Below are 55,879 nucleotides of genomic sequence, written 5' to 3'. Positions count from 1 at the left end.
GCTCGCCCGCGCCGGCGAGCTGGCCGACCAGGTGCTCGCCGCCGCCGTCCCGCTCGGCCCGACCCCGGGCGGGCCGGCCGGTGAGCGGTCGGGCTGGATCGGCGTGGTGACCTACCCGGCGCACGGGCTGGACCAGGTCGAACCCCTGCACGGCGATCTGCTCACCGGCACCGCGGGCCTGGCCGTCTTCCTGGCCGAGCTGTACGCCAACACCGGCGCCCCCGGCCACTGGACGGCCGCGCAGGACGCGCTGGACGCCTCGGCGGAGTTCGCGGCGCTGTCCACCCGCTCGGCCGTCTACCGCAGGATGTCGGGCACCCTGGCGCCCGTCGGCGCCTTCGTCGGCATCGGCTCGGCCATCTACGCGCTCAGCCGCTGCGGCGCCACGCTGTCCGACACCCGGCTGGTCGAGCGGGCCGCCGGGCTGGTGCCGCTCGCCGAGGCCGAGCTGACCCGGCCGACCTCCGCCGAGCCCGTGCTCGGCCGGGCGGGGCTGCTGCTCGCCCTGCGCAAGCTGCGCGAGGCCTCGCCCGTCCCGGTCCCGGCCGCCGACGCGCTCGCCGCGCGGCTGCGCGAGGAACTGCTGGCCGAGTTCGTCTCCGGCGGCGCCTCCCGTCCGCCCTACCCGCCGGACGTGCCCGCCCTGGAAGGGCTGCCCATCGGCGCCGACGGGCTGGTGTGGGCGCTGGCCGCCTCCAGCGACGCGCCGGGGGAGGACGTGGCCGCCGCGGCGCTGCTGGCGCACCGCTTCGGCCTGGACACCCCCGGCTCGCTGCTCGCCGCCGTCGCCACCGCCCACCTGCTCACCGGCGAGGTCCCGGCCGAGCTGCGCGAGCGGGTGGCCCGGTACTGCGCGCCCGACCCGGGACGGTCCTGCGCGCGGCTGGTGGTGGACGCCGAGGTGGCCCTGCACACCGCCCGCCTGACCGGGGACGAGGCGCTGGAGCGTTCCGCGCGGGGCCTGGCCGCCGAGCTGCTGCGCCGCCGCGACCACACGGGCCGCTGGTTCGCCGACCGGCGGCGCGCCGACCGCCTGTCGCTGTCGGCCGTCAACGGCCTGGCCGCCGCGGGGCTCACCCTGCTGCGGCTGGCCGACGACCAGGTCGCCTCCCTCCGCCTCGTGCACTGATCCGAAAGGAACGCCATGGACGCCCGACCCGCATTTCGCCGCCAGTACCGGGTGGAGGTCATCGAGGGAGACGGGGTTTTCCTGATCTCGGAGCGCGACACGCACGTCCTGACCGGCCGGTCGATCGAGGCGGTGGCGGGCCTGCTCGACGGCAAGCACACCGTGCAGGACATCCTCGTCGCGGTCGAGCCGGACGTCCCGCCGGAGAACGTCTACTACGTGCTCCACACGCTGCGGCGGCGCGACCTGCTGGTCGACGTCACCGAGGACCTGGAGCGGGGCACGGCCGCCTTCTGGGAGATGACCGGGCGCACCGCCGAGGAGGCGGTCGCCGGGGTGCGGGGCGGGCGCGCCGAGGTGCTGGCCGTCGGGGACGCCCCCGACGAGGAGCTGCGGGCGCTGCTGGCCGCCGAGGGCGTTCAGGTCACCGGCCCGGCGGACGCGGCGCTCACCATCGTGCTCACCGACGACTACCTGCGCGGCGAGCTGGCCGAGATCAACAGGCGGCACCTGGCCGACGGGCGTCCCTGGTTGCTGGCCCGCACCGTCGGCCCGGTCCTGTGGGTCGGGCCGGTGTTCCAGCCGGGCAAGGAAGGCGGCTGCTGGCGGTGCCTGACGCAGCGCCTGGAAGGGCACCGGCAGTCGCTGACCTACCTGGAGGAGCGGCTGCGCGGGCAGAGGCCGCTGGCCCTGCCCGCCGCCGACCTGCCGCTCACCCGCGGCGCCGGCGCGCGGCTGGTCGCGGCCGAGGCGCTGAAGTGGCTGGCCGGGGCCAGGAGCCCGCAGCAGCGCGACGTGATCACCCTGGACACCATGCACCTGGGCGCCACCCGCCACGAGCTGCGCCGCAGGCCGCAGTGCCCCGAGTGCGGCGACGCCGGCATGATGGCCGCCGCGGCCGAGTCGCCGGTCGAGCTGCGCTCCCGGCCCAAGACCTTCACCGCCGACGGAGGCCACCGCTCCCGCCACCCCGAGGACACCGCCGACCGGTACGCCCACCTGGTCAGCCCGGTCACCGGTGTCGTCAGGGAGCTCGCGCGGGTGGAGACGGGCACGCCCTTCGTCAAGACCTACATGGCCGGGCACAACTTCGCCCGGCAGATCCGCGACCTCGGCTCGCTGCGCAAGGGCCTGCGCAGCCAGAGCGCCGGCAAGGGCATGACCGACCTGCAGGCCAAGGTCAGCGCGATGTGCGAGGCGATGGAACGGTACTCGGGCATCTTCCAGGGCGACGAGGCCAGGCGCACGGCGACCTACCGGCGGCTGGGCGCCGACGCCCTGCACCCCAACGCCTGCGCGCTCTACAGCGAGGAGCAGTACCGCACCCGCCGCGACCTGGCGCACACCTCCAGCTACTCCTTCGTCAGCGACCCCCTCGACGAGGACGCCCCGATCGAGTGGACGCCGGTGTGGTCGCTGACCGAGCGGCGGCACAAGTACGTGCCCACCGGCTACCTCTACTACTACTACAACGACTCCCACCAGACCGGCCCGATCTACGCCTGGGCCGACTCCAACGGCAACGCCGCCGGCTCCTCGCGGGAGGACGCCGTCGTCCAGGGCTTCATGGAGCTCGTCGAACGGGACGCGGTGGCCCTGTGGTGGTACAACCGCCTGCGCCGCCCGGCCTTCGACCTGGCCACCTTCGCCGACCCGTGGATGGAGGAGTTCCAGGAGGTCTACGCCGGGTTCGGCCGCGAGATGCACGTGCTGGACCTCACCACCGACCTCGGCGTCCCGGTCGCCGCCGCGATCAGCCGCCGCGTCGGCGGGCCCAGCGAGGACATCCTCATGGCCTTCGGCGCCCACTTCGACCCGCGCATCGCCGTCCAGCGCGCGCTGGCCGAGATGAACCAGTTCATCCCCGCGGTCATCGACGTCGGCGCGGACGGCGCCACCCGCTACCGCTTCGACGCGAGCGACCAGCTCGACTGGTGGAAGAACGCCCGCATGGAGGCGCACCCGTACCTGTCGCCCGACGGCGCGCCCGTGCCCGCGTCGGCGCACGCGCGGCCGGCCACCACCGACCTGCTGGACGACGTCGCCGCCGCCCGCGCCGTGGTCGAGGAGCGCGGCATGGAGATGCTCGTGCTGGACCAGACCAGGCCCGACATCGGCCTGCCGGTCGTCAAGGTCATCGTGCCGGGCCTGCGCCACTTCTGGCGCCGGCTCGCCCCCGGCCGCCTGTACGACGTGCCCGTCCAGCTCGGCTGGCTCGCCGAGCCCACCCCGGAGGAGCAGATGAACCCCATCACGATGTTCCTGTGACCGTTCCTGCGGCGCGGCCGGACCCACCGGCCCCCATGGTCGGCCTGCGCGAGGACGCCGTGGTCACCTCGGCGGACGGGACGCTGACCATCACCAACCCCTTCGGCGCCTCCACGCTGCGCGGCCTGCCGCCCGCCGTCGAGGAGGTCCTGCGCGGGCTGCCGGGCACGCTGGCCGCCGAGGACGAGCTCGCCGAGCGACTCCTGGCCGCCGGCGGCACCAGCCAGGAAGCCGCCCTGCTCTACCTGACGCTGTCGCGGCTGCGCCCGGTCCTGGTCCACGCGGTGGAACCGCTGTTGCGGGTCGTCCCCGTCGCCCGGGACGCCGAGTTCCGGCCGCCGGCCCTGGCCCCCGACGACACCGTGCGCCTGTCGAGGTTCGCGCTGGTCCGCGCGACCGAGGAGGGACTGGTCCTGGAGTCCCCGCTGTCGCGGCACCGCGTCATGCTCACCGAGGAGGCCATGCCGCTGCTCGGCGCGCTCGCCCGCCCGGTCATGGCCAAGCAGGCCCCCGAGGCGATCGGCCACCTGGTCGCCGCCGGCATGGCCGTCACCGGCGACGCCGAGGAGAGCGACCCGGCGCTGCGCGCCTGGGACTTCCACGACCTGCTCTTCCACGCCCGCAGCCGCATGGGGCGGCACGACCAGCCGTTCGGCGCGAGCTTCCGCTTCGTCGGGGAGGTGCCGCCCGAGCCGGTGGTCAAGCGCCCGCCCGCGGGCCCCGCCGTGGAGCTGTTCACCCCCTCGCTGGAGGAGGCCGCCGCGGCCGACCCGCCGTTCACCACCGTGCTGGAGTCGCGCCGGTCGGTGCGCGAGTACGCCGGCGCGCCGCCGACGGTCCGCCAGCTCGGCGAGCTGCTCTACCGCGCCGCCAGGGTGCGGGGCGTCTTCGGACCGGCTCCCGGCATGCCGTACGAGGCCAGCAGCAGGCCCTACCCGGCCGGCGGCGCCGCCTACGAACTGGAGCTGTACCTCACCGTCGCACGCTGCGAGGGTCTGGACGCCGGTGTCTACCACTACGACCCGCTCGGGCACCGGCTCGCCGCGCTGCCCGCCAGGAACGCGGACGCGCGCGCGATGCTCGGCGTCGCCCGCCTGGCGACCGGCGGCATGGCCACCCCCGACGTGCTCATCACCGTCACCTCGCGCTTCCAGCGGATGTCGTGGAAGTACTCCGGGCTCGCCTACGCCGCCACGCTGAAGAACGTCGGCGCGCTCTACCAGACCCTGTACCTGGTGGCCACCGCGATGGGAATGGCGCCCTGCGGCCTCGGCAGCGGCGACGCCGACCTGGCCGCCCGCACGTTCGGCCTCGACTGGGCCAGGGAGTCGTCGGTGGGCGACTTCCTCATCGGCGGAGCCCCGGGAGACGCCGCGCCCGGTTCGTGATGTCCGTCATGGGCGACAGATGTCGTCTGCATCTGCCGGTGCCCGGCACGAGTCGGCATCGTTGCAGGCGGGAGGCCCAGTCGGCCGGAGAGGAGACAACGCCTGATGGCGGAGAGCATCTACATCCTCGGAGATCAGGACCGCAGGAAGTTCGCGCGGCTGATCGCGGCGGCGTGGGGCGACGGTGAACTGCGCGACCGCTACGAGACCGAGCCCAGGGCCGTGCTGCACCAGTACGGCATCGTCTACCCCGAAGGGGTCAGGACACCGCCGCTGCCCCCCAAACCCGACGGCGAGTTCGACATCACCGACCTGGAGACCGCGGCCGGCGACGCGGCGAGCTCCATCGGCACCGTCAGCAGCATCTCCAGCTGGAACGGCTGCCTGCCCTGCGGCTACCTGTGCGACTCGGGGGTGACGACGTGAACGGGCCGGTCATCGAGGTCGGCGGCCTGCGCAAGAGCTACGGCTCCTTCACCGCCGTCGACGGCGTCTCCTTCGAGGTCGGCCAGGGAGAGGTGTTCGCCCTCCTCGGCACAAACGGCGCCGGCAAGACCACCACGATCGAGATCCTCGAAGGCTATCTGCGCCCCTCCGCGGGCACGGCGCGGGTCTTCGGCCACGACCCCGCCGACCGCGCGGCCCTGCGCTCGCGCACCGGCCTGGTGCTCCAGGAATCCGGACTGTTCGGCGACCTGACGGCGGCCGAGACGGTGGCCGCCTGGCGCAGGTTCACCTCCGGCTCCCGCCCGGTGGCCGAGGCGCTGGAGCTGGTGGGGCTGTCCGGCCAGGCGGGGACGCGGGTCAAGCGCATGTCCGGCGGCGAGCGCCGCAAGCTCGACATCGCCCTGGCCACCCTCGGCGACCCCGAGCTGCTGTTCCTCGACGAGCCCACGACCGGCCTGGACGCCGAGGCCAGGCGCAAGGTGCGCGACCTGGTCCGCGACCTCGCCGCCCGGGGCATGACGGTGCTGCTCACCACGCACTACCTGGAGGAGGCCCAGGAGCTGGCCGCCCGGGTCGCCATCATGGACAAGGGCGAGATCGTCACCCAGGGCACCATGGCCGAGGTGCTCGGCCGGGGCTCGGGACGGGTCGCCTTCGAGCTGCCCGACGGCGCCACCCCCGAAGGGCTGCCGGTGGGCGACGGCGACGCGCTCACCGTGGACGGGCGCCGGTGCGTCATCGTGACCGCCGACCCCGAGTCGGCCGCGCACGCGGTGCTGGGCTGGGCCCACGTGCGGGGCCTGCGGCTGAGCGGCCTGGACGTCCGCCAGGCCACGCTCGAAGAGGTCTTCCTCGACATCGCCGACCGGCGCGGGCAGGAGGTCCGCACATGACCGCCCGGACACTCCCGCATCCGCGGCTCGTCATGACCGCTCGCATGCATCCGCGGCTCGTCGTGACCGCTCGCATGCGCCCGCGCCCGCGGCCCGTCGTGACCGCTCGCCCGCTCCCGCACTCGCGGTCCATCGAGGAGGGCACGTGACCGCCTACACGCTCTCGCACTTCCGGCTCACCCAGACGCTGTTCTGGCGGACGCCGGTGTCGGTCGGCGTCGCCCTGCTGTTCCCCGTCGTGTTCGGCGGGATCATGCCGGCCCTGCTGCCGGGCGGCACCAGGGGAGGGGCGCCGGTCGAGGTGGCCGTCATGACCGGCGTCATCGTCATGGGCATGGCCACGCTGGGCTTCATGACGCTGGTGGAGTCGTTCGTCATGCGCAGGCAACTGCTGATTCTCAAGCGGCTGCGCGGCACCGAGCTGCCCGACCTGGCCCTGTTCGGCGGCGAGATCCTCACCGTGCTGTCGATCGGCCTGCTCCAGCTCGTGCTGATCATCGGCGTGGCCAAGGGGGTGCACGGCATCGCGCTGCCGGCCAACCCTGCGCTGCTGGCGGCCACGGTGCTGCTCGGCCTCGCGGTGTTCGCCGCGATGGCCGTCGCGGTCAGCGGCAGGATCCCCGCCCAGGGCTCCACCGTCGTGGTCAGCCTGCCGTTCCTGCTGCTCGCCATCGGCCTGTCGGGGTTCGCCTACCCGGTCTCCGCCTTCCCCGGCTGGCTGCGCACCGTCTCCTCCTTCCTGCCCTTCGGGCGGGTCGCCGAGGGGATCACCACGGCCTACCTCGGGCGGGACTACGTGGGGCACGCCGGCGCGGGCGTGCCCGCCAAGGTCTCGGTCCTGGAGGGCTTCGCCGTGATGTGGCCGGGGTGGCTGGTCATGGCGGCCTGGCTCGTCCTGTCACTGCTCGCCGCGAAGAGGTGGTTCAAGTGGGAGCCTCGCAGAGGCTGAGGGGGGTCGGGCCGGGGACGGTCCGGCTGGCCCGGGTGACCGCCGGGGTGTTCCTGGTCGGCATGGCGGCCTTCGCCGCCGTGCCCCTGGCGGAGGCGCTCGGCGCCTACCCCGCCCTGCGGGCGGCGGGCGCCGTCCTGCTCATCATCGGCCTCACCGGCTGCTACCTGTGGCTGTCGGTGCGGGCCGTGCTCGACCGGGGCTCCCGCTGGGACCTCGCGGTGCTCGCTGGAATGTCCGCGCTCGCGGCGGCCGTCCCGTTCGTCGCGGGCCCCACCTGGCTGAGCGTGGGCTTCATGCTCCCGCTGGCCTTCGCCGTCACCCTGCGGGGGTGGGGCGCGGCGGCCGGGTTCTTCGCCTCGATCGCCGCCGGCGTCCTGCTCTCGGCCGCGCAGCCGATGAGCTGGGTGCTGTTCGGCTCGGTGCAGAACCTGCTCACGGCCGGGGCGCTCGCCGGCCTGGCCATCTTCGCGACGCTGCTCGGCGAACTGCAGCGCACCCGCGAGGAGGCCGCCAAGCTCGCCATCACCGAAGAGCGCCTGCGGTTCGCCCGCGAACTGCACGACGTGCTGGGGCACAACCTGTCGGTCGTCGCCATGCGGACCGAGCTGGCCACCCGGATCCCCCCGGAGGAGATGGCCCGGCTGCGTCGCGAGCTGACCGAGATCCACGACATCGCCCGGCGCTCGCTGCACGACGTGCGGGCGGTGGTCAAGGGCTACCGCGAGATGTCGCTGGAGAGGGAGCTGAGCGGGGTGCGCCGGGTGCTGGAGACCGCGGGCGTCAGGTGCGACTTCGCCGAGCTGCCCGCCACGCTCACCCCGGAGGTCCGCGTGGCGCTGGCCTGGGCGGTGCGCGAGGCGGCCACCAACCTGCTGCGGCACAGCGATGCCACGGTCTGCCTGCTCGGCGTCGAGCCGTGCGGCGACCGCATCACCGTGACCGTGGCCAACGACGGCGTGCGCGCGGGCGGCGGCCTGTCCGCCTCCGGGGCGGGCGCGGCGGACGCCGCCGAGGCGAGCGTGGGCGGGAGCGGCCTGGCCGGTCTCGACGAGCGGCTCACGCAGGTCGGCGGGAGCAGCGGGCGGCACATCGAAGACGGCTGGTTCACGCTGTCGCTGGACGTTCCCGGCGGCCCGATGGCGGCCGCACTGATCTCGGCCACAGGAGACCGGAAATGATCAAAGTTCTGATCGCGGAGGATCACGATCTCATCAGAGGAGCGCTGATCGCGCTGCTCTCGGAGGAGCGCGACATCCGCGTGGTCGAGGAGGTGTCCAGGGGCGACCAGATCGTGCCCGCCGTGGTCGGCAGCAGGCCCGACGTGGCCCTGCTCGACATCGGGCTCCCGGGCATCGACGGCCTGGAGGCCGCCGGGCTGATCAAGGAGCTGGAGCAGCCGCCGCCGGTGCTGATCCTCACCAGCGTCGGCTCGCCGGGCAACTTCGAGCGGGCCATGGCCGCCGGCGTGCGCGGCTTCCTGGTCAAGGACGCGCCCGCCCACCGGCTCACCGACGCCATCCGCGTGGTGGCCAGGGGTGAACGTTACATCGACCTGGACATCGCCGCCGACGGCGGTGAGCAGGAGATCGACACCAACCCGCTCACCGCGCGCGAGAGCGCCGTGCTCTCGGCCGTCGCCGCCGGCGGGCGGGGCAGCGATCTGCGCAGCACCCTCGGGCTGTCGGTGCACACCATCCGCAACTACCTCGCGGCGGCCCGCCTGAAGACCGGCGCCCGCAGCGACGAGGAGGCCGTGCGCATCGCCCGGGCCAATGGGTGGCTGGAGGACAGGACGGTCACGGCCGACGGTTGATTCCCGGCCCCGGAAGGCGTCACGATGCGTACGAAATCATGATGCATCCGGACAAGTTGGAGACCACCCGTGGCTCAGGAGAGTGAAGCTCAGGTCAGATGGCTGACCACGGGTGTCGTCGCGGCCACCGGAGCGCTGTGGGGGCTCACCCCCCTCGCCTTCGTGCTCGTCGGCGACCTCGGCCGGGCCCTGCTGGCCGTCGTGCTGCTCGGCGGGCTGCTCGTCGTGTACGCGCGCATCGTCGCCAGGCACATCGCGGGAACGAGCCAAGGGCCGCACCGGGCGCGGACCTTCCTGCTGTTCGCCGCCGTCGTCTATGGAGCGGTCCCGTTCCTCGGATCGGTCTGGATCTACACTCCGCTCATCGTCGCCACCGCCGGGCTGCTGCTGTTCCGCTTCCGCTACGGACTCGGCGTGCTGATCGCCGTCGCCGCCGCCGAGTACCCTCTGACCCTCGTGGAATGGTCCCCCGTGGCCGTGCCCGCCGTGCAGAAGAGCGCCGGAGTCCTCGTCGCCTCGGTGGTCGCCGCGGGCATCGTGCACTACGCCAGGTTCGTGCGCGAACTTCGCGAACTGCGGGTCGCGCTCGCCACGACGGCCGTGGACCAGGACCGGCTGCGCATGGCGGGGGAGCTGCACGACCTGCTCGGCCAGACGCTCGCGTCCATCACCCTGAAGACCGAGCTGGCCCTGGCCCTGGCCGGCGCGGACAGGAAGCGGGCCGCCGCCGAGGTGGAGGCCACCATCGCCATCGCCGTCGAGGCGCGCCAGGAGATCCGCGACGTCGTGGCGGCCAGGCGCTCCCTGGACGTGGGCGCGGAGCTGTCGGCGGCCGTCGCGCTCATCGAGCTGACCGGCGCGCGCTGCGACCTGCGCCTGGGCCTTGAGAAGATCGACGAGGAGACCGGCGACGCGCTCGGCTGGATCGTGCGCGAGGCGGCCACCAACATCGTCAGGCACAGCGACGCCCGGCACTGCCTGATCGAACTGGACGAGGTGGACGGGGGAGTCCGCCTGCTGGTGCGCAACGACGGCGCCCGGCGGGAGACGGCCGCCCGGCGCGGCGGCTCGGGCCTGGCCGGGCTGCGCCAGAGGGCGGCGAAGATGGGCGGGTCCCTTTCGGCGGGCGGCACGGGGGAAGGCGGGTTCGAGGTGCGGGCGTGGCTGCCCGCCGTAGACGATCGGGAAAGTGAGCACCGTTGATACGCGTTCTGCTGGCCGAAGACCACGGCGTCGTCCGCGGCGCCCTCACCGCGCTGCTGAACCTGACCGGCGACATCGAGGTGGTGGCCGGCATCGACCGGGGCGACAAGGTCGTCCCGCACGCCCTAGCCTGCGCGCCCGACGTCGCCGTCATCGACATCGAGATGCCGGGCGTCGACGGCATCGAGGCCACCTGCCGCCTCAAGCGCGCGATGCCGTCCTGCCAGGTGCTCATCCTCACCGGGCTCGCCAGCAGCGGGCTGCTCAAGCGGGCGATGGACGCGGGCGCGAGCGGCTTCCTGCTCAAGGACGCCCCCACCGAGCGGCTCGCCGAGAGCATCCGCAGGATCGTCCAGGGCGAGCGGGTGATCGACGCCACCCTCGCCCTGGCCGCCATGTCCGCCACCGTCACCCCGCTCACCGACCGGGAGGCCGCCGTGCTCGGCCTGGTCGGCTCCGGCGCCACGACCGGCGAGATCGCCGCCGAACTGCACCTGTCGGCCGCGACCGTCCGCAACTACATCTCCAGCGTCATCACCAAGACCGGCGCCCGCAACCGCACCGACGCCGTCCGCATAGCCGTCGAATCCGGCTGGATAGAAGGCCTCCGCCACAACTGAAGACCCCCCCAGCAAACGGCCCTCGCTCCGCTCGGCCAGCCCTCCTTGGGGTCCCGCCCTACCTGCCCATGGCACGAGCGGCCGCCTCGAAACGGCCCTCGCTCCGCTCGGACAGCATTCTTCGGAGGGCTCCGCCCCACAGCAGGGGCCCCGCCCCCGCACCCCGGAGGTCTGCCCCGCGAGCAACGCACACGGGAGCGCGGACCTCCGGGAACGTCATCCCTGGCTCGTGCTCGTTCCGCCGTAGAACGCGCGGGCCAGGTCGTGGCCTGCGATCATTACGTCTGTCGCGAAGGCTGTGAACAGAGGTGTCGTGATGGCGGACGAGCAGGTCGAACAGGTACATCCGGGGAGCGACGACGCCGGAATGGCCGGTCGTGCCGTAAGCCGGATCAAGGATCACCCGTCGCAGGCCGAACTGACGCCACAGCAGGTGGCGGACATGCTGAACGTCTCCCGCCCCTACCTGATCAAGCTATTGGACGCGGGGGAGATCCCCTCCCGCCTGATCGACGAGCATCGGCGGTTGTCGTACGAAGATGTGCAGCAGTACAAACGTCGCGATGACCTCCGAAGGGGAATGGCCGCCGACCAACTCGCCGCCCTGGGCCAGGAGCTGAACATCTAGGCGTGAGTTCCGTAGTCCTCTATGACGCGAACACCCAGTGGCGACACGCTTCGTGACCTGTTCACTCCGGCCCACAAAGGCCGGCTTTCGAAGGAGCCGCACATGCCCCTTCCCCCTTGGGCGGCGGATCCGTCCAGCCTGCTCATCACGGAGGAGGCTTACGAGGCGCTGCCCGAGGAGATCTGCGAGACGATCGAGGTCGTGGGCGGCCGGGTCCTGTTCCGCGAGTCGCCGACGCCGGGGCACCAGCGCGTCTCGCGCAATCTGACCTTTGCGCTCTTGGCCGCTCGCCCGTCGCATCCCTGCATCGATGTCCTTCAGGACACCGACATGCGTTACCGCCACCGCAACGCGCATGTCACCCAGGCAGGGAAGCGATTCACCTTCAGGAGACCGGACATCAGCGTCCTCCACTGTCTGGACGCCGGCGCGCGTCTGTGGTCCGGTGACGTCCTGGTCGCTGTCGAGATCACCTCTTCTGACGACGAGGTCGACTTCAACGACAAACGCGCCGAGTACGCCGCGCAAGGCATACCCGTCTATCTCATCGTCGTCATGGAGGGCGACCGGGTCGGCTCGGTCGAGGACTACCGCCTCGACTGGAGCGGGCGCAACTACCAACTGGCCGCCGTGCACAGAGGAACGCTGGTCACCGAGCTCCCCGAAGGCATGAAGCTCGAAACCTCCTTCGCCGACCTCGAACGGATCTGACCCTGCGGCCCGGGCGCCGTGATCAGCACAGGCGGGCAGCGCCGTGTTCATCTCGTCTGCTCGGTCAAGAGCGGGCCGCTGCGCCACTGTTCGTAGTTGAATGCTCACATGAGGGAGTCTGAAAGGGGATCACCTCTCGGCGAGGAGCGCGTCACCGAGGTGAACGGGTTCTTGTGCAAGGGCAAGGCCCGTGACACGCGAGAACGCGTCGGCGCAGCGGGATTCTTCGTCCATCACGATGGAGCGGCCGAGCGCCAGGCCGAGCGGGACCTGCTGGAAGAGGCTCTTCGAGCCAACGAGAGTGAAGCCGGCGGCATTCCTCAGGCATTGCGTGACGAGGCGGCCGAACTCTTCCGCAGCGTGCGGCGGTAGGGGCTGTGAGCGCGCTGTACCAGCGTGATCCGGTCTCCGAGGCCGGGAAGGGTGGAGGTGGTCGTCATGGGCGGGAGACCGCAGGCTGGAGCCCTGGAGCGACTGGCGGAGGCGATCACGCGTGTCCGCATCTCCGGGGGGCCGACGATTCGGCGAGCCTGGGTCGAGTCGTACGAGGACTCCGAGGGTGAGCCGGCCCTCAAGGGGTTCCTCGTCCTCGACCCGCCGGACGAGGACGGCTGGTCGGCCGAGTTCACCCACGCGCTGCGGAGGCGGGTGAACACGCTCGCCGTTGAACGGCAGATCGATGAACACGTCTATGTCGCGTTGTTCACTCAGGAAGAGTTCGAAGCTCGCGAAGGAGACGACGAGCAGCCGGAAGACGACAGCCCGGGCGCCCTCCATGGTGACCGCTGATCGAAAACAGCCGATCGACGTCCTGGCAGGCCCTCGGTCTCCTGAACTCGGCAGAGCTCAGTGCACGGGAGCGGTTTCGGGGCCGGGAGGGCTCTAGACTGCGGCATTATGGCCGTACAGATCTCACCCAGCATTCTGACCGCTGACTTCGCCCGGCTGGCGGATGTGGCCGGGCAGGTGGCGGGCGTCGCCGACTGGTTGCACGTCGACGTCATGGACAACCACTTCGTGCCCAACCTCACCGTCGGCGCGCCGGTGGTCGAGTCGCTGGCCAAGGCGACCACGCTGCCGCTCGACTGCCACCTGATGATCGAGAACCCCGACCGCTGGGCCCCCTCGTTCGTCGAGGCCGGCGCGGGCAGCGTCACCATCCACGCCGAGGCCGCCAAGGCCCCCGTGCGCACGCTGCGGGAGATCCGCAAGGCCGGCGCCCGTGCCGGGTTCGCGCTCAACCCGGCCACCAACGTGCAGGACTACGAGGACATCCTCGGCGAGATCGACATGCTGCTGGTGATGACCGTCGAGCCGGGCTTCGGCGGGCAGTCCTTCCTGGACATCATGCTGCCCAAGGTCCGCAAGGCCCGCGAGATGATCCGCAAGCACGGCGGCGAGATCTGGCTCCAGGTCGACGGGGGTGTGTCCTCCAGGACGATCGAGCGCTGCGCCGAGGCCGGCGCCGACGTCTTCGTCGCGGGCAACGCCGTCTACGGCTCCGACGACCCCGCGAAGGCCGTCCGCGACCTCAGAGCACAGGCCGAACGCGCCGCGTCCTGACCGGTTTCGGGGCGGACTCCGTCTCGTTCGGGTGTTGACCCGGCGGTCCTTCGTCGGTCCAGCGCTCATTCGCAGCCCGGCGATCAGGTGTGTGGCGCGGCGACCATGCGTCGGCCGGTGCTCAGGCATCGGCCCGGTGTTCAGACGTGGCGCGGTGTTCAGGCGTCGGCTCTGACGGGTTCGGTGAGATGGAACCAGACGCTCGTGTTACCGGTGGTGCGCTGGAATCCCCACCGGATGGCCAGCGCGTCCACCATGGCCAGCCCCCTGCCGGACAGGTCCTCGTCCCCGGCCGTTCGCGGCCGGGGAATGGCGGCCGACCCCCGATCACCTACGGTGATCTTGACCCCGCCTGGCACCAGCGCCACCGAGACGGCGAACTCTCCCCGCACCGCGTGCCGGATGACGTTCCCCGCGAGCTCGCTGGTGAGCAGGATCGCGTCGTCGTGACAGGGATGGTCCGGCCCGAGCAGCGCGGTGACGAACGCCCGCGCCGCCCTGACCTCCGACGGCACCGCCGAGAACGGCTGACTGAACGTCGGGCAGTCGACGGGGTCGAGCGGTGAGTCCGGCCACGTGGGCGCGTAGACCCCACGGCGCCGGTCCACGTCCGGTCGCTGACGAAGACGGCTGGTGAGCCGATCGACCACCGAAATCATCACGCGGGAACGCATCACGATCACCTTTGTCCCTCCTGTCTCCATTTGTGCCTTGAGAGACCGGCGAGCGTTCCTCCGGTCCGCCGTTCGACGGTCTTCCCGTGGGACATTGCGGCATGCTTTCGATCGATCGCTTTCCGTGACCGTCTGGCGACCCTATAGTGGGTCCGAAATTGCTGCTCCGCAAGCTGCTTCAGTGAAATTCTTCCACTCAAGAACCCTTCACGGGTGGTGCTGAAGTGGAGAGATGATGTAAAGGAGGACTTAAAGGATGGATGTGCCGTCACTTCGGCAGCGCTGGTTGGGTGCGAAGCTCGCGGAGCTACGGCTTCACGCGGGAATCCCTTCCCTCGCCATTGCGGCGGAGAGGTGCAGACGCTCTACCGGTTCCCTGAGTCGCATCGAGAACGGTCTGGTAGGTATTCCGCCACGGGATATACCGCCGATTCTGGACGCATACCAGGTCACCGACCCGGCCGTCCGCCAGAAGTTGATGGTCGTCGCGGCGGAGATCCAACAGGAGCGGCGCGGGTGGTGGGTCGAACACAGCGATGCGCTGGCGCCCTCGTACGTCGATCTGATCCGGCTCGAGGCCACGGCCACCGAGATCCGCACCTACGAGACGTTCCTCATCCCGGGGCTGCTGCAGACCGAGGCGTACGCCCGCGTGTTCGTGGCCGCGATGCGGGGGCTGAGCAGCGAGACCGAGGTGGAGGAGTTCGTCACTGTGCGCATGACGCGCAAAGCGGTACTCACAGGCGGGCGGCCGGTCGTTCTTCGGGCCCTGATCAACGAGGCGGCGCTGCGGCATCCCATCGGCGGCACGGAGATCTTCAGGGAGCAGATCAAGTACCTGTGCGAATGCGCGGACCGGCCGGGCGTCACCGTCCAGGTTCTCCCGTTCACCGATCGGCCTCATCCCGGCATGTCAGGGGCTTTCACGATCCTCAAGTTGCCTCAGCTCGACGTGGTGCATATCGAGGCGATGAATACTGACATGTACCTCGAAGACGAACATGCTGTCATGCAGTACCTGCACGCCTATGACCGGCTGTGCGAGATCGCCTGGTCGCCCGAGGAGACGGTCCGTTATCTAGCGGAATTGGCAGATACGCTGTAACCGGCACACTTCGCGCTGAAGGTACCTGATATGCCGGGAGGTCGGCGATTGAAAGGCATTTGGCGTAAGAGTTCGCGGAGCGGCGCGCAGAGCAACTGTGTGGAGGCGCGGTTCGATGGGGGGACCGTGTGGGTGCGGAACTCGAACGACGCGGGGCCGGGGCGGGTGGTGGTGGGGTTCGGGGCCGAGGGGTGGCCGGCGTTCCTGGAGGTGGTCCGGGCCGGTGAGCTGGGGCTGGACCGGCTGGGCGGGGATGCGCGGTCGGTGGGGGAGGCGACGGTCCTGCGCGACGTGCGAGGGGTGGTCGTTCAAGGCCGGGGATACGGCCCGCCGGTCGTCTACACGGCGGCCGAGTGGCAGGCGTTCCTCGACGGAGTCCGCCACGACGGAGAGTTCACCCTGACCTGGCTGAGCGAACCCGCCACAGCCTGATCGCACCCCGCCTGAGACATGTCAAGGGAAGGGGCGCCGATTCATCATGCAGGCTCAGCGACGAGATGGCGTATGGCGTAAGAGTGCTCGCAGCGGTGTCCAGAGCAACTGTGTGGAGGCGCGGTTCGATGGGGTGACGGTGTGGGTGCGGAACTCCAACGACGTGGGGCCGGGGCGGGCGGTGGTCGGGTTCGGGGCCGAGGGGTGGTCGGTGTTCCTGGAGGCTGTGCGGGCCGGTGAGCTGGGGCTGGACCGGCTGGGCGCGGATGCGCGGTCGGTGGGGGAGGCGACGGTCTCCCGCGACGGGCGAGGGGTGGCCGTTCAAGGCCGGGGATACGGCCCGCCGGTCGTCTACACGGCGGCCGAGTGGCAGGCGTTCCTGGACGGCGTCCGCCACGACGGAGAGTTCACCCTCGCCTGGCTGAGCGAGTCGGCCACGGCTTGAGCGAGCCGGTCACGGTCTGAGCGAGCCGGTCATGATCTGAGAGGCTGCCACGGCTTGAGCGGTTCGGGGAGTGCGGGGCGGTAACGCATCGCGTCACGAGGCGATCAACAAGCGACAGCCTCGGAACAGGCTGCACCATCTTCTCCATGTGGCGTGGCGATGCGTGCGATGGGAGTGTCTCCTGCCCGCGTGTCGATCGCGTCCTGAACCCGGGGAGCCGGCCGTGCGCAAGCTGCACCGAATCGTCACCCTTCTGCTCGCCACCCTGTTGGCCGCCGTCTCGGTGGCCGCCGTCGGGCAGCCCGCCCAGGCCGACACCACCCTGCCGGTGGGCGCCTTCCGCCTGCTGAACTACGGAAGCTGGAAGTGCGTCGAGGTCGCGCCCGACTCGGCGGGGAACCTCTTCTCCAACGGCAACCGCATCTGGCAGCGGGCCTGCGACGGCTCGCCCCAGCAGTCGTGGTTGCTGACCCGCGCCACCAACGGCCCGATCGGCGGGCTGGGTACGGTCGTCCGCTACCTGTTCGTCAATCAGTACACCGGCCGCTGCCTCGATCTCAAGGACGGCAACGCGGTCGACGGGGCGATCATCCAGCAGTGGGCGTGCAACGCCAACAGCACGACCATGCTGTGGGGGCTGTACGACGACTTCCAGAGCAGCCGGCAACTGGTCAACGCCAGGAGCGCGGACTGCCTGGACGTCCAGGGCGGCTCGCTGGCGGACCGGGCGTGGCTGCAGAACTACCACTGCACCCTCGGCAACCCGGCGCAGCACTTCTTCCTGTACCAGTGACCTCCGCTGAATGACTCCCCTCTGCGCATCATGCCCGCCACCGGCGGTCCGCTCATCCTTGGGGTACCGTCCTCGGTGGGGCCGGTGTCAGGCGAGGCCGCCGGTGACCAGGATGTTCTGACCGGTCACCCAGCGGGCGTCGGGGCCGGACAGGAAGGCGACGACGTCGGCCACGTCGGAGGGCTGCCCGAGGCGGCGCAGCGGGGTGAGCGCCGCCGCCATCGCGAGGTTCTCCTCGGAGTTGGTACCGCGCAGCAGGTCGGTGTCGGTCGCGCCGGGGGAGACGGTGTTGACGGTGATGCCGCGCGGCCCCAGCTCCTGGGCGGCGACGGCGGTGAGCTGCTCGAGCGCCCCCTTGCTCGCCACGTACGCCGTGGTGCCCGGCGCGGGCCGCACGGTGTTGAGGGTGGAGATGTTCACGATGCGGCCGCCGTCGGGCATGTGCCGGGCGGCGTGCCGCATGGTGAGGAAGACCGCCTTGGCGTTGACCGCCATGGCTCGGTCGTACAGCTCGTCGTCGGTGTCGGCGAGGCCGGCCGGGGCGAAGGTCAGCGCCGCGTTGTTGACCAGGATGTCCACGGCGCCGAGCCGTTCCTCCGCCTCCCGCATCAGCCGCTCGGCGGCCCCTGGCTCGGCGAGGTCGGCCCGTACGGCGTGGGCGGCGCCGCCCAGCTCGGCGACGGCCTTCTCGACCTCGGCCGCGGCGCCGGCGTTCTCGGCGTAGGTGAAGACGACCTGCGCGCCGTCGCGGGCCAGCCGTTCGACGATCGCGCGGCCGATGCCCCGGGAGCCTCCGGTGACGACGGCCTTTCTGCCCGAGAGCACTGTCATCGTGCCCACCTCCGTGATCGCCGGTCGAGGGTACGCCTCGAACCTAGTGCGCGGGCACGGCCCGCGCGCGGCCGGAGATCACCCGGTGCCCGGCGGGGCCGCGAACGATGGAACGGGCTGCACCACCTTCTCCACGCGGCGTGGCGATGCGGGCGACGGGAGTGCCTCCTGCCGTGCGCGTGCGTCGCGTCCTGAACCGCGCCCCGCCGCGACCGGGCCGGTGGTGGTCGAACGCCCCGGTCGGGCGAAGCGGGGCGTGTGGCGCACGGCTGTACCGGGGTTCTCAGGCGGACATGAGGAGGGTGGTGTCGAGGAGGCGGTTGGCGAAGCCGGTCTCGTTGTCGTACCAGCCGTAGATCTTGGCCTGGGTGCCGCCGACGACCTTGGTGAGGGCGGCGTCGAAGATGCAGGAGGCCGGGCTGCCCACGATGTCACTGGAGACGATCGGGTCCTCGGTGTACTCCAGGATGCCCCGTAGCGGGCCCTCGGCGGCCGCGCGGAACGCGGCGTTGATCTCCTCGGCGGTGGTTTCGCGGCCGAGTTCGGCGGTCAGGTCGGTGAGCGACCCGACGGGCACCGGCACGCGGATCGAGTAGCCGTCCAGCTTGCCGCTGAGCCGGGGCAGGACCAGGCCGATCGCCTTCGCCGCGCCCGTCGTGGTCGGGATCAGGTTCAGCGCCGCCGCGCGCGCACGCCGAGGGTCGCGGTGCGGTCCGTCCTGCAGGTTCTGGTCCTGCGTGTAGGCGTGGATCGTGGTCATCGCACCCCGCTCGATCCCGAACGTGTCGTCGAGGACCTTCGCCATCGGGGCCAGGCAGTTGGTCGTGCAGGAGGCGTTGGAGACGATCGTGTGGCGTTCCGGGTCGTACAGGTCGTCGTTGATGCCGATCGCCAGCGTCAGATCCTCGTTCTTGGCGGGGGCGGAGATCAGCACCCGCTTCGCGCCGGCGTCGAGGTGGGCGCGGGCCTGGTGGGCGTCGGTGAACCGGCCGGTCGACTCGACGACGAGGTCGACGTCCAGTTCCTTCCACGGCAGCCGCGCCGGATCCCGCTCGGCCAGCACGGCGATCTTTGTGCCGTCCACGACGATCGCGTCGTCGCCGCCCGTGACACCGGCGGGCAGCAGGCCGGCGGTCGAGTCGTACTTCAGCAGGTGCGCGAGCGTCCGCGCGTCGGTGAGGTCGTTCACGGCGACGATCTCGACGTCCTCCCGGCGTCCCAACTGGGCCCGGAGCAGAGCGCGGCCGATGCGGCCGAAGCCGTTGATGCCCACACGCACGGTCATGGCGAACAACCTCCATTATGTAACCGGTCTATGGAGTTACATGATGGACGGCCCGGTGAAACCGGTCAAGGTGGTTACCATGGCGTCGTGGAGTTCAACTTCTTCGGCGGAGACCTCGCGCTCGACCTGACCGGCACCCTCGGCAGGCGGTACGGCGGCACCCCCGTGGAGTTCCTGCACACCCCCGCCGACCTGCGCCGCTGGCTCACGGCCGCCGGCATCGCCGACCCCTCGGCCGCCACGGACGACGACGACCTCGCCACCGCCAAGATCCTCCGTGAGGCCATCTACCGCCTCGCGTACGCGGCCATGACCGCCCACTCCAGCCGTCATGCCGCAGGCGCCGACAACGCCTCGGACCGCCCCGGTGCCGCCTGGTTCGACCCGGCCGACCGGGCCATCGTGAACGAGGCGGCCGCGGTCACGCCGCCACTCGTGCGCCTCGACGACACCGGCGCGCTCGTCCGCTCGGGGTCCGCGCGGGCGTCCCTCTCACTCGTCGCTCGCGCGGCGATCGACCTCGTCACCGGCCCGTCGGCGGCCCAGCTGCACGAATGCGAAGGCCCTGCCTGCACCCGGATGTTCCTCGACAACTCCGCCCGCGGGACCCGCCGCTGGTGCGATATGAGCCGCTGCGGCAACCGCGCCAAGGTCGCCAAGTTCCGCGCCCGTCAGACCACATAGATGCGTTGTCACTGCGCGCTGTCCAGGAACGTTCAGCGGCACGGGCGCCGTAAGCGGGCGCCGGCATCGCCGCACCACGACCCGCCGACCCGGCGCCGATCACCGCAAGCACGTGGGCGAGGGGGAGAGCCGAGCCCGGTGACGTGTGTGGTCACCGCATCAGTGGGACGGTGGGCTCAGGTTGTAGCGGGCGACCACGTCGGGGAGCCAGGTGGGGGTGCCGTAGGTGAGGCCGTACTTGTCCGCCAGGTCGGTGAACTCCTGGGTCGTGTGCAGGTCCACGCCGGGCGTGCGGTCTGCGGAGGAGAGCAGCTCGCCCAGCTCGCGGAAGTAGGTCTCGAAACCGCCCGGGGTGATGACCTCGATGATGCGGCCGGGCACCGTCCCCGCGTTCCACATGGCGTGCATCTGGCCTCGTGGCTTGGTGATGTAGCCGCCGGGGCCGAGCACGACCTCCTGGTCGTCGGACCGGAAACCGATCTCGCCTTCGACCACGATCGAGTGCTCGTCCTCGCGCGTGTGCCGGTGCGCCGCGGTGATCGACCCTACGGCGAACGGGTGCTCCACGATGGCCACCAGCCCGCCGGTGTCGCGGCCGTGGATCTTGAAGACCGCGCCGAACCCCGGGATGGCGACCGGCTCCCCGCCGCCGGGCGGCACTACCCGCACGGCCGGCGCGCCGATGGATTCCATCACAACTCGCCCCCCTCGCGCGGACTCCCCTGAGGGCATCATGCCCACCACCGGAGTCCACTCATCCCTGAGTGCGCCCTGGCGCCGGCCCGGCACCAGGGTGAGAGCGCGGACCTGACCGGTCAAGCCCGGCCCGGTCAGCAGCGATCGAGTGCGGCCCGTACCCGGTCGAGCCCTTCCGCCCGCCAGTGGCGCCTGTCGGGGAACCGGTCGTCCCGGCGCCAGCGCCAGGTGGCGAACAACGCCCACACCAGGACGCGGCACCGCTGGACCAGGTCGTGGTCGGCCCCCGGATAGTGCTCGACGACCTCTTCGGGGGCGTGGGCGAGGTCGAACTCGACCGGCCCGCGGCAGCACGTCGCGAGGTCGACGAAGAGCGGCCCTCTCCGCGTCGCGAGCAGGTTGCCCGGATGCGGCTCGCCGTGCAACAGCTGCTCGCCGGCCTCCGCGCCGCTGATCGCGGCGCTCAGACCGCCAAGTGCGTCGCTGAGGAGCTCCCGGTCGGGACCGGGCAGCGCTGGAGTGCGCTCTCGGTCGCCCACCTCTCTCAGCGCGCCGGCGACGCGCTCGGTGACGTGCGGCGCCCCCAGATCGACCTGGCGCAGGGCGGCATGGTGGCGCGTGAGCGCGTCCGCATAGTGGGCCGGCGCGATCTCCGATCCCACAGGTTCGTAGTAGGTCCAGAACGAGAGGGCGAAGTGATCACGCAGATGGACGCGGGGTTCGGCTCGAGGGTCCAGCTCGGCCACGGGGCCGTCGACCGCGGTGAGGCGTCGAGCGACCTCCACTTCGAACTCCGAGGCGGCTCGATGCGCCGCGGGTGCGACCCGGACGAGAACATCGCAGGGGAGCAGGCGCACCGCGATGCGGTCGGAGTCGCTGACGACGACCGCGTCCTCGGCCTGAAGGCCCAGCGAGGAAGCGGTCGCCCTCGCGGTCTGGACCGCGCGACGGGTCTGCGATGCCTCCATACCGTTCTCCCTTCGATCTTCTCAGAGTAGGGGAGGGCGGTCAGGCGAGGGCGGGGTCCAGGACGACGTCGTGGCCGTGGGTGGTGGGTTCCTCGGGGAAGTGGCAGGCGGTGAGGTGGCCGTCGCGGTTGCCGGTGATCTGGAGCAGCGGCGGCTCCTCGGCGGCGCACTTCTCCTTGGCCTTCCAGCACCGGGTGCGGAACCGGCAGCCGGACGGCGGGTCGATGGGCGAGGGCACGTCACCCGCCAGGCGGATCCGCTCGGCCGGCGCGGCGCCCTCCTCGGGCAGCTCCACCTCCGGGACGGCCGACAGCAGCGCGTGGGTGTAGGGGTGGCGCGGCCGCTCGTAGATCGACGTCCGGTCGCCCACCTCGACGATCTTGCCGAGGTACATGACCGCCACCCGCTGGGAGACGTGGCGCACCACGGCCAGGTCGTGGGCGATGAACAGGAACGCGATGCCGAGGTCGCGCTGGAGCTGCTGCAGCAGGTTCACCACCTGCGCCTGGATGGAGACGTCCAGCGCCGACACCGGCTCGTCGGCCACGATCAGCTTGGGGGACAGGGCGAGCGCGCGGGCGATGCCGATGCGCTGCCGCTGGCCGCCGGAGAACTCGTGCGGGAAGCGGTTGTAGTGCTCGGGGTTGAGGCCGACGATCTCCAGCAGCTCCCGGACGCGCTTCTGCACGCCGCCCTCGGGCCGGATGTCGTTGATCTCCATGGGGCCGCCGACGATCGCGCCCACGGTCTGGCGCGGGTTGAGCGAGCTGTAGGGGTCCTGGAAGATCATCTGGATGTCGCGGCGGATCGGCTTGAGCTCGCGCCGCGAGCTGTGCGCGATGTCGCCGCCCTGGTAGAGGATCTTCCCGTCGGTCGGCTCGTGCAGCCGGGCGACCAGCCGGCCCAGGGTGGACTTGCCGCACCCGGACTCCCCGACCAGGCCCAGCGTCTGGCCGGCGTCCACGGCCAGGTCGACGCCGTCCACGGCGTGCACCTTGCCCACCTGGTGCTTCAGGACGAACCCGCCCATGACCGGGAAGTACTTGGTCAGCCCTTCGAGTTGCAGCAGCGGCGTGGTCACGGTCGTCCCTTGATCTGTCCGAGGAATTCCTGCTTCTGGGCGAGCGTCAGGTAGCACGCGTCCCCGTGCCCGGTGGCGGGCGACAGGTCCGGCCGCTCACCGGTGCACAGCTCCGGGCCCGCGTACTTGACGTAGTCGCAGCGCGGGTGGAACGGGCAGCCGGGCGGCGGGGCGAGCATGCTGGGAGGGGTGCCCCTGATCGGCGTGAGCGGCACGTCCACCGACCCGCCGAGCCGCGGGATCGACGACAGCAGGCCCCAGGTGTAGGGGTGGCGCGGCTCGGTCAGGACCTCGCGGACGGTTCCCCGCTCGGCGGCCCGGCCCGCGTACATGACCAGCACCTGGTGCGCCGTCCTGGCGATCACGCCCAGGTCGTGGGTGATCAGGATGATCGAGGTGCCCATCTGCTGCTGCAGGTCCTTGAGCAGGTCCAGCACCTGCGCCTGGACGGTCACGTCCAGCGCCGTGGTGGGCTCGTCGGCGATCAGCAGGTCGGGGTCGCACACCAGCGCCATGGCGATCATGACGCGCTGGCGCATGCCGCCGGAGAAGTGGTGGGGGTAGTCGTCCACGCGGGTCGTGGCGTGCGGGATGCCGACCCGTTCGAGCATCTCGACGGCCCGGTCGCGGGACTCCTTCTTGCTCGCGCCCTTGTGCTTGCGGTACACCTCGCTGATCTGGCGGCCCACGGTGTGGTAGGGCGACAGGGAGGTCAGCGGGTCCTGGAAGATCATGGCGATGCGGTTGCCGCGCAGGCGCTCCATGGTCGCGCGGCTCGCGCCGATCAGCTCCTGGTCCTCGAACCAGATCTCGCCGTGCATCTCGGTGCGGTCGGTGTCGTGCAGTCCGAGGATGGCCAGGTTGGTCACCGACTTGCCCGAGCCGGACTCGCCCACGATGCCGAGCGTCGTGCCCTTCTCCACCTCGAAGGACAGCCCGTTGACGGCCCGCACCACGCCGTCCTCGGTGCTGAAGGAGACGCGCAGGTCCTGCACGGACAGGAAGGAGTCGCCCCGGCGTCCGGGGCCTGCGTCGGAGAGTGTGACGGCGGTCAAGCGGTTGCTCCTAGCTGAGCGGTCGAGCGGGTGACACCTAGCTGAGACGGACGCGCGGGTCGATGACCGCGTACATCGCGTCCACGACGACGTTGAAGACGACGATGGCGGAGGCGGCGAGCAGGACCGTCGCCATCAGCATCGGCAGGTCGGAGTTGAGGACGGCCTGGATGGACAGCCGGCCGATGCCCTGGAGGCTGAAGGTGTTCTCGGTGATGATCGCGCCGCCGATGAGCGTGCCGATGTCGATGCCGAAGATCGTGGCGATGGGGGTGAGGGTGCCCCTGAGCGCGAAGCGCAGGACCACCGTGCGGCCCGACATGCCCTTGGCCCGCGCCGTGCGGACGTAGTCCTCCGAGAGCTGCTCGACCATCGTGGAGCGGGCCATGCGGGTGTAGTTCGCGGTGAAGATGATCGCGAGCACCACCCAGGGCAGCAGCAGCCCGTAGGCCCACTGGAGGGGGTTGTCGGTGAAGGGCACGTACTGCGGGCGCTCGATGACGTGCCACTGGTAGACCAGGAAGTACATGGCCAGCGTGCCGACGAAGTAGATCTGCACCGAGGCGCCGATCAGCGACGAGACACTGGCGATCTTATCCAGCGGCCGGCCCTGGTTGAGCGCGGCGATGATGCCGGTGCCCACGCCGAACAGCAGGAAGATGACGGCGGAGCCCACGGTCAGCGAGATCGTGAGCGGCATCCGGTCGGTGATGGTGTCGAAGACCGGGGCGTGGTTGACGAAGGAGTAGCCGAGGCACGGCGCGGGGCAGTGCCCGAGCCCCTCGTAGTCCCGTCCCACGAAGACGCCGACCAGCCAGTTGACGAACTGGACGAAGATCGGCTGGTCGAAGCCCAGATTGTGCCGCGCCTGCGCGAGCGTCTCGGGCGGGCACACCTTGCCGCAGGCCAGCCGCGCCGGGTCGGCGGGGATGGCGAAGAACAGGAAGAACGTCACTGCGGCGATGATCACGAGGATGACCGCCGCGCCGAGGGTCCGGCGGGTCAGGAATCTGAGCATGGCCTGTCGATCTCAGTGGAGGTGCTCCGGGGCGCCGCGCGGCGCCCCGGAGCCGGGACTGCTAGTGCTTCACGAAGACTTCACGAAGATGGTGTCGGGCGAGACGACCCACTGGATCGGGTCGATCTCGGCGCCGCCCACCAGCGAGCCGTGCAGCTGGAGACCCACGTTGTTGAGCGCGGGCACCAGCGGGGTGATCGTCTCCATGATCTTCTTGTCCAGGTCGCCCCACGCCTTGTTGGCCTCGGTGGCGTCCGCCAGACCCTCGATGCGCTTGATCTCGGCGGTGGTGGCCGGGTCGTTGAGGTGCGACTGGTTGTAGCCGCCGTCGTGGATCGGGCCGAAGATGACCGGGAACACGGTGGCCGCGGTCGGCCAGTCGGCGCCCCAGCCGCCCCAGTACATGTCCAGGCCGTTGTCCACCTTGCTGGTCGAGTCGTACCAGGTCTTGGTGTTCATCGGCTTGGCGACGATCTTGACGCCGATCTTGGCGAGCTGGTTCTTGATGGCGACCGTGATGCGCTCTTCGGTGGGGGTGTCGTTGTAGCCGTAGACCAGCGTCGGCGTCTTGTCGCTCGCCTGGGCCATCAGCTCCTTGGCCTTGGCCAGGTCGCCGTTGGGGTGCTGCTTCATGCCGAAGGCGTCGTAGTCCTGCCAGCCCGACACGCTCGGGTTGAGGATCGTGGTGTTGATCACCGAGCTGGCGGGGCCGCCGCTGATCTGCATGATCTGCTGGGTCGGCCAGGCGTAGTTGATCGCCTGCCGCAGCTTGATGTCCTTCACCCGGTCGAGGTTGAAGTAGTAGTAGTCACCGTAGGGCGAGGGCTGCTTGAGCAGGCGCGACTGCAGGTCGGCGTTCTCGACGACCTGCTGGGTCCGCTCGGCGGCGACGTGGCTGTAGAAGCTGAGGGTCTTCTTGTCGTCGCCGGTGTCGGCGACGAACCGGTCGGTCACCTGCAGCGCCTGGAAGCCGAACTCCAGGTGCCACTTGTCGGGGTAGGCGCCGCGGATCGGGTCGGTGGCCGCGTCCCAGTTGGGGTTGCGCTCCAGGTCCATCGACTTGTCGACGGTGTGCTTGGCGATGATGTACGGGCCGCTGGAGAAGGGCTCCTTGTCGTACTTCTCCTTGGTGTCCTTCGCCTTGGGCACGATGCCGTAGCCGGTCATGGCCAGGGCGTAGTTGGCGTCCGCGTGCGGCGAGGTGAAGTGGAAGACCACCGTCTTGTCGTCGGGGGTCTCGATGGTGTCGAGCTCCTTGCCGCTGTACGGCCCGCCGTAGGCCTTCTTGTAGTCCTCGGCGGTCAGCCACTGCTGGATGTAGGGCGGGCCCTCGGTGATGAACGGGGCGAACAGCCGCTCCATCGTCCACTTGACGTCGGCGGAGGTGATGGCGCTGCCGTCCTGCCACTTCACCCCGTCCTTGAGGGTGAACTTCCAGGTCTTGCCGCCGTCGGACACCTGCCCGGCGTCGGTGGCGAGGTCGCCGACCACCTTGTACTCGCCCTTGGCCACGCGCTTGTAGCCGGTGAGCTGGCGGGTGATGAGCTTGTGGAAGTTGGCCGTCACGTTGTCGTAGACCCGGGCCGGGTCGAAGTGCGGGTAGTCGTCACGGTCGATCATGTTGACCGTGCCGCCCTTGACGACGCCCTCCGGCGGGATGGACGGGCCCTTGGAGTCGTCCGCCGTGCCGACCGTGACCTTCGGCGGTGCGAACAGGTCCGTCATGCTGGTCGGGGACGCGGACGCGGAGGCGCCGCCGGAGCTCGCGGGAGGTGCGCCGGCGTTGCCCTGCGAGCACGCCGCGGTGAGGGCGAGGGATCCGATGGCGAAGACGGCCAGAGCGGACCGCGTTCGTGCTGACATTTCACTCCTGGTCTTAGAGATGTGCAGGGTGCGTGGCCGGGTCAATGTCTGATCCTCGGGTCGAAGGCGTCCCGGACCGAGTCACCCAGGAGGTTGAAGGCGATGACGAAGATGAGGAGCGCGATGCCGGGGAACATCAGGTAGGTGATGTCGGACTGGTAGACCTCGGTGCCGCGCAGGAACATGCGGCCCCAGTCGGGGACCGGCTCGATCATGCCGACGCCGAGGAAGGACAGCGCCGCCTCGGAGGTGACCAGCGCCGGCAGCAGCAGCGTCGACTGGATGAGGATCGGCGTCCACAGGTTGGGCAGCAGCTCCTTGAAGATGATCCGGGCCGGAGACGCGCCGGTGACCCGGGCGGCCTCCACGAACTCCCGCTCGCGCAGCGACAGCACGTTGCCGCGCAGCAGGCGGGCCAGCCCGGCCCAGCCGAACACGGTCAAGAAGATGATCAGCGCGGCGGCGCGCAGCCACACCGGGGTCTCCTCGTCCGGCTTGACCAGGAGGTTCTCCAGCACGGGCATGAAGGCGATGATGAACAGCGTCGAGGGGAAGGACAGCAGGACGTCGATGGCGCGGCCGATGAGGTAGTCGGTGCGCCCTCCCGCGTACCCGGCGACGATGCCCACCACGATGCCGAGCACCGTCGTGATGATCGTGGCGGCCAGGGCGATCAGCAGCGAGGTGCGGATGCCGTAGACGAGTTGCGTGAACACGTCGCGGCCGAGCCCGGGTTCGATGCCGAACCAGAACTGCGAGCTGATGCCGCCGTTCGGCAGGATCGGGAAGCCGTAGGCGTTGAGCAGCCCGGGGTTGTCCAGCCCGTAGGTCGTGTAGGGGTCCTTGCCGTACACCGCCGAGATCAGCGGCGCGCCGAGCGCGACCAGGACGAAGAACACGACGATGACGGCGGAGACCACGCCCGTCTTGTCGCGGCGGAAGCGCCGCCACATGAGCTGGGCCGGCGAGCGGCCCACGAGGGTGGTCTCGCCGGTGCCGGCGGTCGCGGCCTGGACGGCGTCCACGGGGTCGGAACCTTCGGTCCTTGCCGGAGAGGGGAGAGCCATTGTGCGGGTGCCACCCCAGAGATCTGATCGCAGTAAATCGTGACTAGAGGGAACTTTGGCAATTAATTAGCCGTTGGTCAATCTCCTGGCCGCCCGCTGAGGAGCTTTTTAACGTTCGTTGTGCAATGTCAATCAGGTTGTGTCCGCTACCCCATTGACCTGCGGTGATGGCGTACGACACACTATGGATCCCCTGTCGCGCACTGTGTCACGATTTTGTGACACAGCCATGACCTGGCCATGACGTGACCGTCCGCATAACAGGCGTCCCCCGCGAATGTGTCCGCTCCTGCGCGGTTCCCGGTGTGGACGGCGGAATCCGGGGTAACGCGTCACTTACGGGTTCTGCGGAGGTGTGCGCGATGGACCACGGGCTCTTCGGTCCGCAGTCGGTGACCTGGCGGGTGATGGGGGAGCCCGTCCAGTTCGTCGGCGGCTTCCGCGCGCTGCTCATGCAGGGCCTGCACCCGCGGGCGATGCGCGGCCTGGTGCAGAACTCCGCCCTGCTGGACCCCGACGAGGCGTGGGCGCGTTTCTGGCGCACCACCGAGTTCGTCCGGGTCCGCACCTACGGCACCACGGCCGAGGCCGGCAGGGCGGGCGCCCGGGTGCGCAGGATCCACGCCAGGCTGACCGCGCACGACCCCGACACCGGCGAGGACTTCCGGCTCGACGACCCCGACGCGCTGCGCTGGGTCCACGTCGGCGAGGTCGACTCCTACCTGACGGTGGCCCGCCGCGCGGGCGTGCGGCTCAGCGCCGAGGACGCCGACCGGTTCGTCGCCGAGCAGCGGCGTTCGGCCGCGCTCGTCGGGCTGGCCGAGGACGACGTGCCCGGCTCGGTGGCCGAGATGCGCGCCTACATCGAGGCCCGGCGCCCGGGCCTGTACCTGGTGCCCGAGGCGGCGCATCCGCTGCTGCTGTCGCTGAACGCCCCGGTGCCCGCGCGCCTTGCCGCGCTGAAGCCGGCCGTCCCGCTCATCACCCTGCTCGCGTTCGCCACGCTGCCGCGCTGGGCCCGGCGGCTGTACCGGCTGCCGGCGACCCCGCTGGAGGACGTGTGGGCGGGCGTGGCGCTCAAGGCGCTGTACCACGGCACGCGGGTGATCCCCGAGGGGCTGCGCTACAGCCCGGACGCCCGGCGCGCCCGGAAGCTGATGTCGGCGGCCTGACCCCGGGGGTACCCCACCTACCAAGCGCTTGTTGACCATAGGGGTTCTCGCGGGTTACGCCCGCTTTGCCGAGCGTGGCACACTGATAGCAGAGCAGCGTGCTCCGGGGTCGGTGAAATTCCGAACCGGCGGTGACAGTCCGCGACCCGGCCGAGTCCATCGGCCGGTTGACCTGGTGGAATTCCAGGACCGACGGTGAAAGTCCGGATGGGAGGAAGCGCGCGATGCGTCCGGCGATCCGTCGCCGTGCGCCTTCGTGGTGCCGTGCCGCACCCGATCACCCCGGGGCCCGCCGTGGCAAGAAAGCTACTGGCGAGTAGGAGGGGCCGGGTGGGCCGACCGTCGTATCCCGCGTGCCGCGCCGCAGAGCGCGCCGCGCCGTCCCATGCCGTGCACACCCCGGCGTGGGTCCCCCGTGCCGCGCGTGAGGCGCGGAAGAGGCGGACGTCCCGGTGGGTTGGTCCCTCACGCACGCCACTGAACGGCCCGCGCTCCGGCCCGCCGCCGGCCGCGTCGCACAAGGAGATCTGATGTTCACAGGAATCGTCGAGGAGCTCGGCGAGATCGCCGCGGTGGAGGCGCTGCCCGACGCGGCCCGCTTCTCCGTCCGCGGCCCGGCCGTCGCCCCCGGGGCCCGCCACGGAGAGTCGATCTCGGTCAACGGGGTCTGCCTGACCGTCGTCGCCGTCGAGGGCGAGACCTTCACCGCCGACGTGATGAAGGAGACCCTCGACCGCAGCTCGCTCGGCGCGCTCACCCCCGGCGACCCGGTCAACCTCGAACGGGCCGTGCGCGCCGACCAGCGGCTCGGCGGTCACATCGTCCAGGGCCACGTGGACGGCACCGGCGTCGTGCTCGCGCGCGAGCCCGCCGAGCACTGGGAGATCGTGCGGGTGTCCCTGCCCGCCGAGCTCGACCGGTACGTGGTCGAGAAGGGCTCGATCGCCGTCGACGGCGTCAGCCTCACCGTCGCCGCCGTGGAGCCCGGAGCGTTCGCCGTCAGCCTCATCCCCACCACCCTCGGGCTCACCACCCTCGGAACCAAGAAGCCCGGCGACCCGGTCAACCTCGAGGTCGACGTCATCGCCAAGTACGTCGAGAAGCTCCTCGCCCCCCGGGGACAGGGCGTGGCGTCATGAGCTGGACCGAGGCCGGCTTCGACCTGCTCGGCCAGCACGTGCTGTGGACCGACCTGGTCGGCAACATCTGCGCGCTGTCCACCGTCGTGCTCGCCATGAAGCGCACCATCTGGACCTGGCCGGTGCAGCTCGTCGGCTCGGTGCTGCTGTTCGTCGCCTCGGTCCAGGCCCACATCACCGGGAACGCGCTGAAGCAGGCGATGTTCGGCCTGCTGGCCCTCTACGGCTGGTTCCGCTGGATGCGCGGCACCAGGGACGGCGAGCCGCTGCCCGTGCGTCCCGGACGCACCCGCGAGCGGCTCACGCTGGTCGCGGTCATGGTGGCCGCGACGGCGCTGGTCGCCCTGTTCTTCTCGGTCACCGGCTGGTCGTGGGCGCCGCTCCCCGACGCCTACATCTTCGTCGGCAGCGCCATCGCGACCTACGCCCAGGGCAGGGCCCTGATCGACTTCTGGTGGATCTGGATCGCCGTCGACCTCGTCGGCGTGCCCCTGGCGTTCGGTTCCGGCCTGGTCGTCTCCGGCGTCGTCTACGGAATCTTCTTCGTCATGGTCCTGCTCGGGATCCGCGAATGGCGGCGGCAGTACAGCCGCGGACTGGAGGTGGCAACGGCATGAGCGACATCACGCTGGACCCGATCGAGCGGGCGATCGACGACATCGGCCGCGGCAGGCCGGTGGTCGTCGTCGACGACGAGAACCGCGAGAACGAGGGCGACATCATCTTCGCCGCCTCCAAGGCGACCCCGGAGCTGCTGGCCTTCACCATCCGCTACACCAGCGGCGTGATCTGCGTCCCCATGCTCGGGCGGGACCTGGACCGCCTCGGCCTGCCGCTCATGGTCCACCAGAACCGCGAGCGGCTGCGCACCGCCTACACCATCAGCGTGGACGCCCGCGACGGGGTGAGCACCGGCATCTCGGCCGCCGACCGCGCCAAGACCATCCGCACGCTGGCGGACTCGGCCACCGAGCCGTTCGAGCTGGCGCGGCCGGGTCACATCTTCCCGCTGCGCTACCACGAGGGCGGCGTGCTCGCCCGGCGCGGCCACACCGAGGCCGCCGTCGACCTCGCCCGGCTGGCCGGGCTCACCCCCGCAGGCGTGCTGGCCGAGATCGTCAACGACGACGGGACGATGGCGCGCCTGCCCGAGCTGCGGGTGTTCGCCGACGAGCACGACCTGGCGCTGGTGTCCATCGAGCAGCTCGCCGAGTACCGCCGCCGCACCGAGCGGGTGGTCCAGCGGGTCGCGGTCACCGAGATCCCCAACCGCTACGGCGTGTGGCGGGCCTACGGCTTCGCCAGCGGCATCGACGGCGGCGAGCACCTCGCCCTGGTGTACGGCGACCTCGGCGACGGGGAGAACATCCTGGTCCGCGCCCACAGCGAGTGCCTGACCGGGGACGTCCTTGGTTCGCTGCGCTGCGACTGCGGGGTGCAGCTCGACCACGCCATGCGCGCCGTCGCCGCCGAGGGCAGGGGAGTGATCGTCTACCTGCGCGGGCACGAGGGCCGCGGCATCGGCCTGCTGGCCAAGCTGCGGGCCTACAGCCTGCAGGACAACGGCAGCGACACCGTGGACGCCAACCTGGAGCTCGGCCTGCCGGTGGACGCCCGCGAGTTCTCCAACGCCGGCCAGATGCTGGCCGACCTCGGGGTCAAGTCGGTGCGCGTGCTGACCAACAACCCGGCCAAGCTGCGCGGGCTGGACGGCTACGGCATCAAGGTGCTCGGCCGCGAGGCCATGCCCGCCGCCGCCAACCAGTACAACATCAAGTACCTGACGGCCAAGCGCGACCGCCTCGGCCACCAGATCGAAGGCGTCCGATGAGCCGGCCCACGCCGGCCTCGGCGAGAGAGGAGCACCGGTGAGCGGTACCGGACGGCCCCAGGCCGCCCCCGTCGTCGCCGAGGGACTGCGGGTCGGCATCGTCGCGGCCCGCTGGCACCAGGAGATCACCGACCAGCTGGTGGCCCGCGCGGAGCAGGCGGCCAAGGAGTGCGGGGCCGAGTGGGTCACCGTCCGGGTCGCGGGCTCCCTGGAGGTCCCGGTCGTCGCCCAGGCCCTGGCGCGGCGCTGCGACGCGGTCGTCGCCCTCGGCGTGGTCGTCCGCGGCGAGACCGCCCACTTCCAGTACGTCTGCGACTCGGTCACATCCGGACTGACCCGGGTGTCCCTGGACGAGTCGACTCCGGTGGGCAACGGGGTGCTGACATGTGACAACCTTGATCAGGCCGTCGACCGGGCGGGCCTCCCCGGCAGCCATGAGGACAAGGGGTACGAGGCCACGGTCGCGGCGCTCGAGACAGCGATGGTGCTGCGTGACCTGAAGGGATGAGCGATTTGCCGCGCCGTTCAACCAGCCGACCGGCCCACCGGCCGACCTGCCCCCACCGCCGGACGGGCCGCCGTGCCTGACACCGAGCAGGCGCCGCCCCTGCCGATGACCTGGCGTCCGCGCCGGGCCATGATCCTGGCCTACGGGTTCGCCACGGTGATGGTCGTGGGGTCGCTCGTACTGGCCCTGGTGCTCCCGGCGCCGTTCAAGCTGCCCGACCGCATCGGCCTGGTGGCCTTCGGGTGCCTGGTCGGCTTCATCCTCCACCTGCTCGGCCGGCTGCGGGTGGAGGCCGACGACCGCGGCATCACCGTCGTCAACGCCGTGCGCGTCCACCGGTACGAGTGGCCCGAGGTGCTCGGCGTGACCATGCCCGAGGGCGAGCCGTGGCCCAAGCTCGACCTGGCCGACGGGTCCAGCGTCGGCGCCATGGGCATCCAGGGCGCCGAGAAGGCCCGCTCCCGCAAGGCCGTGGCCGAACTCCGCGCCCTCATCCACACCTACGGCGAAGCCCCCGACCGCGGCTGAAGAAGAGGGGGACATGCCGGAGGCCGGTGACCGGGACGGGGGGCGGGTTCGGGGCGCCTCGACGGTGGAGTCCAGGCAGGAGCTGTCAGGTTTCGGACCCGGGTGACAGGGTGCGCGTGTCGTCCGGGCGATCGCCGGAGCCCGGTGCGTCGCCGGCTCCGCCGGGGGGCTGGGCGGCGCGGGTGGCACGGGCGCTCAGTTCGCGCAGATACGCCGCTAGCTCGGGCGGCTCGTGCACCTCGAACTCGCAGCCCAGCATGAGCAGGCGCGCCGCCGTCCACTCCAGGGTGTCGGCCGGTCCGCGCAGGCGGCAGCTACGCTCGCCGATCGGTTCGACCTCTCCCGCGGCGGCGCCGAGCCGGCTTCTCACCTGGCCTGCCGGAAGGTGCAAGGTCGCCACCACCTGGTAGGTCGGCGCGAGCGAGTACATCTTGCCGCTGATGAACGCGGCCGCGTCCTGTTCGGGCGGCACACGGGCCGGGACCCGCACGCCGGTCGCCTGCGGCTCGCCGATGCGGTCGACGCGGAAGAAGCGCCAGTCGTCGCGGTCGTTGTCGTACGCCAGCAGATACCAGCGGCGCCCGGCCGCCACCAGGCGGTACGGCTCGGTCAGGCGCCTGGTCTCGGTGCCGTCGCCGGACCGGTAGGCGAAGCGCAGGCGTTCACGGTTGGTGGCGGCCGCGGCGAGCACCACCAGATTCCGCGGGTCGACGGGCGCCTCGCCTCCGGGTGGCATCGTCACGGTCGCCGCGGCGAGCACGCCTGCTCGGTGCCGCAGCCGGGACGGCAGGACCTGCTCCAGCTTGGCCAGAGCACGTACCGACGCCTCCTCGATGCCGGCCACCGGATGCGAGGCCGCGGTGCGCAGGCCCACGGCGATGGCCACCGCCTCCTCGTCGTCCAGCAGCAACGGCGGCATGGCCGTGCCCGCGGCGAGCCGATAGCCGCCCAGCGCGCCCATCGCCGCCCGCACCGGATATCCCAGCTCGCGCAGGCGGTCGATGTCGCGGCGGACGGTGCGGCGGCTGACCCCGAGGCGCCCGGCCAACTCGCTCCCCGGCCAGTCGCGCGGACTCTGCAGCAATGACAGCAGATCGAGCAGGCGTGCGGGCATGTCTCCCATGGCCTCCAGCATGCCCGGCCATGTAGGTCAGGATCCGGCCTACATGGCCTCTAGCGTCGATCCCGTCATCGCGGCACATCGGGAGAGAAGCATGAGCACCCACATCCGTCCCTTCCAGATCGACATCGCCCAGGCCGACCTGGACGACCTGCACCACCGGCTGGACCGCACCCGGTGGCCTCGCGAACTGCCCGGCGACGGATGGACTCGCGGCGTCCCCGTCACCTACCTCCGGGAACTGGCCCGCTACTGGCGCGAGGAGTACGACTGGCGCCCGCACGAGGCGCGACTGAACGGGTTCGCGCAGTTCATGACCGAGATCGACGGTCAGGAGATCCATTTCCTGCACGTGCGCTCAGCCGAGCCCGACGCTCTCCCGCTCATCCTCACGCACGGCTGGCCGAACTCCTTCGCGGAGTTCGCCCATCTCATCGGCCGGCTCACCGATCCCCACGCGCACGGCGGTGATCCCGCCGAAGCGTTCCATGTCGTCGTGCCCTCCCTGCCGGGCTTCGGCTTCTCCGCACCGCCGCGCGGGACAGGATGGACCGCGGCGCGCGTGGCGCGCGTCTGGACGGAGCTGATGCGCCGTCTCGGTTACGAGCGGTACGGCGCGCAGGGCGGAGATTTCGGCGCCTACGTCGCGCCGGAGGTGGCCAAGGCCGCTCCTGATCACGTGGCCGGCGTCTACGTCGTCAGCGGCCTCGGCTTCCCCACCGAGAAGGACCTTCCGGACATGACCGAGGAGGAGCGGGCGGCCTTCGCGTGGTTTCAGCGACAGGACTGGATGAACGGAGTCGACCACCACGCGCTGTTGCGCGCGGCGCCGCAGACCTTCGCCTACGGATGGCACGACTCCCCGATCGCGGCACTGGCCTGGATGACGCAGAAGTTCCACGAGTTCAACGCCTCCGGCAGGCCGCTCGAGCAGGTGATCGACCGCGACCTGTTCCTCACCAACGTGAGCCTGTACTGGTTCACCGGGACGTTCGGGACGTCGGCCTGGCCGTACTACGACAGCACCGGTTTCGGCTGGCCGGAGGGACAGATGGCCGTACCGACCGGCGTCTACAGCGGACCGCCCGGAATCCGCCGGCTCGCCGAACGCCACAACACCATCGTCCACTGGCCGCAGGACAACCCCGGCGGCCACCACTTCATCGCCATGGACCAGCCGGACCACCTCGCCGCCGACCTCCGCGCGTTCTTCGCCAAGGTCCGCTGACCGTCGCGGAACGGCCGCGTCGTCCTCGCCGGGCGCCGCGGCCCGGCCCGTGGCCCAGGCCGGGCACAAGGGGCCGGCCCGGGCCACCAGGAGACGGGCACATACGCGAGAGCCACGCGCTGAAGATCTGAAGCGGGCGGATACCCAGAGGAGGGAAGGAGGGGGGCAGACGGTGACGGGGGTGAGGGCGCGGTCGAGGGCGCCGCGGCGGTGGAGTTCGGGCAGGACGCCCTCGCCGAACCAGTAGGCCTCCTCCAGGTGCGGGTAGCCCGACAGGACGAACCCGGTGATGCCCAGGGCGGCGTACTCCTCGATGAGGCCGGCCACCTCGGCGTGGCTGCCCACCAGCGCGGTTCCCGCGCCGCCGCGCACCAGGCCGACTCCCGCCCACAGGTTCGGGTACACCTCCAGCTCGTGCGGATGCGGCCGTGGCCGCGCGAGAGCCCGTGGCCCCCGCCGATGATCGCCCTGCTGTCGCCGGAGGTGGGCAGGAACCAGTGGAACTTCAGGGTCATGGCTCAGGCGTCCTTCGTGACGATGTCGTTGAAACGGCGGTCGGTGTGGTCGGCGAAGGCGACCTTGCCCGGGATCAGCCCCTCGGCGGTGAAGGCGTCGGCCATCTCCTGCTCGGAGGCGATGGCGAAACCTACCAAGTCAATAGGTAATTCGCCGGGCGGGCCTGTCCGGGCAGGGGCGAGGGGCCCGGGTGGCGCGTAATCTGAGGGGGTGCGGCAAGAGACATCGCGGGCCCGCGAGATCGAGAGCCCCGCCATGCTGGCCGGCCTGCTCGGCGAGCGGGCGTACCTCGCCGACGAGGGGCTCGCGACCGCGTGCTTCCTCGCGCTGAGAATGGGCCGCCCCCTGTTCCTGGAAGGGGAGGCCGGCGTCGGCAAGACCGAACTGGCCAAGACCCTCGCCGCCGTGCTCGGCGCGCCGCTGATCCGCCTGCAGTGCTACGAGGGCCTCGACGCCGCCCAGGCGCTCTACGACTGGGACTTCGCCCGCCAGCTCCTGCACCTGAAGGCCGCCGAGGCCACCGGCGCGACCGGCGCGGGCGAGGCCGCCCGGCTGGAGGGCGAGCTGTACGACCGGCGCTTCCTGATCGCCCGCCCGCTGCTGCGGGCGCTGGAGACCCGGCCCAGCGTGCTCCTGGTCGACGAGGTCGACCGGGCCGACGACGAGTTCGAGGCGTTCCTGCTGGAGGTGCTGTCCGACTTCACCATCTCCATCCCCGAGCTCGGCACGGTCAGGGCCGAGACGCCGCCCGTAGTGGTCGTCACCTCCAACCGCACCCGCGACGTGCACGACGCGCTCAAGCGCCGGTGCCTGTACCACTGGCTGGAGCACCCGTCCTTCGACCGGGAGGTCGCCATCCTGCTCCGGCGGCTGCCCGACTGCACCGAGACCCTCGCCGGCCAGGTGGCCGCCGCGGCGGGGCGGCTGCGCGGCGCCGGCCTGCTCAAGCCGCCGGGCGTCGCCGAGACCCTCGACTGGACGCAGGCCCTGCTCACCCTCGGCGCCCGCGACCTGGACCCGGGGCTCGCCGCCGCGACGCTGGGCGCGGTGCTGAAGTACCGCGAGGACCAGCAGGCCGCCCTGGCGAACGGCCTGCTGCGCCATGCGTGAGGGCGGCTCCCGCCGCACCACCGCCGGAGCGCTGCCGGGCGAGGGGGTCGCCGCGACCATGACCGCCACCATGACGGCGACCATGACGGGGTTCGCCCGCACGCTGCGGGCGGCCGGCGTTCCCGCCGACCACGAGCGCACCCAGGCGTTCCTGCGCGCCGCGGGCCATCTCGGCGCCGGGGACCCGGGGAGCGTCTACTGGGCCGGCCGCCTGACCCTGTGCGCCGGCCCCGACGACCTGCCCCGCTACGACCGGTGCTTCGCCGCCTACTTCGGCGGCGAGCCCGCCCGCGCCGGCCGCGCGGCCCCGCCGGCGGTCACCGTCGTCCGGCACGTCGCCGCCGCGGACGGCGCAGGGACGCGCGAGCCCGGCGACCAGGAGGCCCTCGCGGCGACGGCCAGCCCCACCGAGGTGCTCAGACGCCGCGACGTCGCCCGCTTGACCGCGGCCGAGCGCGAGGAGATCAACCGCCTGCTCGCCCTGCTGCGCGCCCGCCGCGAGCAGCGCCGCTCCCGGCGGTTCACCCCGGCCGCCCGCGGCGTCCTGGACCCGCGCCGCACGATGCGCGAGACCCTGCGCAGAGGCGGCGAGATCGCCCGCCTGCGCCGCCGCGCGCCGCGCGCGACTCCCCGGCGCGTCGTCCTGCTGGTCGACGTCAGCGGGTCGATGGCCCCCTACGCCGACACGCTGCTGCGCTTCGCTCACGCGCTGGTGCGGTGCGAGCCGCGCGCCACCGAGGTCTTCAGCGTCGGCACCCGGCTCACGCGGGTCACCGGCGAGCTGCGCCGGCGCGACGCCGGCGCCGCGATGCTGCGCGTGTCCGAGGCGATCCCCGACTGGAGCGGCGGCACGCGCCTCGGCGAGGAGCTCAAGGAGTTCCTCGACCGCTGGTCCTGCGCCCGGGGCGCGGTCGTGGTCATCGCCTCCGACGGCTGGGAGCGGGGCGACCCCTCGCTGCTCGGCGCCCAGATGGCGCGGCTGTCGCGGCTCGCCCGCCGGGTGGTGTGGGTCAACCCGCACAAGGGCCGGGAGGGCTACCTGCCGCTGACCGGCGGCATGCGCGCGGCGTTGCCGCACGTCGGGGCGTTCGTCGCGGGGCATAGCCTGGCGGCGTTCGAGGAACTGGCGGAAAGGCTGTCGCATGCGTGACGTGCTGTCGCAGATCGTGCGGTGGTGGGAGGCCGGAGAGACGTTCGGCCTGGCGACGGTGGTCGGCACCTTCCGCAGCGCCCCGAGGCCGCCCGGCGCCGCCATGGCCGTCCTCGGCGAGGAGGCCGTCGGCAGCGTGTCCGGCGGCTGCGTGGAGGGCGCGGTGTACGAGCTGGCTCAGGAGGTGACCGCCACCGGCCGCCCGGTGCTCCAGCGGTACGGGGTCAGCGACGACGACGCCTTCTCCGTCGGGCTCACCTGCGGAGGGATCATCGACATCCTCGTCGAGCCGGTGTCGCGCCGGACCTTCCCCGAGCTGGGCGAGATCGCCGCGTCGGTGCGGCGGCACGAGCCGGTCGCGGTCGCCACCGTCATGTCCGGGCCCGGGCGGGTCGGCGCGCGCAGGGTCGCCTGGGACGGCCGGGCGTCGGGGTCGCTCGGGGCCGCCCGGCTGGACGCCGCCGTGGACGACGACGCGCGCGGCATGCTCGCCCAGGGCCTCACCGGCGTGCGCAGGTACGGCCCCGAGGGCGAGCGGCGGCTGGACGACCTGGCGGTGTTCGTCCACTCTTTCGCCCCTCCGCCGCGCATGCTGGTCTTCGGCGCGATCGACTTCGCCGCCGCCGTCGCGCGCCTCGGCAAGTTCCTCGGCTACCACGTCGTGGTCTGCGACGCCCGCCCGGTGTTCGCCACCGCCAAGCGCTTCCCCGAGGCCGACGAGGTCGTGGTGAAGTGGCCGCACGACTACCTGTCCACCGCGCAGGTCGACGAGCGCACCGTCATCTGCGTGCTCACCCACGACCCCAAGTTCGACGTGCCGCTGCTGGAGGTCGCGCTGCGCACCCCCGCCGGTTACGTCGGCGCCATGGGCTCGCGCCGCACCCACGAGGACCGCCTGGAACGGCTGCGCGAGTCGGGGGTGCCCGAGGCCGACCTGGCGCGGCTGCGCTCGCCCATCGGCCTGGACCTCGGCGCCCGCACCCCGGAGGAGACGGCGGTGTCCATCGCCGCCGAGCTGATCCAGCTCCGCTGGGGCGGCTCGGGGCGGGCGCTGACCGAGACCAGCGGCCGCATCCACGGCGCCGACCAGGGGGAGACCGGCGCCGCCGGCCCCCGCGAGGAGCGCCCGTGACCCCGGTCGCCGGCCTGCTGCTCGCCGCCGGCGGCGGCAGCCGCTTCGGCGCGCCGAAGGCCCTGGTGGAGTACGCGGGGGAGCGGCTCGCCGACCGCGGCGTGCGGCTGCTGCGCGACGGCGGATGCGACCCGGTGCTGGTGGTGCTGGGCGCGGCGCCCACAGGGGTCCCCGGCGCGGTCGAGGTGCACAACCCGCACTGGGCCACCGGCATGGGGTCGTCCCTGCGCGCCGGGCTGGCGGCGGTGCCCGGCGAGGCCGGGGCGGTGGTGGTGGCCCTGGCCGACCAGCCGCTGATCCGCCCGGAGGCCGTGCGCCGCCTGGTCGCCGCCTTCCGGGCCGGCGCGACGGTCGCGGTGGCCGCCTACGGCGGCGCGCCGCGCAACCCGGTGCTGATCGCGCGCGAGCACTTCGCCGAGGTCGGGGCGCTCGCCGAGGGCGACGTCGGCGCCCGGCCGTTCCTGCGGGCCCATCCCGAGCTGGTGACGCCGGTGCCCTGCGACGACGCCGGCGACCCCGCGGACGTCGACACCCCGGGCGATCTGGACGCGCTCGGCGCCCGCGACGGCTGATCCGGCGCGACCTGCGCCTTTCCCGGCCACCGGCGCGGGCAGTACGATCATGCCATCGGCGGAGAGGAGACGGGTGATGGTGGACGAGCAGCGTCCTTCCAAAGAGCTGGACGTGGGCCGCCCGAACGTCGCCCGGATGTACGACTACTACCTCGGCGGCAAGAACCACTTCCCCGCCGACCGCGCCGCCGCCGAGAAGGTGATCGAGATCTCGCAGGGGAAGGTGCGGGATGCGGTGCGCGAGAACCGCGACTTCCTCGGCAGGGCCGTCAGGTTCCTGGCCCGCGAGGTCGGGGTGCGCGGCTTCCTCGACCTCGGCGCCGGCCTGCCCACCCAGAGCAATGTGCACGAGGTGGCGCTGGCCGCCGCCCCGGACGCCCAGGTCGTCTACGTCGACAACGACCCCGTCGTTGCCACCCACGGCAGGGCGCTGCTCGCCACCAACCCGCGGGTGTCCTTCCTGGAGGCCGACCTGCGGCGCCCCGACGAGATCTTCTCGGCGCTGCCCGCCACCTTCGCCCTCGACCGCCCGGTCGGCGTGCTCATGGTGTCGTGCCTGCACTTCGTCCCCGACCATGAGGACCCCTGGGGCCTGGTCGCCGCCTACGCCCGGGCGCTGCCGAGCGGCAGCCACATCGTGATCTCGCATCTCGGCTCCGACGCGTTCCCCTCGGAGATGGCCGAGGGTCGCAAGGTCTACGGCGCGGCCAACGCCGTCCTGGAGGCCCGGCCGCGCGCGTCCATCCTGCGGCTGTTCGACGGGCTGCAGGTCATCGACCCCGGCGTCGTCCCGCTCAACGAGTGGCGGCCGTCCCCGGACGCCCTGCCGCTGGGCGACGCGTTCCTGCCGGTACTGGGCGGCGTCGGACGCGTCCCCTAGCGTCAACCTGGCGTCCGTTGCTTACGTCTCCTCGCGCTCTGATGTGCCCTGACGTCCCTGGGGTCCTCGGCGTGCCGTGGCCGCTTCCGGCCACGGCGCTGTTGGCCTTGGCCGCCGAAATAGGGGAACATCCTTCTGTTACCCACGAGTAGGAGGACCGGGATGCGCATCGGCATGGCACTGAACTACGCCGGGGGGTTCAAGGAGACCGTCGCCGAGCTGGCCGACTACGAGAGCGCCGGGCTCGACATCGTCTTCGTCGCCGAGGCCTACAGCTTCGACGCCGTGAGCCAGATGGGCTACATCGCCGCGAGAACCGAACGACTGCAGATCGCCTCCGGCATCCTGCCCATCTACTCGCGCACGCCCACGCTGCTCGCCATGACGGCGGCCGGCATGGACTACGTCTCCGACGGCCGTTTCGTGCTCGGCCTCGGCGCCTCGGGCCCGCAGGTGATCGAGGGCTTCCACGGCGTGCCCTACACCGCGCCGCTGGCCCGCACGCGCGAGGTGATCGAGATCTGCCGCAAGGTGTGGCGGCGCGAGAGGCTGACCTACGAGGGCCGCCACTACACCCTGCCGCTCCCCGCCGGGCAGGGCACCGGCCTGGGCAAACCGCTCAAGCTGATCAACCACCCGGTCCGGCCGCGCATCCCGATCGTGGTGGCGGCCATCGGCCCGAAGAACGTCGAGCTGACCGCCGAGCTGGCCGAGGGCTGGGAGCCGATCTTCTACGTCCCCGAGAAGGCCGCCGGCGTGTGGGGCGCGTCCCTGGCGGCGGGCAAGGCCAGACGCGACCCCGAACTGGGGGAGCTGGACGTCATCGCCCAGGCCACCCTGGCGATCGGCGACGACGTCTCGGGCTACCTGGAGTTCGGCAGGCCGATGGCGGCGCTCTACATCGGCGGCATGGGCGCCAAGGGCAAGAACTTCTACAACGACCTGGCGCGGCGCTACGGCTACGAGCGGGAGGCCGAGCGCATCCAGGACCTCTACCTCGAAGGCAAGAAGGACGAGGCCGCGGCCCAGGTGCCGATGGAACTGCTGGAGAAGATGTCGCTGGTCGGCCCCGAGGGCTTCGTCCGCGACCGCGTCGCGGCCCTGCGGGAGTCGGGGGTCACCACCATCAACGTCAACCCGGTCGCGGGCTCGCACAAGGAGCGCCTGGCGCTGATCGAGAAGATCAGGGAGCTGGCGGGCTGACCTGTCTCGCGGCGCGTCGCGCGGCGGCGTCGTCCGGTCCCCGTCCCAGGCCGGAGGCGCCCGCGCGGCCGTCCCCTTCGCTTCGGTCCTCAACATGCGCACGGCTGCATGTAACGCTCTGTAGCTGTTTGACAGGTAAACAGGTCTCTAATACAAATAGTTGGTAAAAGCTGAAAACTGGGGGCCTGTAGTGGTGGTGCAGGGGGACACCCGGGCGGACGCGCATGGCGAGTCGGGGGGCCGCCGGACCTACACTCATCGCGAGATCCTCAAGGTCATGTCCGGGCTGCTCATCGCCCTGATGACCTCGATGATCTCGACGTCTTTGGTCGGCAACGCGCTGCCCACCATCGTGGGCGAGTTCCGCGCGCAGGACGAGCTCGCCTGGGTCGCGAGCGCGCCGCTGCTGACGATGACCGCCTCCACGCCCCTGTGGGGCAGGCTGTCAGACCTGTTCGGGCGCAAGCGCATGTTCCAGCTCGCCCTGGTGGTGTTCATCGCCGCCTCCCTCCTGGCGGGCGCGTCGCAGAGCGTCGGCATGCTCGTCAGCGCCCGCGCCCTGCAGGGCATCGGCACCGGCGGCCTGTCGGCGCTGACCCAGGTGATCCTCGGCGACGTGGTGCTTCCGCGCGAGCGGGGCCGCTACTCCGGCTACATCGGCGCGGTCTTCGGCGTCTCCACGGTCGGCGGCCCGCTGCTCGGCGGGTTCATCGTGGACGCCCCGTGGCTCGGCTGGCGCTGGTGCTTCTACATCTGCGTCCCCTTCGCCCTGGTGGCCTTCGCCGTCATCCAGCGGGTGCTGCGCCACGACCGCGACCCCCGCGACGCCCGCGTCGACTGGTGGGGCGCCTTCGCCATCACCGGCGGGGCCAGCGCGCTGATGCTGCTGCTGTCGTTCGGCGGCGACGAGTTCGCGTGGAACTCCGGCTGGAGCTTCGGCCTGGGCGCCCTCGCGGCCGTGCTGGTCGCCCTGTCGGTCCTCGCCGAGCGCCGCGCCGCCGACCCCATCCTGCCGCCGCGCCTGTTCCGCGACCGCACCTTCGTCCTGGCCGGCGGCGCCTCCCTGCTCGTCGGCCTCGCCCTGTACGGCGCGATGACCTACCTGCCGCAGTACTTCCAGGTCGTCAAGGGCATGAGCCCCACCATGTCCGGCATCATGACCACGCCACTGGTGCTGAGCCTGCTGGTGTCGGCCGTGGTCTCCGGGCGCGTGGTCACCCGCACGGGCCGGTGGAAGATCTTCCCGGTGGCGGGCCTGCTGCTGATCTGCGCCGGCAGCGCTCTGCTGTCGCTGCTGCGCACCGACTCCAGCGGCTGGAGCATCGGCCTGGACACCGCCCTGCTCGGCACCGGGTTCGGCTTCAGCATGCAGATGCTCGTCCTGGCGGCCCAGAACGCCGCGCAGGCGCGCGACATGGCCGTGTCCACCTCCGGCGTCTCCTTCTTCCGCAACCTCGGCGGAGCGGTGGGCGTGGCGGCCCTGGGAGCCCTGCTCACCACCCGGGTGAGGGACGAGATCACGGCCATGGTGGCCTCCGGCCGCGTCCCGGTCCCGGCGGGCGCCGACCTCGGTCTCGGCACCCCCGACGCCATCAGGCGGCTGTCCCCGGCCCTGCAGCACATCGTCGTGGAATCCTTCACCGCCGCCATGCAGTCGGTGTTCCTTGCGTGCGTCCCGGCGGCCGTCATCGGCTTCGTCGCGGTGATCTACCTGCGCGAGCTGCCGCTGCGCTCCTCCCGCAACGCCCCGGCGAAGGCCGGCTGACCGTACAGTTCGGGACATGACCATCATGTACGAATCGCGGAGGGCCAGGGTCGCGGCCCTGCTGGCCGAGCGCGGGGTCACCGCCCTGCTGGTCACCCGCGGCGTCAACGTCCGCTACCTCACCGGCCTGGTCAGCTCGAACGCCGCCGTGCTCGTGCGCGCGGACGCCTCCGCGGTCCTCGCGACCGACTCCCGCTACATCGAGACCGCCCGCCGCGACTGCCCCGGCGTCGAGGTCGTCCAGGAGCGCGACGTGGCCGGCGCCCTGGCCTTGATGGCCGACCGGCCGGCCATCGAGGCCCACGACATGTCCGTGGCCCGCTACCGGCGGCTCGGCGGCGACCTGCCGCCGGTCGAGGGCCTGGTGGAGGCCGTGCGCGTCGTGAAGGACGAGCCGGAGATCCAGGCGCTGCGCACCGCGTGCGAGCTGACCGACCGCGCCTTCGCCGACGTGGTCGCCGCGATCGCCCCCGGCATGACCGAACGGCAGGTCGCCCGCGCCCTGGAGGCCCGCATGATGGAGCTCGGGGCCGACAAACCCGCCTTCGACACCATCGTGGCGAGCGGGCCGAACGGCGCCGTCCCCCACCACAGCCCCGGCGAGCGCCCCATCGAGCGCGGCGACCTGGTCACCATCGACTTCGGCGCCCTGTACGGCGGCTACCACGCCGACATGACCAGGACCGTCGCCGTCGGCCCGGTGGCCGGGTGGCAGCGAGAGCTGTACGACCTGGTCAGGGCGGCGCAACGCGCCGGGCGGCACGCGCTCGCGCCGGGCGCGGCCGCGGCCGAGGTGGACGCCGCCGCGCGCGAGGTGATCGACGCCGCCGGGCACGCCGCGCACTTCGGCCACGGTCTCGGGCACGGCGTGGGCCTGGAGATCCACGAGGACCCGTTCCTGCGTCCCGCCGGTGCCGGTAGACTTGACGATCGGGTTCCGATCACCGTCGAGCCCGGCGTCTACCTGCCAGGCAGGGGCGGCGTCCGCATCGAGGACACCCTCGTGACGCGCGCCGGCGGCCCGGAGCTCCTCACCCGCACCACCAAGGAGCTGCTGGTCCTGTGAGGCGGAACGGCGCTCAGTGTGACCATGACGACGCAGGAGAGTAACGAGTGGCGACGACCAACGACCTCAAGACCGGCCTGGTGCTCAAGCTCGAAGGCGGCGACCTCTGGAGCGTGGTGGATTTCCAGCACGTCAAGCCCGGCAAGGGCGGCGCCTTCGTCCGCACCAAGCTCAAGAACGTGCTCTCCGGCAAGGTCGTCGACAAGACCTTCAACGCCGGCGTGAAGGTCGAGGTGGCCAACGTCGACAAGCGCGAGATGCAGTTCTCCTACCTCGACGGCGACGACTACGTCTTCATGGACACCGAGACCTACGACATGCTGAACGTGCCGCGGGCGACCGTCGGTGACGCGGCCAACTACCTGCTGGAGAACACCCTGGCGACGGTGGCCGTCAACGAGGGCAACGTCCTGTACGTCGAGCTCCCGGCGGCCGTCGAGCTGCTCATCGCCCAGACCGAGCCCGGGCTGCAGGGCGACCGCTCGACCGGCGGCACCAAGCCCGCCACGCTCGAGACCGGCGCCGAGATCAAGGTGCCGCTGTTCATCACGACGGGTGAGAAGGTCAAGGTCGACACTCGCACCGGCGAGTACCTCGGCCGGGCCTGAGGTGTCGGCTCGGGGAAAGGCTCGCAGGCGCGCCCTTGACATCCTCTTCGAGGCGGAACTGCGTGACGAGCCGCCGGTCGGCGTGCTCGCCGAACGGGTGGAGCGCGCCGAGCCGCCCGTCAACGAGTACACCGCGACGCTGGTCGAAGGCGTGAGCCGCCACCGCTCGCGCATCGACGAGCTGATCTCGACCTACTCCGAGGGCTGGACCCTCGACCGCATGCCCGCCGTCGACCGCAACCTGCTGCGGGCCGGCACCTACGAGCTGCTGTGGGTCACCGACGTTCCCGAGGCGGTGGTCATCAGCGAGTGGGTGCACCTGGCCTCCGAGCTGTCCACCGACGAGTCGCCGCAGTTCGTCAACGGCCTGCTCGCCCGTTTCAAGCAGCTCAAGCCGTCTCTCGCCCTCTGAGGCCGGGCCGTGGCCCGCACGGCGTAGGCTGGGGCCGACCGACATGCTTTTAGGAGGCGAGCCGAAGTTGCGCACCGAAGGCGCCGCAGGCCAGGCGGCCACCTCTCCGGCGGTGCGCACCGCCGTGGTGTGGGACGTGCTGCTGGCCGCGCTGGCCGGCCGGGTCGGCGCCACCGGGCGCGAGCGGCTCGACATCGTCGACGCCGGCGGCGGCACGGGCGGGTTCGCCGTGCCGCTCGCCGTGCGGGGCCACGCCGTCACGGTGGTCGACCCCAGCCCCGACTCGCTGGCCGCCCTCGAACGCCGGGCGGCCGAGGCGGGGGTGAGCGTCAAGGGCATCCAGGGCGACGCCTCCGACCTGCGCGAGCTGCTCGAGCCGGGCTGCGCCGACCTGGTGCTGTGCCACAGCGTGCTGGAGTACGTCGAGGACCCCGCGAGCGCCCTGGAGGCCGTCGCCGCCGTGCTCAGGCCCGGCGGGGTGGTCAGCGTCCTTGCGGCCAACCCGGTCGCCACGGCGATCCACCGCTCCCTGTCGGGCCATTTCGACGAGGCCCGCCAGGCTCTGGCCGATCCGGCCGGCCGGTGGGGCGAGCACGACCCGACGCCACGGCGTTTCAGCGGCGAGGCGCTCGCCGGCCTGCTGGCGGCGGCCGGGTTCACCCCCGGTGAGGCCAGGGGCGTGCGCGTCTTCGCCGACCTGGTGCCGGGCCGGCTGCTGGACGGCGAGCCGGGGGCCGCGCGGGCGCTGATCGCGCTCGAACAGGCCGCCGCCGCCCACCCGGTGCTGCGCGACATCGCCACCCAGCTCCACTTCCTCGGGCACCGATGAGGGGCCTCTCTCGCCGGCGCGCCCGCCGGATGGAACGCCCGTTCGGATAGGATGACCTCGTGTCGCGCAAGCAGGTTCTGCGGTCCGAGCCGGGGCCGCACCACCAGGGCCCGGGCCGGGCCCCGCTGGCCGACGACACCGGCTGCCCGATCCTGCACGTCGACATGGACGCCTTCTTCGCCAGCGTCGAACTGCTCGAACGCCCCGAGCTGAAGGGCACCCCCGTGATCATCGGCGCCGCGGGCGCCCGGGGGGTCGTGCTCAGCGCCACCTACGAGGCGCGGCGGTTCGGGGTGCACTCGGCGATGCCGATGACCCGCGCCCGCCGCCTGTGCCCGCAGGCCGTGATCATCCCGCCCAGCCACGGCAAGTACTCCGAGGTCTCCAAGGGCGTGATGGAGATCTTCCACACCATCACCCCCGAGGTCGAGCCGATCGCCTCCGACGAGGCGTTCCTCGACGTGCGCGGGGCCGTGCGCCGGCTCGGGCCGCCCGCCGAGATCGCCGCGCTCATTCGCGCCCAGGTCGCCGAGCGTCACGGCATCACCTGCTCGGTCGGCGTCGCGAGCAGCAAATTCGTCGCCAAGCTCGCCTCCCGGCACTGCAAGCCCGATGGCCTGCTGGTCATCCCCGCCGACGGGGTCGTGGAGTTCCTCCACCCGCTGCCGGTCGCCGCCCTGTGGGGCGTCGGCGAGCGCACCGAGCAGGCCCTGGTGCGCCTCGGCATCAAGACGGTGGGTGATCTGGCCCACGTGCCCGCATCCACCCTCCAGCGCGAGTTCGGGGCCGTCGGGACCCATCTGGCGGCCCTCGCCTGGGGGCGCGACGAGCGCAGGGTCACCCCGCACGCCCCCGACAAGAGCATCGGCGCCGAAGAGACCTTCTCCCACGACGTGGACGACCCCGAGGCCATCCAGCGCGAGCTGCTGCGGCTGTCCGAGCGGGTCGCCGCCCGGCTGCGCGCGGGCGGCCACGTCGGCCGCACGGTGAGCGTCAAGCTCCGCCGCTCCGACTTCACGACGATCACCCGCTCGCGCACGCTCCGTGAGGCGACCGATGTGGCGAAAGAGATATATGCCACTGCCTGTGCGCTCTACCGGGCCGCCGGTCTGGAGCGCGTACGGCTCCGTCTGGTCGGCGTGCGGGTCGAGAACCTCCGTCCCGCGGGCACCGCGACGCATCAGCTCGGTCTCGGAGAACGGGAAACAGGCTGGCGGGAGGCCGAAATGGCGATGGACCGCGCCACGCGGAGGTTCGGCCCCGAGGCGGTCCGCCCGGCTTCGCTCGTTCGCCCTCGGTTCGATGGAATGGATCTATGACGTCACCTCCGGTTTGGTCTACGTTGGACGTTTTCTTTCGCCTACGTCTACAGCCTCGTATTCTGGGGATAACCGACCGCGAGGTCCGGACACCCTGTGGTGCCCGTTGCCGTCTTCCCCGACTAGGGGCCGTCCTTGGGAGGCGCCGTGCCGCTCTCTGAGCACGAGCAGCGCTTGCTCGACCAGATCGAGCAGGCCCTTTATGCCGAGGACCCGAAGTGGGCCAATACCGTTCGGATCAGTGATCCGCGCAACCACTACAAGCGCCGCCTGGTCAAAGCCGCCATCGGCTTCGTCCTTGGTGTCGTCCTGTTGATGGTCGGCGTCGTGGCACCCGACCTGATCCCGCTCAGTGTCGTCGGCTTTGTGGTCATGCTCGCCGCATGCATGTGGGGCCTGTCGTGCTGGAAACGCATGAACGGGTTCGGCGGTGAGACGAGGCCGGGCGCCACCGGAAAGCCGGACCGCCGGCGGGGCGCGAAGCCGAGTTTCATGGAGCGCATGGAAGAGCGCTGGCGCCGCAGGGGCGAAGAACGCTGATCCGCCGCGGCGGGCCCCCGTGATCCCACGGCGTCGGCCCGCCCCCCGGCGCGCTCCTCCCACCCCGGCGACCCGACGGCGACTTCTCACCCGCCCGAATCTCCGCACGCACGGTGACCGTCCCCTCCACCCACCGCGACTCCGCACCCGCGTGTCATCACCGGTGAGATCTTCGCTCGGAGAATCCTCGCCTCCGCGCGCACGACCGTGAAGGCCCCTACGTGGAGGGTGCGGCGTGAAGGCCCGCAGGTCCCCTGCGGGCCTTCGGTGACGGGGGTCGGGTCAGCGGCGGGAGCCGGTCAGCACCCGCTCCTCCACGAGGTCGGCGCCGGTGGGCTCGGCGACGTCGCGGCGTCGCGGCCACAGGCGCAGCGTCTCCAGCCGGTCGAACCCGTCGAGCACCTTCTCCCCGGCGTGCCTGAGCCGGCGCAGCGTGGAGGGCGGCAGCAGCGTGGCCCGCAGCCGCCGCCCGCGCGTGACCCCGGCGCGCAGGGCGTCCCGCACGCGCCGCAGATCGCCGTCCAGCGGGCGCACCGGCCCCGGCGTCCGCGCGTACCGCATGCGCTCCTCGGCCGCGGCGATGGCCGTGACCGAGGCGGCGGCGTCCTGGTCCAGCCCGCACTGCTCGGCGACCCTGCGCGCCAGGGCGCGCGGGCTCTCGCTCGCCTCGTGGCCCAGCCCGAGGTCGTACAGCGTGTCGATCAGCTCCTGCCAGGACCCGTGCACGGCCTCGCCCAGGTGGGCCGCCGGCGCCGGGACCCGCCCCTGCGTCCGCACCTGCGACGGTCCGGCCATGCCCGCCCGCCTCTCCGGCGGTGCGGCGGTGCCCGCCGGTACCTCCGGCGAGGTGGCGTCCAAGGCGAGCCCGCCGACGCCGGCCCTCGCCCAGGCGCGCCGGCGCCGGCGGCGCACCACCGTCCGCGCGGCGGCCGGGATGAGCCCGATGAGCAGCAGGATGCCCACGCCGATGCCGATCTTGCCGGCCAGGGGCACACCGGGGTCCACGGCCACCGGGTCCACCGGCAGGCCGGTGTCGGGGTCGCGGGGGGTGCGCCCGCGGGCCCCGAGCGCGCCGGCCGGGTCACTGGTCTCGGTCCCGTCGCTCGGCCCGGCGCTCGGGACGTCCCCGGGGGCCGCGGCGTCGACCGGCGGGCGGCTGTAGTCGGGGACGCGCGCGGTGGCCTGTCCGAGGCCGCCGGCCGGGGTGGGCTCGAACCGCAGCCAGCCGGCCCCCTGGAAGTACAGCTCGGGCCAGGCGTGCAGGTCGTGGGTGCGCACCTGCCAGGTCCCGCCGATGAAGCTGCCGCCGGTGTAGCCGATGCCGACGCGCGCGGGGATGCCGAGGACGCGGGCCATCACCGCCATGGCCGCGGCGAACTGCTCGCAGTAGCCGGCGCGGTTGCGCAGGAAGTCGGCCAGCGCGTCGTTGCCGTTGCCCTGGGTGGCCAGGCTGTAGACGAAGTCGCCGCCGGTGAACCACGACTGCAGCTTGACCGCCATCTCGTAGGGCGTGTCGGTGTCGGAGACCCGCTCGTGGGCCAGCGCGCGGATCTGCCGCGGCAGATCCGGGGGGAGGGCGAGGTAGCGTGTCAGGATCTCGGGATCGGAGGCGGGGAGCATCGCCCGCAGGTCCTCGGCGGGCGGCTGCGGCTCCTGCCCGGTGACGCTGTAGGTCTGCCCGCCGGCCGTGTCGCGCGTGGAGAACACCATCAGGCTGCTCTGGTCGGCGCGCCAGTCGCCGTCGACCCGCACCGTGGAGGACGGGTAGGGCAGGGGCAGGAAGCTGAGCCCCTCCACGTCGTCGCTGACGGTGATCCGGGTGCTGAACGGCTTGAGCGGGACCAGCGTCGACAGGCCGGGCGGCGGGGGCATCGGCCCCTCCGAGACGCGGTCCTCGGGCCGCCCCTTGGGCTGCGACATCGTCCACTGCGCGCCGTCGAAGGTGTCCAGGGCGTACATGCGCAGGTAGCGCGGGACGTTGTCGTTGTTGCTGTAGGTCAGCACCGTGGCGTTCGCCGGCTGGGTGAGCTGGCCGCGCAGGCTGGCGATCGGGTTGGGGATGGTGATCGTGTTGCCGCCCCTGCCGTCGCCCGACCCCACGCCGAAGCCGAACAGCGGGCTCGGCTCCAGCGTCGGCAGCAGCGCGGGCAGCAGGATGGCCAGGGCGATCGCCGCGAAGCCGATGCGCTTGCCGGTCACCGACAGCGGGGCGGTGTCCACCTGCGCGCGGGCGCCGGTGCCGCGCGAGCGGCGCACCAGGACGGCGCGACCCCAGTGACTGAGGCGCTCGCGCCCGTCGGCGGTGAGCAACCCCACGTACCCGAGGGCCCCGATGATGAACGCCGGCCAGCCGATCGGGTCGGTCAGCACCGCCGCCGGGACGGTGAACAGGGCCAGCAGCGGCAGCCCGGCCAGCGCCGCCCGGCGCAGTCGCACGGCCGTCAGGTCGACCAGCACGGCGATCAGGCCGATGCCGCCCACCGCGAGCAGCGCGATCGGCGGTTGGTCGGGCACGGGCGCCGCGTAGTGCTGGATGTCCGACAGCCCCTGCCCGAGCAGCCCGGCCAGGGAGAGGGCGGAGTCCTTGGTGGGGAGGATCCAGGCCCAGTTGTCGTCGCGGGTGAACACCACCGTGAGGTAGACCCCGAGCACGAGCAACTCGGCCGGGGGGCCGAGCCATCGCGGCGTGGTGTGGCGCGCGGTGAGCACGGAGGCGGCGACGATCACGATGATCGCGCCCATGCCCGCCCAGAACCAGGTGCCCCCGCGGAACAGCGGGTAGAGGGTGAGGGCTGCCGCGGCCGTGGCCAGGCCCGCCGCGATCGGAAGTCTCATGCGGCGTCTCCTGCCGTCATCGGTTCCGGCGGGCCGGCGTACCGGCCGCTCTGGCCGGCCTCCTGCCAGACGGCCGCCAGGGAGGTGCCCGCGGGCAGCCGCACGACGCGCCAGCCCGACCCGGCCAGCACGGCCCGCGCCGTCTCGAACGACTCGTCCACCTGCGGATGGTGGGCGGGGGTCTGCTGCCAGCCGCGCACGTCGAGCATGACCGCGACGCCGGTGACGCCGCCGGTGCGCAGCCGGGCGAGCGCCTGGGCCTCCTCGGCGTCCAGGTCGCCGAGGACGGCGACGATGAGGCCGTCACCGCCGCCCTGGCGCAGCGCGGTGACGCCGGACTCCAGCGAGCGGGCGGTGCTCTGCCGCACGACGGCGAGCGCGTCCAGCAGGGCGTGGCCGCCCCCGGAGTCGGGCAGGTGCTGGGCGCCCTGGTCGGTGACCAGCCGCAGGCCGAGGCCCTCACGGGCCAGCTGCATCCCGATCGAGGCGGCGGCCGAGACGCCCACCTCGAAGGATGAGCGCGGGCCCTCGCCGCGGTGGGCGTGCCTGCGGGTGTCCAGCAGCAACGCGCCACGGCTCTGCCACTGCTGCTCCTCGCGGCGGACCATCAGCTCGCCGTACCGCGCGGTCGAGCGCCAGTGCACCCGGCGCAGGTCGTCGCCCTGGCGGTACTCGCGCGGGCCGATGTCGTCGTCGCCGGCCGCCGCCACGCTGGTGCTGCGGCTGTCGCCGCCGCCGGTCAGCTCGCCCGACAGGCGCACGTGGGGGAGCGGCACGACCTCGGGGATGACCATCAGCGTGTCGGTCGCCGTGAACGCGCGGGTCAGCTCGACCAGGCCGAACGGGTCGGCGATGCGCACCGACAGGGGCCCGATGGGGAACCGGCCCCGAAGGTCGGAGCGGACCTTGTAGTCGATCTCCCGGACGCCCTGCGATTCCACCCGGTCGAGGACGAACCGGGGACGGGTGCCGACGGCGTAGGGGACGGTGTCCTCGATCAGCAGCAGCCCGGTGGGCAGCCGCGTGACGTTCTCCAGCCGCACGGTGACCGTGCTGTCGGAGCCGACCTCGACCCTCGCGGGGTCCAGCCGCCGCGCGCAGCTCAGGCGGTAGCGGGTGCGGGCCACGACCAGGGCGGCGATCAGCGGCAACGCGATGATGAGCACGCTCACCCGCAGCAGGTCGTGCTCGCCGAGGAAGAAGGCGCACAGCAGGGCCGCGGCGCCCGAGGCCAGGAACGAGCGGCCGCGCGAGGTGAGCGCCCGGAGCCCCGCCATCACCGTTCCGGCCCCTCCCCGCCGTACCCCCTCTCCCGGCTGTCCGGCACCGGGACGCGGTGGACCAGCTCGGCCAGGACGTGCTCGGGACGCCGGCGCCGGCCCTGGGCCTCCAGGCTCGGGAGCAGGCGATGGGCCAGCACCGGGACGGCCAGCTCCTGCAGGTCGTCGGGGATGACGTAGTCGCGCCCGGCGAGCGCGGCGTGGGCGCGGGCGGCGCGCACCAGGTGGAGGGTCGCGCGCGGCGAGGCGCCGAGCCGCAGGTCGGGGGACTGGCGGGTGGCGGACACCAGGTCGATGGCGTACTTCTTGACCGGCTGGGAGACGTAGACGGCGCGCACGGCGTCGATGAGGGCCTGCACCTCCGCGGTCGTGGCGACCGGCTCCAGCTTGTCCAGCGGCGAGGAGGCGCCGTGGGAGTCGAGCATCTTCAGCTCGGCGGCGGCCTCGGGGTAGCCCATCGCGATGCGGGCGGTGAAGCGGTCGCGCTGCGCCTCGGGGAGGGGGTAGGTGCCCTCCATCTCGATCGGGTTCTGGGTCGCGATGACCATGAACGGCGCCTCGAGGTGGTAGGTGACGCCGTCGACGGTGACCTGGTGCTCCTCCATGCATTCCAGCAGCGCCGACTGGGTCTTGGGGGAGGCGCGGTTGATCTCGTCGCCGACGACGATGTTGGCGAAGACCGGGCCGGGCTTGAACTCGAACTCGCGGGACTGCTGGTTGAAGGCGCTGACGCCCGTGATGTCGCTGGGAAGCAGGTCGGGGGTGAACTGGACGCGGCGCACGGGGCAGGCGATCGAGCGGGCCAGCGCCTTGGCCAGCATGGTCTTGCCGACGCCCGGCACGTCCTCGATGAGCAGGTGCCCTTCGGCGAGGAGCACCGTGAGGGTGAGCCGGACGACGTCGTCCTTGCCCTCGATGACCGATTCGATCGCCTCACGGATCCGGTGCGCCGTGGCGACCAGACCTTCCAGCTCCTGTCCGACATCGTGGGTTATTCCCACCGGGCCTCCATGAGGGTGTGGCAGCCCCACGCCTGGATCGTTTCGCGGGGGGCTTTGCTTTCCTTTTCCATTGTGCGTACCGACACTACGGTGCCGTGCGTTCCAGGGCGACTATCCGTCATTTTCGGGATGAACAGCCCTAGTGTTCTTCTCCGCGGTCGCGTTCAGGTGCCGCCGATGTGCGAATCCCGTGACACTGCGCCGCGTCCGGGGCCTCGCTTTCCCCGCCCCGTGCGGCGGCCGGCCGACCGCCGCGCTTCCCGCCGACCCGCCTCGCCTGGGGCGCTGCACTATTCCCCACCCGCCTCGCCGGGGGCGCTCCACTTTCCTCCACCGGCGCCGGGTGCCGGCGGCACCACTTTTCCCCACTCGCGCCGCCGGTGTCGGGGGCTCTCCCTTTCCCCGCCGCCGTGCGCACCGCGGCCCGTCCTCCCCGGCCCGGAAAGGAGGCGGGCGCATGCCGGTTCGAGTGGTGTCAAGAAGGCGGTGCGACACGCCCGGGGCGTGTGCGGCGACGTGAGGCGCTCCACTTCGCTCCACCGCTGCTGACCTGCGCAAACGCCGGGCGTATATCGGCGCGGCGGGGTCTGGATCAGTTGACGGTGGGGAGAAGTGGAGTATGGTGGTGCGCAGTGGAGGGGCTGGGGTAGTAGCGACCAGTCTTTCCACGTGGCACGGGAGGTGGGGCCGATGTTCCTCGGCACCCATCAACCGCGTCTGGACGAGAAAGGACGACTGTTCCTGCCGGCGAAGTACCGTGAGGAGCTGGCGGAGGGTCTTGTGATCACCAAGGGCCAGGAGCGGTGCCTCTACGTCTTTCCCGTAGAGGAGTTCCAGCGCATCACCGAGGCGCTGCGCACCGCGCCCGTGACAGCCAAGGCCGTCCGCGATTACAGTCGTGTCTTCTTCGCCAGTGCTTCCGACGAGACGCCCGACAAACAGGGGCGGATCACCATTCCCCAGAGCCTGCGCGAGTACGCGGGCCTCCGCCGAGACTGTGTGGTCATCGGGGCCAACACCCGGCTGGAGATCTGGGACGCGACGGCCTGGGACACCTATCTGGCCGACCAAGAGCAGGCGTTCTCCGAGCTGTCGGAGGAGGTGCTGCCAGGAGTTCTTTGACACTAGGTCGACTCGTCGGTGAAAACGTCGTTCGGCGAGGTCTCCACCCGCTCCCATGGTGCCGGGAAGGTTCCCGGTCACCGCAGCGCCGCCGCCAGCTGATGCACCTTCCCCGGTGTCAGGTGGCGGGGCGCGAAGAGGGGACGCGGATGGGGACCTGGCCGGGCGAGCCGTTCAGTGGCGCGGGGGCGTGGCCCTCCGGCGAGGTGACCGAAAGCAAGGCCGCGAATCCGCGAGCAGGACGTGTCCGGGGGCCATGGACACGACCGAGGCGGCAAAAGGGGGTTAGACCATGCATGTCCACGATCACGCCGAGCCGGGCGGTCACGTCCCGGTGATGCTTCAGCGCGTCCTCGAACTGCTCGCGCCCGCGCTCGAAGGTCCGAGCCCCGTGCTGGTGGACGCCAACCTCGGGCTGGGCGGGCACGCCGAGGCGCTGCTCGCCGCGCACCCGGGCCTGCACCTGATCGGCATCGACCGCGATCCGACCGCCATCGAGCGCTCCACCGCGCGCCTCGCGCCGTACGCCGCGCGCACCACCCTGGTGCGGGCCGTCTCCGACGAGCTTCCCGAGGTGCTTGCGCGCGCCGGCCATCCCCGCGTCGACGGCGCTCTGTTCGACCTCGGGGTGTCCTCCCCGCAGCTCGACGAGGCCGGCCGCGGGTTCGCCTACTCCTATGACGCCCCGCTGGACATGCGCATGGACCCCGAGCAGGCGCTCACCGCCGACGGCGTGGTCAACACCTACTCCGAGGGGGAGTTGACGCGCATCCTCCGCGACTACGGCGAAGAGCGTTTCGCCGCCCGCGTCGCGCGGTTCATCGTCCGCGAGCGGGAGGCCGAGCCGATCACCTCCACCAAGCGGCTGGCGGAGATCGTCCGCGAGGCGATCCCCGCCGCCACCCGCCGTACCGGCGGAAACCCCGCTAAAAGAACGTTCCAGGCGTTACGCATCGAGGTGAACGGGGAGTTGTCCGCTCTCGAAGGAGCGCTCCCCGCGGCACTCGACGCACTGAAGGTCGGAGGGCGCGTGGTCGTGCTCTCCTACCACTCACTGGAGGACCGGCTGTGCAAGCAGGTCCTCACGGCGCGAACCAGGGACACCAGCCCTCCGGGGCTGCCCGTCCCGCTGCCGGCCCACCAGCCGCGGTTCCGTCTGGTGACGAGGGGAGCCGAGCTCCCAGACGAGGAGGAGGTGGCGCGCAACCCGCGCGCCGCCTCGGCGAGGTTGCGGGCGGCAGAGAGGATCCGGGAGCCGGAATGAGCATCGACAAGGAGACAACGCAGACCGACGGCGGCACGGCGACCGCCGTCGGCGAACGCCCCGTGCGCGCGGCGCGCGGCGCCCGTGTGGCCCCCGCGCCGGCCCGGCCCGACCGCACCGTCCGGCGCGCGGCGCCG

General features: G+C 71.8%; 57 protein-coding genes, 1 pseudogene and 1 riboswitch (1 of these 59 cut by a window edge). Of the genes and pseudogenes, 42 read left to right on the top strand and 16 right to left on the bottom strand.

The window, feature by feature from the left end:
* The 15 genes from lanM to rpe all read left to right on the top strand — a co-directional run.
* Positions 1-1,129 carry the 3' end of a type 2 lanthipeptide synthetase LanM gene (gene lanM, locus ACFQSB_RS30195; protein WP_380830243.1) on the top strand. The gene continues 2,042 nt to the left of window position 1, outside the view, so the window shows 1,129 of its 3,171 coding nt (coding positions 2,043-3,171); its start codon lies off the left edge, out of view; its stop codon occupies positions 1,127-1,129.
* Positions 1,130-1,144: 15 nt separating this feature from the next.
* The gene (locus tag ACFQSB_RS30190; protein ID WP_380830242.1) at positions 1,145-3,397 is read left to right on the top strand and encodes a TOMM precursor leader peptide-binding protein; all 2,253 of its coding nucleotides are present in this window, start codon (positions 1,145-1,147) and stop codon (positions 3,395-3,397) included.
* Complete coding sequence (locus ACFQSB_RS30185; protein WP_380830241.1) at positions 3,394-4,785, top strand: SagB family peptide dehydrogenase; 1,392 nt, start codon at positions 3,394-3,396, stop codon at positions 4,783-4,785. The genes ACFQSB_RS30190 and ACFQSB_RS30185 overlap by 4 nt, the downstream gene beginning before the upstream one ends.
* Positions 4,786-4,890: 105 nt before the next feature.
* Complete coding sequence (locus ACFQSB_RS30180; protein ID WP_354850141.1) at positions 4,891-5,211, top strand: TIGR04351 family putative TOMM peptide; 321 nt, start codon at positions 4,891-4,893, stop codon at positions 5,209-5,211.
* Positions 5,208-6,125, top strand: coding sequence for an ABC transporter ATP-binding protein (locus ACFQSB_RS30175; protein WP_380830240.1), 918 nt, complete (start codon positions 5,208-5,210; stop codon positions 6,123-6,125). Before ACFQSB_RS30180 ends, ACFQSB_RS30175 begins: the two co-directional genes overlap by 4 nt.
* A gap of 145 nt (positions 6,126-6,270) precedes the next feature.
* Positions 6,271-7,074, top strand: a complete 804-nt coding sequence (locus ACFQSB_RS30170; RefSeq protein ID WP_380830239.1) for an ABC transporter permease — start codon at positions 6,271-6,273, stop codon at positions 7,072-7,074.
* Positions 7,053-8,255 carry a sensor histidine kinase gene (locus ACFQSB_RS30165; RefSeq protein ID WP_380830238.1) on the top strand — a complete coding sequence of 401 codons (1,203 nt, stop codon included), beginning with the start codon at positions 7,053-7,055 and terminating at the stop codon, positions 8,253-8,255. Before ACFQSB_RS30170 ends, ACFQSB_RS30165 begins: the two co-directional genes overlap by 22 nt.
* Entirely contained in the window at positions 8,252-8,890 is a 639-nt protein-coding gene (locus ACFQSB_RS30160) for a response regulator (RefSeq protein ID WP_380830237.1), read from the top strand. The genes ACFQSB_RS30165 and ACFQSB_RS30160 overlap by 4 nt, the downstream gene beginning before the upstream one ends.
* A gap of 69 nt (positions 8,891-8,959) precedes the next feature.
* Entirely contained in the window at positions 8,960-10,093 is a 1,134-nt protein-coding gene (locus ACFQSB_RS30155) for a sensor histidine kinase (protein WP_380830236.1), read from the top strand.
* Complete coding sequence (locus ACFQSB_RS30150; protein ID WP_380830235.1) at positions 10,090-10,713, top strand: response regulator; 624 nt, start codon at positions 10,090-10,092, stop codon at positions 10,711-10,713. Before ACFQSB_RS30155 ends, ACFQSB_RS30150 begins: the two co-directional genes overlap by 4 nt.
* A gap of 316 nt (positions 10,714-11,029) precedes the next feature.
* A complete protein-coding gene (locus tag ACFQSB_RS30145) occupies positions 11,030-11,341 on the top strand; it encodes an excisionase family DNA-binding protein (RefSeq protein WP_380830234.1) in 312 nt (103 codons plus the stop codon).
* 21 nt (positions 11,342-11,362) lie between these two features.
* Complete coding sequence (locus tag ACFQSB_RS30140; RefSeq protein WP_380830232.1) at positions 11,363-12,052, top strand: Uma2 family endonuclease; 690 nt, start codon at positions 11,363-11,365, stop codon at positions 12,050-12,052.
* 108 nt (positions 12,053-12,160) lie between these two features.
* Complete coding sequence (locus ACFQSB_RS30135; protein WP_380830231.1) at positions 12,161-12,424, top strand: hypothetical protein; 264 nt, start codon at positions 12,161-12,163, stop codon at positions 12,422-12,424.
* A 51-nt stretch (positions 12,425-12,475) separates the two neighbouring features.
* The gene (locus ACFQSB_RS30130; RefSeq protein ID WP_380830230.1) at positions 12,476-12,841 is read left to right on the top strand and encodes a hypothetical protein; all 366 of its coding nucleotides are present in this window, start codon (positions 12,476-12,478) and stop codon (positions 12,839-12,841) included.
* A 108-nt stretch (positions 12,842-12,949) separates the two neighbouring features.
* The gene (gene rpe / locus ACFQSB_RS30125) at positions 12,950-13,615 is read left to right on the top strand and encodes a ribulose-phosphate 3-epimerase (protein ID WP_380830229.1); all 666 of its coding nucleotides are present in this window, start codon (positions 12,950-12,952) and stop codon (positions 13,613-13,615) included.
* A 158-nt stretch (positions 13,616-13,773) separates the two neighbouring features.
* Here the strand turns inward: rpe and ACFQSB_RS30120 are convergent, their stop codons facing one another.
* The gene (locus tag ACFQSB_RS30120; RefSeq protein ID WP_380830228.1) at positions 13,774-14,289 is read right to left on the bottom strand and encodes an ATP-binding protein; all 516 of its coding nucleotides are present in this window, start codon (positions 14,287-14,289) and stop codon (positions 13,774-13,776) included.
* 256 nt (positions 14,290-14,545) lie between these two features.
* Between ACFQSB_RS30120 and ACFQSB_RS30115 the strand changes: the two genes are divergently transcribed.
* From ACFQSB_RS30115 to ACFQSB_RS30100, 4 genes are all read left to right on the top strand, one after another.
* Positions 14,546-15,394, top strand: a complete 849-nt coding sequence (locus tag ACFQSB_RS30115) for a helix-turn-helix domain-containing protein (protein ID WP_380830227.1) — start codon at positions 14,546-14,548, stop codon at positions 15,392-15,394.
* A gap of 30 nt (positions 15,395-15,424) precedes the next feature.
* Positions 15,425-15,826, top strand: coding sequence for a DUF397 domain-containing protein (locus ACFQSB_RS30110; protein WP_380830226.1), 402 nt, complete (start codon positions 15,425-15,427; stop codon positions 15,824-15,826).
* 46 nt (positions 15,827-15,872) lie between these two features.
* Positions 15,873-16,271, top strand: a complete 399-nt coding sequence (locus ACFQSB_RS30105; protein ID WP_380830225.1) for a DUF397 domain-containing protein — start codon at positions 15,873-15,875, stop codon at positions 16,269-16,271.
* Between the two features lie 223 nt (positions 16,272-16,494).
* On the top strand, positions 16,495-17,064 hold the full coding sequence (locus ACFQSB_RS30100; protein ID WP_354850177.1) for an RICIN domain-containing protein: 570 nt from the start codon (positions 16,495-16,497) through the stop codon (positions 17,062-17,064).
* 87 nt (positions 17,065-17,151) lie between these two features.
* Here the strand turns inward: ACFQSB_RS30100 and ACFQSB_RS30095 are convergent, their stop codons facing one another.
* Complete coding sequence (locus ACFQSB_RS30095) at positions 17,152-17,895, bottom strand: SDR family NAD(P)-dependent oxidoreductase (RefSeq protein WP_380830224.1); 744 nt, start codon at positions 17,893-17,895, stop codon at positions 17,152-17,154.
* A 283-nt stretch (positions 17,896-18,178) separates the two neighbouring features.
* Positions 18,179-19,180, bottom strand: coding sequence for a type I glyceraldehyde-3-phosphate dehydrogenase (gene gap, locus ACFQSB_RS30090; protein ID WP_380830223.1), 1,002 nt, complete (start codon positions 19,178-19,180; stop codon positions 18,179-18,181).
* An 87-nt stretch (positions 19,181-19,267) separates the two neighbouring features.
* On the opposite strand from gap, the gene ACFQSB_RS30085 reads away from it, so the two are divergent.
* Positions 19,268-19,864: a CGNR zinc finger domain-containing protein gene (locus tag ACFQSB_RS30085; protein ID WP_380830222.1), complete on the top strand. Its 597-nt coding sequence runs from the start codon at positions 19,268-19,270 to the stop codon at positions 19,862-19,864.
* Positions 19,865-20,023: 159 nt separating this feature from the next.
* On the opposite strand, the gene ACFQSB_RS30080 is transcribed toward ACFQSB_RS30085, so the two are convergent.
* From ACFQSB_RS30080 to ACFQSB_RS30050, 7 genes are all read right to left on the bottom strand, one after another.
* Positions 20,024-20,557 carry a cupin domain-containing protein gene (locus ACFQSB_RS30080; RefSeq protein ID WP_380830221.1) on the bottom strand — a complete coding sequence of 178 codons (534 nt, stop codon included), beginning with the start codon at positions 20,555-20,557 and terminating at the stop codon, positions 20,024-20,026.
* Between the two features lie 137 nt (positions 20,558-20,694).
* Entirely contained in the window at positions 20,695-21,528 is an 834-nt protein-coding gene (locus ACFQSB_RS30075) for a phosphotransferase family protein (RefSeq protein WP_380830220.1), read from the bottom strand.
* A 40-nt stretch (positions 21,529-21,568) separates the two neighbouring features.
* Positions 21,569-22,558, bottom strand: coding sequence for an ABC transporter ATP-binding protein (locus ACFQSB_RS30070; RefSeq protein ID WP_459117356.1), 990 nt, complete (start codon positions 22,556-22,558; stop codon positions 21,569-21,571).
* Positions 22,559-22,605: 47 nt separating this feature from the next.
* The gene (locus tag ACFQSB_RS30065; protein WP_354928376.1) at positions 22,606-23,664 is read right to left on the bottom strand and encodes an ABC transporter ATP-binding protein; all 1,059 of its coding nucleotides are present in this window, start codon (positions 23,662-23,664) and stop codon (positions 22,606-22,608) included.
* A 37-nt stretch (positions 23,665-23,701) separates the two neighbouring features.
* Positions 23,702-24,682 (bottom strand): ABC transporter permease, encoded by a 981-nt coding sequence (locus ACFQSB_RS30060; RefSeq protein ID WP_380830218.1) that lies wholly within the window; start codon positions 24,680-24,682, stop codon positions 23,702-23,704.
* 69 nt (positions 24,683-24,751) lie between these two features.
* On the bottom strand, positions 24,752-26,545 hold the full coding sequence (locus ACFQSB_RS30055) for an ABC transporter substrate-binding protein (protein ID WP_380830217.1): 1,794 nt from the start codon (positions 26,543-26,545) through the stop codon (positions 24,752-24,754).
* 41 nt (positions 26,546-26,586) lie between these two features.
* On the bottom strand, positions 26,587-27,570 hold the full coding sequence (locus tag ACFQSB_RS30050; protein WP_354928382.1) for an ABC transporter permease: 984 nt from the start codon (positions 27,568-27,570) through the stop codon (positions 26,587-26,589).
* A gap of 404 nt (positions 27,571-27,974) precedes the next feature.
* Between ACFQSB_RS30050 and ACFQSB_RS30045 the strand changes: the two genes are divergently transcribed.
* The 6 genes from ACFQSB_RS30045 to ACFQSB_RS30020 all read left to right on the top strand — a co-directional run bounded on the left by ACFQSB_RS30045 (position 27,975) and on the right by ACFQSB_RS30020 (position 32,790).
* Positions 27,975-28,784, top strand: a complete 810-nt coding sequence (locus tag ACFQSB_RS30045; RefSeq protein ID WP_380830216.1) for an oxygenase MpaB family protein — start codon at positions 27,975-27,977, stop codon at positions 28,782-28,784.
* A 94-nt stretch (positions 28,785-28,878) separates the two neighbouring features.
* Positions 28,879-29,009: riboswitch (FMN riboswitch) on the top strand.
* 305 nt (positions 29,010-29,314) lie between these two features.
* Positions 29,315-29,923 carry a riboflavin synthase gene (locus tag ACFQSB_RS30040; protein ID WP_380830215.1) on the top strand — a complete coding sequence of 203 codons (609 nt, stop codon included), beginning with the start codon at positions 29,315-29,317 and terminating at the stop codon, positions 29,921-29,923.
* Positions 29,920-30,540: a nicotinamide riboside transporter PnuC gene (gene pnuC / locus ACFQSB_RS30035; RefSeq protein ID WP_354850215.1), complete on the top strand. Its 621-nt coding sequence runs from the start codon at positions 29,920-29,922 to the stop codon at positions 30,538-30,540. The genes ACFQSB_RS30040 and pnuC overlap by 4 nt, the downstream gene beginning before the upstream one ends.
* Complete coding sequence (locus ACFQSB_RS30030; RefSeq protein WP_354850218.1) at positions 30,537-31,754, top strand: bifunctional 3,4-dihydroxy-2-butanone-4-phosphate synthase/GTP cyclohydrolase II; 1,218 nt, start codon at positions 30,537-30,539, stop codon at positions 31,752-31,754. Before pnuC ends, ACFQSB_RS30030 begins: the two co-directional genes overlap by 4 nt.
* Before the next feature lie 37 nt (positions 31,755-31,791).
* The gene (gene ribH / locus ACFQSB_RS30025) at positions 31,792-32,262 is read left to right on the top strand and encodes a 6,7-dimethyl-8-ribityllumazine synthase (protein ID WP_354850221.1); all 471 of its coding nucleotides are present in this window, start codon (positions 31,792-31,794) and stop codon (positions 32,260-32,262) included.
* 72 nt (positions 32,263-32,334) lie between these two features.
* Entirely contained in the window at positions 32,335-32,790 is a 456-nt protein-coding gene (locus ACFQSB_RS30020; RefSeq protein WP_354928394.1) for a PH domain-containing protein, read from the top strand.
* 85 nt (positions 32,791-32,875) lie between these two features.
* Here the strand turns inward: ACFQSB_RS30020 and ACFQSB_RS30015 are convergent, their stop codons facing one another.
* Entirely contained in the window at positions 32,876-33,913 is a 1,038-nt protein-coding gene (locus ACFQSB_RS30015) for a helix-turn-helix transcriptional regulator (RefSeq protein ID WP_380830214.1), read from the bottom strand.
* A 91-nt stretch (positions 33,914-34,004) separates the two neighbouring features.
* Here ACFQSB_RS30015 and ACFQSB_RS30010 point away from each other — a divergent pair, with 91 nt between their 5' ends.
* A complete protein-coding gene (locus tag ACFQSB_RS30010; RefSeq protein WP_380830213.1) occupies positions 34,005-35,138 on the top strand; it encodes an epoxide hydrolase family protein in 1,134 nt (377 codons plus the stop codon).
* Between the two features lie 198 nt (positions 35,139-35,336).
* Here ACFQSB_RS30010 and ACFQSB_RS30005 read toward each other — a convergent pair.
* Both ACFQSB_RS30005 and ACFQSB_RS30000 read right to left on the bottom strand, forming a co-directional pair.
* A pseudogene (locus tag ACFQSB_RS30005) lies at positions 35,337-35,552 on the bottom strand (alkanesulfonate monooxygenase); the annotation flags it as partial.
* Between the two features lie 104 nt (positions 35,553-35,656).
* Positions 35,657-35,791: a hypothetical protein gene (locus ACFQSB_RS30000; RefSeq protein WP_380830212.1), complete on the bottom strand. Its 135-nt coding sequence runs from the start codon at positions 35,789-35,791 to the stop codon at positions 35,657-35,659.
* A 118-nt stretch (positions 35,792-35,909) separates the two neighbouring features.
* Here ACFQSB_RS30000 and ACFQSB_RS29995 point away from each other — a divergent pair, with 118 nt between their 5' ends.
* From ACFQSB_RS29995 to ACFQSB_RS29935, 13 genes are all read left to right on the top strand, one after another.
* Positions 35,910-36,764: an AAA family ATPase gene (locus ACFQSB_RS29995; protein ID WP_354928438.1), complete on the top strand. Its 855-nt coding sequence runs from the start codon at positions 35,910-35,912 to the stop codon at positions 36,762-36,764.
* Positions 36,757-37,914, top strand: a complete 1,158-nt coding sequence (locus tag ACFQSB_RS29990; RefSeq protein ID WP_380830211.1) for a vWA domain-containing protein — start codon at positions 36,757-36,759, stop codon at positions 37,912-37,914. The genes ACFQSB_RS29995 and ACFQSB_RS29990 overlap by 8 nt, the downstream gene beginning before the upstream one ends.
* Positions 37,907-39,046, top strand: a complete 1,140-nt coding sequence (locus tag ACFQSB_RS29985; RefSeq protein WP_380830210.1) for an XdhC family protein — start codon at positions 37,907-37,909, stop codon at positions 39,044-39,046. Before ACFQSB_RS29990 ends, ACFQSB_RS29985 begins: the two co-directional genes overlap by 8 nt.
* On the top strand, positions 39,043-39,618 hold the full coding sequence (locus ACFQSB_RS29980; protein WP_380830209.1) for a nucleotidyltransferase family protein: 576 nt from the start codon (positions 39,043-39,045) through the stop codon (positions 39,616-39,618). Before ACFQSB_RS29985 ends, ACFQSB_RS29980 begins: the two co-directional genes overlap by 4 nt.
* A 76-nt stretch (positions 39,619-39,694) precedes the next feature.
* Positions 39,695-40,498, top strand: a complete 804-nt coding sequence (locus ACFQSB_RS29975) for an SAM-dependent methyltransferase (protein ID WP_380830208.1) — start codon at positions 39,695-39,697, stop codon at positions 40,496-40,498.
* A gap of 162 nt (positions 40,499-40,660) precedes the next feature.
* Complete coding sequence (locus ACFQSB_RS29970) at positions 40,661-41,701, top strand: LLM class F420-dependent oxidoreductase (RefSeq protein ID WP_380830207.1); 1,041 nt, start codon at positions 40,661-40,663, stop codon at positions 41,699-41,701.
* A 190-nt stretch (positions 41,702-41,891) separates the two neighbouring features.
* Positions 41,892-43,466: an MDR family MFS transporter gene (locus tag ACFQSB_RS29965; RefSeq protein ID WP_380830278.1), complete on the top strand. Its 1,575-nt coding sequence runs from the start codon at positions 41,892-41,894 to the stop codon at positions 43,464-43,466.
* A 16-nt stretch (positions 43,467-43,482) separates the two neighbouring features.
* The gene (locus ACFQSB_RS29960; RefSeq protein ID WP_380830206.1) at positions 43,483-44,532 is read left to right on the top strand and encodes a M24 family metallopeptidase; all 1,050 of its coding nucleotides are present in this window, start codon (positions 43,483-43,485) and stop codon (positions 44,530-44,532) included.
* A 47-nt stretch (positions 44,533-44,579) separates the two neighbouring features.
* Complete coding sequence (efp, locus tag ACFQSB_RS29955) at positions 44,580-45,140, top strand: elongation factor P (protein WP_380830205.1); 561 nt, start codon at positions 44,580-44,582, stop codon at positions 45,138-45,140.
* Between the two features lies 1 nt (position 45,141).
* On the top strand, positions 45,142-45,552 hold the full coding sequence (gene nusB / locus ACFQSB_RS29950) for a transcription antitermination factor NusB (protein WP_354850255.1): 411 nt from the start codon (positions 45,142-45,144) through the stop codon (positions 45,550-45,552).
* 43 nt (positions 45,553-45,595) lie between these two features.
* Positions 45,596-46,381 (top strand): class I SAM-dependent methyltransferase, encoded by a 786-nt coding sequence (locus tag ACFQSB_RS29945; RefSeq protein WP_380830204.1) that lies wholly within the window; start codon positions 45,596-45,598, stop codon positions 46,379-46,381.
* 59 nt (positions 46,382-46,440) lie between these two features.
* Positions 46,441-47,700, top strand: a complete 1,260-nt coding sequence (dinB, locus tag ACFQSB_RS29940; RefSeq protein WP_380830202.1) for a DNA polymerase IV — start codon at positions 46,441-46,443, stop codon at positions 47,698-47,700.
* Positions 47,701-47,847: 147 nt separating this feature from the next.
* Positions 47,848-48,240 (top strand): DUF3040 domain-containing protein, encoded by a 393-nt coding sequence (locus ACFQSB_RS29935; protein ID WP_354850260.1) that lies wholly within the window; start codon positions 47,848-47,850, stop codon positions 48,238-48,240.
* 282 nt (positions 48,241-48,522) lie between these two features.
* Here ACFQSB_RS29935 and ACFQSB_RS29930 read toward each other — a convergent pair whose 3' ends face one another.
* The 3 genes from ACFQSB_RS29930 to ACFQSB_RS29920 are packed head-to-tail and all read right to left on the bottom strand — an operon-like array spanning position 48,523 to position 53,386.
* A complete protein-coding gene (locus ACFQSB_RS29930) occupies positions 48,523-51,075 on the bottom strand; it encodes a transglutaminaseTgpA domain-containing protein (protein WP_380830201.1) in 2,553 nt (850 codons plus the stop codon).
* A complete protein-coding gene (locus ACFQSB_RS29925; RefSeq protein ID WP_354850266.1) occupies positions 51,072-52,352 on the bottom strand; it encodes a DUF58 domain-containing protein in 1,281 nt (426 codons plus the stop codon). The genes ACFQSB_RS29930 and ACFQSB_RS29925 overlap by 4 nt, the downstream gene beginning before the upstream one ends.
* Positions 52,352-53,386, bottom strand: a complete 1,035-nt coding sequence (locus ACFQSB_RS29920) for an AAA family ATPase (RefSeq protein ID WP_380830200.1) — start codon at positions 53,384-53,386, stop codon at positions 52,352-52,354. The genes ACFQSB_RS29925 and ACFQSB_RS29920 overlap by 1 nt, the downstream gene beginning before the upstream one ends.
* Positions 53,387-54,046: 660 nt before the next feature.
* Here ACFQSB_RS29920 and mraZ point away from each other — a divergent pair.
* Positions 54,047-54,478, top strand: coding sequence for a division/cell wall cluster transcriptional repressor MraZ (gene mraZ / locus ACFQSB_RS29915; RefSeq protein WP_248965511.1), 432 nt, complete (start codon positions 54,047-54,049; stop codon positions 54,476-54,478).
* A 292-nt stretch (positions 54,479-54,770) separates the two neighbouring features.
* A complete protein-coding gene (rsmH, locus tag ACFQSB_RS29910) occupies positions 54,771-55,742 on the top strand; it encodes a 16S rRNA (cytosine(1402)-N(4))-methyltransferase RsmH (protein ID WP_380830199.1) in 972 nt (323 codons plus the stop codon).
* Positions 55,743-55,879 lie beyond the last annotated feature (137 nt).

Origin of the sequence: Sphaerisporangium rhizosphaerae (assembly GCF_042665155.1) — a bacterium.
In the GTDB taxonomy this organism is placed as follows: domain Bacteria; phylum Actinomycetota; class Actinomycetes; order Streptosporangiales; family Streptosporangiaceae; genus Sphaerisporangium; species Sphaerisporangium rhizosphaerae.
Note: the sequence above shows the minus strand (reverse complement) of the source record. Positions and strands in the feature narration are given on the sequence as shown.

Coding starts and splice junctions, on each gene's coding strand:
- ACFQSB_RS30190 (WP_380830242.1), top strand. CDS start 1,145: ATGGACGCCCGACCCGCATTTCGCCGCCAGTACCGGGTGGAGGTCATC.
- ACFQSB_RS30180 (WP_354850141.1), top strand. CDS start 4,891: ATGGCGGAGAGCATCTACATCCTCGGAGATCAGGACCGCAGGAAGTTC.
- ACFQSB_RS30160 (WP_380830237.1), top strand. CDS start 8,252: ATGATCAAAGTTCTGATCGCGGAGGATCACGATCTCATCAGAGGAGCG.
- ACFQSB_RS30145 (WP_380830234.1), top strand. CDS start 11,030: ATGGCGGACGAGCAGGTCGAACAGGTACATCCGGGGAGCGACGACGCC.
- ACFQSB_RS30140 (WP_380830232.1), top strand. CDS start 11,363: ATGACGCGAACACCCAGTGGCGACACGCTTCGTGACCTGTTCACTCCG.
- ACFQSB_RS30135 (WP_380830231.1), top strand. CDS start 12,161: ATGAGGGAGTCTGAAAGGGGATCACCTCTCGGCGAGGAGCGCGTCACC.
- rpe (WP_380830229.1), top strand. CDS start 12,950: ATGGCCGTACAGATCTCACCCAGCATTCTGACCGCTGACTTCGCCCGG.
- ACFQSB_RS30120 (WP_380830228.1), bottom strand. CDS start 14,289: ATGCGTTCCCGCGTGATGATTTCGGTGGTCGATCGGCTCACCAGCCGT.
- ACFQSB_RS30115 (WP_380830227.1), top strand. CDS start 14,546: ATGGATGTGCCGTCACTTCGGCAGCGCTGGTTGGGTGCGAAGCTCGCG.
- ACFQSB_RS30110 (WP_380830226.1), top strand. CDS start 15,425: ATGCCGGGAGGTCGGCGATTGAAAGGCATTTGGCGTAAGAGTTCGCGG.
- ACFQSB_RS30105 (WP_380830225.1), top strand. CDS start 15,873: ATGCAGGCTCAGCGACGAGATGGCGTATGGCGTAAGAGTGCTCGCAGC.
- ACFQSB_RS30095 (WP_380830224.1), bottom strand. CDS start 17,895: ATGACAGTGCTCTCGGGCAGAAAGGCCGTCGTCACCGGAGGCTCCCGG.
- gap (WP_380830223.1), bottom strand. CDS start 19,180: ATGACCGTGCGTGTGGGCATCAACGGCTTCGGCCGCATCGGCCGCGCT.
- ACFQSB_RS30080 (WP_380830221.1), bottom strand. CDS start 20,557: ATGGAATCCATCGGCGCGCCGGCCGTGCGGGTAGTGCCGCCCGGCGGC.
- ACFQSB_RS30075 (WP_380830220.1), bottom strand. CDS start 21,528: ATGGAGGCATCGCAGACCCGTCGCGCGGTCCAGACCGCGAGGGCGACC.
- ACFQSB_RS30070 (WP_459117356.1), bottom strand. CDS start 22,558: ATGGGCGGGTTCGTCCTGAAGCACCAGGTGGGCAAGGTGCACGCCGTG.
- ACFQSB_RS30060 (WP_380830218.1), bottom strand. CDS start 24,682: ATGCTCAGATTCCTGACCCGCCGGACCCTCGGCGCGGCGGTCATCCTC.
- ACFQSB_RS30055 (WP_380830217.1), bottom strand. CDS start 26,545: ATGTCAGCACGAACGCGGTCCGCTCTGGCCGTCTTCGCCATCGGATCC.
- ACFQSB_RS30045 (WP_380830216.1), top strand. CDS start 27,975: ATGGACCACGGGCTCTTCGGTCCGCAGTCGGTGACCTGGCGGGTGATG.
- ACFQSB_RS30040 (WP_380830215.1), top strand. CDS start 29,315: ATGTTCACAGGAATCGTCGAGGAGCTCGGCGAGATCGCCGCGGTGGAG.
- pnuC (WP_354850215.1), top strand. CDS start 29,920: ATGAGCTGGACCGAGGCCGGCTTCGACCTGCTCGGCCAGCACGTGCTG.
- ACFQSB_RS30030 (WP_354850218.1), top strand. CDS start 30,537: ATGAGCGACATCACGCTGGACCCGATCGAGCGGGCGATCGACGACATC.
- ACFQSB_RS30015 (WP_380830214.1), bottom strand. CDS start 33,913: ATGGGAGACATGCCCGCACGCCTGCTCGATCTGCTGTCATTGCTGCAG.
- ACFQSB_RS30010 (WP_380830213.1), top strand. CDS start 34,005: ATGAGCACCCACATCCGTCCCTTCCAGATCGACATCGCCCAGGCCGAC.
- ACFQSB_RS29995 (WP_354928438.1), top strand. CDS start 35,910: ATGCTGGCCGGCCTGCTCGGCGAGCGGGCGTACCTCGCCGACGAGGGG.
- ACFQSB_RS29990 (WP_380830211.1), top strand. CDS start 36,757: ATGCGTGAGGGCGGCTCCCGCCGCACCACCGCCGGAGCGCTGCCGGGC.
- ACFQSB_RS29985 (WP_380830210.1), top strand. CDS start 37,907: ATGCGTGACGTGCTGTCGCAGATCGTGCGGTGGTGGGAGGCCGGAGAG.
- ACFQSB_RS29975 (WP_380830208.1), top strand. CDS start 39,695: ATGGTGGACGAGCAGCGTCCTTCCAAAGAGCTGGACGTGGGCCGCCCG.
- ACFQSB_RS29970 (WP_380830207.1), top strand. CDS start 40,661: ATGCGCATCGGCATGGCACTGAACTACGCCGGGGGGTTCAAGGAGACC.
- ACFQSB_RS29960 (WP_380830206.1), top strand. CDS start 43,483: ATGACCATCATGTACGAATCGCGGAGGGCCAGGGTCGCGGCCCTGCTG.
- ACFQSB_RS29945 (WP_380830204.1), top strand. CDS start 45,596: ATGCTTTTAGGAGGCGAGCCGAAGTTGCGCACCGAAGGCGCCGCAGGC.
- ACFQSB_RS29930 (WP_380830201.1), bottom strand. CDS start 51,075: ATGAGACTTCCGATCGCGGCGGGCCTGGCCACGGCCGCGGCAGCCCTC.
- ACFQSB_RS29925 (WP_354850266.1), bottom strand. CDS start 52,352: ATGGCGGGGCTCCGGGCGCTCACCTCGCGCGGCCGCTCGTTCCTGGCC.
- mraZ (WP_248965511.1), top strand. CDS start 54,047: ATGTTCCTCGGCACCCATCAACCGCGTCTGGACGAGAAAGGACGACTG.
- rsmH (WP_380830199.1), top strand. CDS start 54,771: ATGCATGTCCACGATCACGCCGAGCCGGGCGGTCACGTCCCGGTGATG.